The organism is Actinomycetes bacterium (assembly GCA_022599915.1).
In the GTDB taxonomy this organism is placed as follows: Bacteria; Actinomycetota; Actinomycetes; order S36-B12.
In genome coordinates this window covers 1-55948 of the sequence record JAHZLH010000056.1, presented here as the reverse complement: position 1 = coordinate 55948, position 55948 = coordinate 1, and the positions used below count along the sequence as shown (strand labels likewise).

Sequence of the window (55948 nt, the reverse complement as noted above, 5' to 3'; positions counted from 1 at the left end):
ACGTTGAGAATCCGGCGAACGCTGACGTCGTCGTCCGGGTTGGCGATGGCACGTAGATAGGCCAATGCGTCCCTGATTTCGCGCCGTTCGTAGAACCGCACTGCTCCCACAACCTTGTAGGGCAGCCCCACCCGGATCATGATTTCTTCCAGACTGCGGGATTGCGCGTTAGTGCGGTAGAAGATGGCGACGTCCTGCGCCCGCGCCACTCCTTCGTCGGTGAGCTTGTCTATTTGCTCAGCGATATAGCGGGCTTCCTCGTGCTCATTGTCCGCCGCGTAGCCGATGATCTGCGCACCGCCAGATCGGGCAGACCACAACTGCTTATCTATCCGACCCGGGTTATTGCGAATGACCGCATTCGCGGCGTCCAAGATCGTCTGCGTCGACCGGTAGTTCTGCTCCAACTTGATCGTGCGAGCCTCGGGGTAGTCTTCCGCAAATTCCTCGATATTGCGGATGGTCGCACCCCGGAACGCATAGATGGACTGGTCGGCGTCACCGACGACACATAACCCCGCTGGCGATGCGGCCGCCTCCGATTTGCTGTGCGCCCCCACCAACTCCCGAATCAGCACGTATTGCGCATGGTTAGTGTCTTGGTACTCGTCAACGAGTACGTGCCGGAATCGGTCGCGGTAGTAGTCGGCCACTTCGGGAAAGAGTTGCAGCAAGGCGACGGTGTTTCCGATTAGGTCATCGAAATCCATCGCGCTGGCCACGGTCAACCGTCGCTGGTACTCGCTGTAGATGGCAGCCACGCCTTCGCTATAGGGATCCGGCTGCTCTTCCGCTGCCCGGGAGACCTGTGCTGCAAATTCTTCGTGATCCACCAACTCGTTCTTGGCAGCGCTGATACGAGCCGCTACACCTCTCGGGGTGAACCGCTTGATGTCCAGATTCAACTCCTTTACCGACAACGCGATCAGCCGCTGGCTGTCAGCTGAGTCGTAAATAGAGAAGTTGCTAGCAATCCCCAACCGTTTGGATTCGCGGCGCAGTATCCGCACGCAGGCGGAGTGGAAGGTGGACACCCACATGTACTGCGCCGATGCTCCGACGAGCTCAATGACGCGCTCCCGCATCTCTGCCGCTGCCTTGTTGGTGAACGTGATGGCCAGGATTTGCCCTACCCGGGCGTCACCAGTCGCCAGCAAATGAGCGATGCGTCGCGTCAATACCCGAGTCTTGCCGGATCCGGCACCAGCCACCACCAGCAGTGGCGTTCCACGATGAGACACCGCGACCGCTTGCGCTTCGTTCAGGTCTGTGAGCAAATCCTCCGGCCGCTGCCGTGGCTGCGACCGCCGGTCCTCGGGTTCCGCACTGGCACTAGCAGGCGCTGGCTCTGCCGTGGCAGCAGGAATCAACTCAACTTGGGTAGCCGGTGTCTCAGCCTTGTCTGCTGAGTCTCGATCGGCCCGCGGCTTGGCTGCCCCCAGCAGATCGGCAGCAGCGTCGTCGAAGATGGAGCCCACGCAGCGAGTCTACGACGGTGCGACCGCCGACTCTGCTTGCCGGTCTTACCGCGACAATACGGTCACATTGCGGCGAGGGGAGGAATCCCACAGCCGCTTACCGGACATCAGGCGAACCTGTAGCCGATGTTTGCCGGGCTTCTTGAGCTTCAACCGGATGCGATACTCGCCATTGGCAGCTGGTTTGATCCGACGCTCCTCATCCCATTGCGATTTAGGAGCCCGATGTCGCAGTCGAAGTTCGCCGTTAGCCGGTGTTCCTTCCACCGTGCCGGTGAGCAAGAACTTCTTCCCGTTGCGGAAGACTTCTGGCTTATTGAGCCGTACCACCGCCGGTAGCACCTGTAGCGGCAGCACCTTCTTACTGGTGGCAAGCGCATCCTCGCCGTTGGTCACTCGCAGCCGGATCTCGCGATTACCGATCTTCCGGCTACCAGGGAACTCCAGTGCCACCTTCTTACCGGTGACCTCAGCGCTGGCTTTAGTGCGGAACCGCTTGCCATCCACCTTGCGACTCTGCACTTTCACCGTCGAACCTTCCGGGGCACGACGGACCTTGCCGGTGACAGTGACGGGAGTGTTGACTCGGACGGACGCCGCACTCAACCCTTTGAGTTTGCTGACCACTGGCTTGCTGACCACTGGCTTGCTCGGCTTCGCAGGCGCTGCGCAGTCTGTGGCCGCAGGTGCCGCCTGCGACGCATTACCCAGTCCCAGTGCGATGACCTGACCGTAGCCGGCGCCTACCCGGAAAGTAATCTGACCATCTGAGTCCAGCGGTACGTCTACTACCGAGCAGTTCTCAGAACCTTGTGGGACCGTCACAGTCTCGGCGCTACGGATGGTTAGAGCCTCGGGCGCATTGAGATCAAAACTTGTCAATTGAATCCGCTGAACTGGATTCGGGACCGCAGGCACCGGCACCGTGACTTGATACGCACGATCTCGATAGGAGTCGCTGGCGCCCAATCGGCAGCCACCACTCAGTAGCCCAGCACCGGAATCCGTGTTCAGCAGCACCGATGGCGAGTTGGCACTTCCTGAGTTTCGCTCCACCGAAGAGGAATCACACGGTCCACGCGTCTCTGCTTTGCCAGTCCAGAAGGACGTCTTCGCATACGCGCCGTCCCAGGTAAGGGAAATATGGATGTGGTCGCGGTGACACGAAGTGTCGTAAGCGTCAGATTGCTTGTTGGAACAACCGGAGTATTCCTGCCAGCCGTCTTCGGGGCGGTAAACCCGCCACATTTTGTCGTCCCAGATCAGGTACATGATTCCCAATCGGCGTGCCATCGCGCCCAGTTCTCCCTGCGGGCCGGGCGCGGTGAGCCAGTTCAGGAAGGATTCGGCCTTAGCTTTCTCCTCGGGTTTCTCGACGTTGACCATCCAGTCAAGCGCTCGACCTTCTTCGTGCTCGCTGATCCCTGGCGTCGAGCAGGAGCGGATGATGTAGGTGGTGTATTCGCCGTAGGTGTCAGCCAACAACTTAGACAACTTGACCGCGCCGGGCTTCGCCCAATCGCTGCATAACTTTTGCCCCTGGTACTCGGCTTGCCAATCCAGGGTAGGCGGCAACGTGATGTTTGCCGTCGGGACTGGCGCCTTGGCAGCATTTGCCGCTACCGCCAGAGAGCCGGCGGTCACAGCCACCGCTCCCAGTACCGCTCCCGCTCGCCTTATCCACCTGCGCCGAAATATTGCCACGGGAGAAGATTCGGCACTTTGTGGAAAAACCTTAACCACGGGCGCCAAGTTTTCAGTCGAAAAGGAAAATGGCAATATCGCCACGCCGCATTTCCGCGAAGTTCTCGTATACCGGACAATAAAGTTATCCGACTAGTGGCGACACGCCATAAATCGAAAACGCGACAGAAATACGGCAAAAAATGCCCTGTATTTCCGGGAGCCAGTTAATACCCGATAACTGGCGACATGCTTTGGGTCGGCAAACTGGCGCCCGCAACCCGGCAGCGTGTCCGCTCACCACCGCAGACGCTTACCCAATACGCCCAGTCGCTATTCCCACAGACTCAGCTAACCGCGGCCAACTGACAATAGGGCACTAGATATAGATATCCAGAAAAATATGACCACTATATTTTGTGGTTGTATTTTGCGGTCTCATTGCAACCTCCGCTAACTTCAGAATCTCGGCGAAAAGGCCTTGATCACGCAGCCACATTGACCCTTCTCGAGTGAGCATTAGTTAGCCGTACGTAGGTAATCGAATATATTGATGAAATCAGTCCTATTTGCACTAAATGTAGTGGTTTGCGCGAATGTGTGTCTCATTCAAGTTCAAAGCCAACGTCGCCCGATCGGATCAGTACTAGCCGACTGCTCGGCACTACTCCCACTCGATCGTGCCGGGCGGCTTGCTGGTGATGTCGAGGACCACCCGATTGACCTCTGACACCTCATTGGTGATGCGGTTGGAGACTCGCGCCAACACGTCGTTGGGCAGTCGCGCCCAATCGGCTGTCATCGCGTCTTCGCTAGTGACTGGCCTCAGCACGATCGGGTGGCCGTAACTGCGACCATCGCCTTGCACACCGACCGACCTGACATCCGCCAGCAGCACCACCGGCAGTTGCCAGACGCTGCGATCCAAACCGGCCGCCGTGATTTCTTCTCGAACGATGGCATCCGCGGCCCGCAGAATCTGCAGCCGGTCTGCATCCACCGCACCAATAATGCGGATGGCAAGGCCAGGACCGGGGAATGGGTGCCGCCACACCATCTCGCTGGGCAGCCCCAACTGCTCCCCCACCTCGCGGACCTCATCCTTGAATAGGGTCCGCAGTGGCTCCACGAGTTGAAACTCCAAGTCGTCCGGCAGCCCGCCAACGTTGTGATGGCTCTTGATGTTTGCGGTTCCGCTGCCGCCACCAGACTCCACCACATCGGGATATAGCGTTCCCTGTACCAAGAATCCAATGCTGCGGCCCTGCTGGCCACTCTCGGCGACGAGTTCCGCCTCAGCTGCCTCAAAGACCCGGATGAACTCGCGACCAATGATCTTGCGCTTCTCTTCCGGATCGGAAACCCCAGCTAGTGCGGTGAGGAAGCGGTCAGCCGCATCCACCGTGACCAGCCGTACTCCAGTTGCCGCCACGAAATCTCGCTCAACCTGATCCCGTTCCCCTGCGCGCAGCAGACCGTGGTCGACAAACACACAGGTCAACCGCTCGCCGATCGCGCGCTGCACCATGGCCGCGGCAACAGCAGAGTCCACCCCACCGGACAACCCACAGATCGCTTGTCCGTCGCCGACCTGCTCGGAGATGGCCTTGATCTGAGCGTCGATGATTCCGCCGGTCGTCCAGTTCGGTTCTAGGCCAGCGATATCGCGGAGAAAGGCTTCTAGCATCGGCTGACCATCGGGTGTGTGGACCACTTCTGGGTGGAACTGCACTCCGGCAAGCCCCCGCTGCGGGTCTTCAAAAGCTGCGACTGGGGCGCCAGGAGTACTGCCACTGACCCGAAAACCGGCCGGAGCATGCGACACCGCATCGCCATGTGACATCCAGACCTGCTGCGCCGTCGGCAGATTCCGCAACAGCACCGATCCGGACTCACACTGCAATTCGGTAGCGCCGTACTCGCGATCACCGGTGCGTGCGACCGTCCCGCCGAGGGCCTGCGCCATCGCTTGAAAGCCGTAACAGATGCCGAATACTGGTACTCGCAACTCGAATACTCCCGGATCGAGTCGTGGGGCGCCATCCTCGTACACGCTCGCCGGACCACCGGACAACACCAGCGCAGCGGGATTCTTCGCAGCGATCTCCTCACGAGAACTCGTCCCAGGAACGATTTCGGAGTAGCGTCCCGCTTCTCGGACTCGCCGAGCAATCAGTTGGGCGTACTGCGCACCGAAGTCGAGCACTAGTACCGGTCGTTTATCCATGGCTTGATAGTTCCTTTTTTCCGGACCCCCAACGGTAGCCGATTAGGATGGCGAGTTATGGACACCACCGTGCTGCAACTGCACACTGGCAAGACCCTCGTCACTGATCTCACTGCCTCCCTGGCCAATTTCGTCGCGGGCCAAGGAGATGGCCTCGCACATGTGTTTGTGCCGCACGCCACTGCCGGGGTGGCGCTCATCGAAACCGGCTCCGGCACTGAACCCGACTTAGCGGATGCACTCCAGCGATTGCTGCCCGTCGAGGACATCTACCGACATCGGCACGGCAGTTTTGGGCATGGCCGTGACCACGTGCTGCCGGCCTTTGTCTCCCCATCGGTGAGTGTGCCGGTACTGACCGGCCGACTCGCATTGGGTACGTGGCAGAGTGTGGTGTTGATTGACCCCAACAGTGACAATCCGGACCGGCAGGTACGGCTATCTTTTCTAGCTGGCTAGGTGGTCTCGCCGCCACCTTGCGTGATCGTCACGATCGGTAGTTGCAGCGCTCCGGGGGCATCATCGGGGACAACCGGGCTCTTGGGTGCTACCGGCTCCACTTGTCGATACTGCTCGCCTTGCACCGGTCGTGGATCCATCTCGCCTTTGTTGGGCCACATGGCCATCGCCCGTTCCGCCTGAGCAGTGATCGTCAGCGATGGATTCACACCCAGGTTGGCAGTGACGGTGGATCCGTCAGTAATGTGCAGCCCTTGATAGCCCCAGACCCGGTGGTACGGGTCCACCACACCATCTTCCGGACGATCCGAGATCACCGCACCACCGACGAAGTGGGCAGTCGTGGTAGCCGAGAAGACATCGAAAATGCTGCCCATCGGCATCCCCTTGAGCCGGCGAGCCATTCGGCGCACTGCCTCGTTACCGGCAGGAATCCAGGTGGGATTCGGCTTACCCTCACCTTGTTCCGTGGTCAACCGGACCCGACCACGTTTGCTGCGACGAGCTTTGACGGTTAGCGAGTTGTCCAGCGATTGCATAACCAGTGCGATTACGCCCCGTTCCGACCAGCGGCGAACAGAGCGGGCAACTTGCACTGCCTCGGCCGGCTTGCGAGTCACGTGCTTCACCCAGGTACGCCAGCGGGGGGTTCCCGGCTCTTCATCGGTGAGCACCGTAGCGAGCAGACCCATGGAGTTGGATCCCTTGCCGTAGCGGCAGGGCTCAATGTGGGTGTCCTCGTTGGGGAACCACGAGGAAGTGATGGCTACGCCACGCGTGAAGTCGGTGGTATCTCCCACTGGCGCCATCGCGCCGAGGATGCTTTCTGAGTTGCTGCGAGACAACCGGCCCAAAGCAGAACTAATCCGGTGCAGATGACCGGACGCTTTCATCCGGTGCAGCAGCTTCTGGGTGTTATACGTGCCCGCTGCCACGATCACCTGTTCGGCGCTGAAGGTGCGCCGCCCCCTCCCCGGCAGAATCCCAGTGCGCTCGGTGTCAATGGCGTAGCCGCCGCCAGACATCGGCCGCAGTCCGCGCACGGTCGTAAGCGGGTAGACCATAGCGCCATGCAGTTCTGCTAGCCCCAGGTAGTTCTTGGGCAGGGTGTTCTTGGCATTGTGCCGGCACCCGGTCATGCACTCACCACATTCAATGCAGCCGGTCCGCGAGGGCCCGACTCCGCCGAAGTACGGGTCCGGCGACTCCACTCCCGGACCGTCGCCGAAAAAGACTCCTACCGGCGTCATCTTGAACGTGTGCCCAACTCCCATGTCATCGGCCACCGCTTTCATGATCTCGTCGGCTGGCGTCATGGTGGGGTTCTTCACCACGCCCAGCATCCGTGATGCTTGGTCGTAGTAGGGAGCGAGTTCCTGTGCCCAATCAGTGATGTGCTGCCAGGCTCGGTCGGTAAAGAACTTCTTCGGCGGCACGTAAAGGGTGTTGGCGTATACCAAAGAACCGCCGCCCACACCGGCCCCTGCCAGCACAACCACATCCTTGAGGACGTGGATGCGCTGCAGGCCACGCAATCCCAGCCGCGGCGCCCAGAAGAACTTGTTCATTCGCCATGACGTCTTCGGATAGCTCTGTTCGTCGAAACGCCGCCCCGCTTCTAACACCGCCACTCGGTAGCCCTTTTCGGTGAGCCGCAACGCTGCGACGGAACCGCCAAAACCCGATCCGATCACGACGACGTCGTAGTCATACGAAGACATTCCGCTGCTCATTTCATTCCCACCCGCTTGAAGAGTCCCACTACAGATGACAAGACTTCTCCCCAGCGTTGATCGCTGAGACCGAACTGTGGCCCGTAGCCAAGAGCGCGCTGTACCGCCACCGTCTGCACTTCGGTGTACTTGAGCAAACCCTCATCACCGTGGCGTCGACCCAACCCGGAGTCGCCCATACCGCCCATCGGGGCGCGCGTCGCTCCCCAGCTTGCTGCGTAGCCTTCGTTGATGTTCACCGTTCCGGCCCGCAACTGTACGGCAATCTGCTTGGCCCGAGACTTATTCCGGCACAGCACAGCCGCGTTGAGACCGTAGACCGTATCGTTCGCGGCATCAATCGCCGCTTCATCCTCGTCATAGGGATACAGCGAAACTACCGGGCCAAAGGTTTCCTCTCGACACAGTGCCATGTCCTCGGTCACATCAGTGAGCACGGTGGGTTCGTAGACAAAGGGCCCCAGATCAGGACGAGGCTTTCCTCCGGCCAAGACGGTCGCTCCTTGCGAAACTGCATCAGCCAGATAGTTCTCCACGTTGGCCAGATGTTCCGCGGAGATTAGCGAGCCAACTTCGGCCCCCCAACCAACTCCAACCGCAAGGTGCAGTTGCTCAACTCGCGCTGTAAGTGCTGGCACAAATCGATCCCAGACGTCACGTTGCACGTAAAGCCGTTCCATCGATACACAAAGCTGGCCCGCGTTCGCGAAGCAGCCCCGAACGACGATATCGACCGCTTTTTCGATATCGATGTCCTCAGTCACGATCATGGCGTTCTTGCCGCCGAGTTCCATGGAGCAGCCGATGAGTCGCTCACCACATTGGGCAGCCAAAATGCTGCCGACTCGAGTCGAGCCAGTGAACATCAGATAGTCACTCTCACCCACGATGGTCTTGCCGAGCGTTGAGCCCGAGCCCGCAACCACTTGTAGGGCATCCTCTGGAATACCGGCCCGATGCATCAATCCCGTCAACCACAGCGCGGTGAGTAACGTTTGGCTGTCAGGTTTCAGCACAACCGTATTACCTGCCATAAGTGCTGGAATCGCGTCCGAGGCCGCCAGCGTGATCGGGTAGTTCCATGGGGCGATGATCCCGACAACACCTTTGGGAAGTCGGCGTTCCTCCACCCCGACAATGAGCGGGAAGGCTCCTCGGTGTCGCCTGGGCTTGAGCAATCGCTGGGCGTCCCGTGCGTAGTGTCGGGCATTAATGCAGACGTCCAGGACCTCTTCGAGAGCATCTCGACGGGCCTTGCCCGTTTCCCACTGAGCCAGATCCAAGATCTCATCGCGATGCGCCAAGAGCAGATCATGCAACCGCAGCATGACCGCCTTGCGCTCACCGATTGAGGTGCCAGCCCAGGACCGCTGCGCCAATCGGGCCGCCGCGAACGCGTCCACGACATCTTCCCGGGTTGACTCCGGCACCGATGCCAGGAGTTGACCATTCACCGGCGTGATCACATCAATGGTTCGCCGAGAAGAGGTCTGCAGCGAAGCGGTCAACTCCGCAATGAGCTCGGGATCTAGCACCTGATCGACAACAGCCGCTTTGACAGGGGCCACAGCATCCTCCAAGTCACCCCCGAAACTGTTGCCAGCGTACCCTTCCATCCCGGTCAGAGCACATAGTTTCTCGGTCAGCGGGTTGATCAGTGATCGCTACTCATCAGTACCGGAGAGGTACTCCTCGACCGCCTGTTCTTGTTCAGCCGGAGTCCAGCCCAACTCGGCAGCAAGTACGTCAGCCACCCAGGCAGCGACTGAATGGCCCGCGTCGGGCGTCTCGAGCGCCAATCGAGTTCGCCGCACCAGAACGTCAGCGATGGTCATAGCGCCCTCATCCCGCACCGCAGTGACAACCTCGGCGCGCAGATAAGGCGCATCCGGAGATAGTCGCTCAATTAACTTGGGATTCGTCTCGATTAACTTCACCACTTCCGCGGCGCGATCGCCATGTCGGCGCAGCAGATGCACGACGGTCTCCTCCGGCAAATCCCAATCTCGGGCTAGCCGGCTACGAGATTGCCACAGATCGGCATAGCCAGCGGCTCCCACCAGCGGCAGGTCTGCGGTGCCACATTCCGGCGGCTCCCCCGCCACGAAAGCCGCGCGCTCTGTTACCGCCGCGTCCACTGCATCGGCGGCCATCACCCGATAGGTGGTGTACTTGCCGCCAGCGATCATGACCAGCCCGGGCAACGGCCGCAGCACTACGTGTTCCCGAGACATCTGCGCTGTGGCGTCATCATCATCACCGACTACCTCGGTTGCGACCAGTGGGCGCAACCCGCAGTAGACCCCCACGATGTCGTCTCGATCGAGCGGTTCCGCCAGCCAGCGGTTAGTTTGCTCGAGCAGATACGCGATGTCCTCATCATCGGCCTGCGGATCAGCCAGATCTCCCTCATAGTCTGTGTCGGTGGTCCCGATCAGCCAGAAGTCCTCACCCCAGGGCAGAAGGAAAAGCACGCTGGTAGGGGTGCGAGCGATGATGGCGCTGCTGGAGCGGATCCGGTTGCGGGGAACGACTAGGTGCACACCCTTGGCCTGCCGCACCCGGGCACCCTCTGGAGCGATTCCCGCGACCTCGCGAAACATGTCGGTCCAAACTCCGGTAGCCGACAACACACACCGGGCGTATACATCGAATTCCTCACCAGCCACGCGCACCCGCACGCCCACGACTCGGTCCTGCTCGGCATCTAGTGGTTCCTTGAGGACAGCTACTGCTTGACACTGGGTCAGCAAGGCCGCCCCGGCTGCCGCGGCGGACCGAGCTAGCGCCAAGGTGTGGCGCGCGTCGTCGATCTGGGCGTCGTAGAACCGCACCGCCGACTTGATCTGATCAGCGGCCAGCCCAGGTGCAAGCCCCCGGACCGCGGCCCGGGACAAAGTTTTGGGTCGAGGCATGGTGCCGCCGTAGGCGCCCACCCGCGACAGCATGTCGTACAAGGTGACGCCAGCCCCAACGTACGGCTTTTCCCATGACCGGCCGGACAGCGGCAGCAGGAAAGCCAGCGGCCGCACCAGATGCGGTGCGATTCGATCGAGTAGCAATCCGCGTTCGGTAAGCGCCTCGTGTACCAAAGCAAACTCGCGATGCTCCAGATAACGCAATCCGCCGTGAGCCAGCCGACTGGATCGGCTGGAGGTACCGGCCGCGTAGTCGCTTTGCTCAATGAGACCGACCGTCAATCCCCGGCTTGCCGCGTCGAAGGCAGAGCCGCAGCCGACAACACCGCCACCGACAACGAGGAGGTCTAGCGGTTGGTCGGCGGTAGCGGAGCGCAACCGCTGCAACGACTCCGCCCGGTAGGCGGGACTAAGTGCATCGGAATGCTGTTGATCCGCCGGATCAGCTGCGATCACCGAGGTTTCGTTCACAAAGCAACGGTAGACCAGCGAGCCATTTTCCGCTGCGACCCCCACCACGGCATCAGTCGCCGAGAATGACCTCAACCCGCTGGAACTCCTTGAGATCGGTGTAGCCGGCGGTGGAAACCGCCTTGCGGATAGCACCGGCTAGGTTCATAGTTCCGTCAGCAGTGTGGCTGGGACCCTGAACAATCTCGGCCAGCGTTCCAGCGGTACCGAGTCGTACCCGCTGTCCTCGCGGCAAAGTCGGATGGACGGCCTCCGGGCCCCAGTGCATACCTCGACCTGGCGAGTCTGTTCCCCGGGCCAAGGCCGAACCAACCACAACAGCGTCGGCACCACATGCCAGCGCGCGGACCATGTGACCGCTGCGACCCATCGAGCCGTCTGCGAGGACATGAACGTAGCGGCCGCCGGATTCGTCCAGGTAGTCTCGGCGAGCTTCAGCGACCTCAGCGACCGCTGTGGCCATGGGCACCCGCACACCCAGCACGTTCGCTGTCCGGTGCGCGGCACCACCTCCGAAACCCACCAGCACCCCAGCAGCACCGGTTCGCATGAGGTGCAGGGCTGACTGGTAGTTGGCGCAGCCGCCCACGATCACCGGCACATCAAGGTCGCCGATAAAGGAACGCAGATTCAGTGGCTCACCGTCGGCCGCAACATGCTGCGCGCTGACCGTTGTCCCCCGGATGACGAGCAGGTCTGTTGCGCCGGCGATGAGCGGACCAAACTCCGCCGCCCGACTGGGGCTCACCGCGACAGCTACGATCCGGCCACTGGCACGAAGTTTGGCAATGCGGTCGGTGACCAGATCCGGATCGATGGGCTGAGCGTAGATTTGCTGCATCCGCGGGGTGGCGGCTTCGTCAGGGAGAGCCACGATTTCGTCAAGGTAGGGCTGCGCATCAGAGTAGCGGGACCATAGGCCCTCAATGTTCAACACCGCGAGCACTCCGAGGTCCGCCAATGTTGCCGCTGATTCTGGCGAAACCACGGAGTCGGTCGGAGCAGCCATCAACGGTGCATCGAATCGATAGGCGTCAATCTGCCAGTCGAGCGACACGTCGGTTGCGTTCCGAGTTCGTCGACTTGGCACCACACTGACTTCATCAAAGGTGTAGGCACGTCGACTGCGCCGAGCTCTACCAATCTCGTATTCGCTCATGGCGTTACCTCGTCGTCGGGAAATAGTTGGGGGCCTCCGACGTCACCTGCACATCGTGCGGGTGACTCTCCCGCAACCCTGCAGCCGTGATCCGCACGAAGCGACCCTTGGTTTGCAGTTCGGGGATGCTGGAAGCCCCGGAGTACCCCATGGCAGCCCGTAGCCCGCCCACCAACTGATGTGCGACTGCCGCCAGCGGACCACGGTAGGGCACCTGGCCTTCGATTCCTTCTGGAACGAGTTTGTCGTCCGACAACACATCGTCTTGGAAGTAGCGATCTTTGGAGTAGGAGCGAGCCTCACCCCTGCCTTGCATTGCCCCGAGGGAACCCATGCCACGGTATTGCTTGAACTGCTTACCGTTGACGAACACCATCTCGCCAGGAGCCTCGGTAGTGCCCGCCAGCAGCGAACCCAGCATCACGGAGTCCGCACCCGCTACCAACGCCTTTGCAATGTCCCCGCTGTATTGCAGCCCGCCATCGCCGATCACCGGAATGCCGGCGGGCCGGGCAACCTGTGCGACGTTATAGATAGCACTGATTTGCGGTACACCCACACCCGCGACCACTCGGGTCGTGCAGATAGATCCGGGGCCCACGCCCACCTTGAGACCATCAGCCCCAGCCGCGATGAGCGCCGAAGCAGCCGCTGCCGTGGCGATATTGCCACCAACAACCTGCACGCTGGTCTCGGCCTTGACTCGCTGAACCATCTCCAGTACCGCTCGGCTATGACCGTGGGCAGTGTCCACGACTATGACATCAGCGCCAGCCTCCACCAGCAGCAGCGACCGCTTGTATGAGTCCTCGCCTACGCCTACCGCCGCTCCTACCCGCAGCCGCTCCGATGCGTCTTTGGTGGCCTGGGGATAGCGCTCCGACTTGGTGAAGTCCTTGACCGTGATCAACCCAGATAGCCGACCCAGGTCGTCCACCAGTGGTAGCTTTTCAATCTTGTGTTGGGCTAGCAGCCCATAGGCCTCTTCTCGCGCCATGCCCACTGAGCCGGTAACGAGTGGCATCGGAGTCATAACCTCAGCCACCTTGCGAGCGGGATCTTCGATGAATCGCATGTCTCGGTTCGTCACGATGCCGAGCAGCCGGCCGTCATCTGCGACCACGGGCGCACCAGAGATCCGGTAGCGAGAGCAGAGTCGTTCCACGTCCGCGATGGTGTCGTCTGAGCGACAGGTCACCGGGTTGGTGAGCATGCCAGCTTCGGAGCGCTTGACCAGGTCCACTTCAATGGCCTGCTCCTCGGCGGACATGTTGCGGTGCAGAATTCCGATACCGCCCTGCCGGGCCATGGCGATCGCCATTCGACCTTCGGTGACCGTGTCCATTGCACTGGAAACCAAGGGGATGGCCAACTCGATCTCCCGGGTGAGCCGAGTAGTCGCATTCGCCTCACTGGGAATCACGTCGGACTCGTTGGGCAGGAGCAGAACGTCGTCGTAGGTGAGTCCTAGTTCACCGAACGGATCGTGAGTTTGCTGGTTCCCAGAATCTGACACACGAACCTCGCTCTCGTCGGGATTTAAGGGTACTGCCCCGCCGCCGAGGCTGCTACGACCGGCGGTGGGTCAGGGGATCAGACCGCGCCTTAGCCCCTCCGCCACTGCGTGGCCCCGGTCGGAAACCGACAGTTTACGAAACAGCCGGCGCGCATGAGTCTTGACTGTGTCCTCAGAGAGGAAGAGCTCTTTACCAATCTGCGCGTTACTCATACCCTCGCTCATCCCCCGTAATACCTGCTGCTCCCGCTCGGTCAGCGTCGGTCCGGTCTCGTGCCGCTGCGCAGGTATTTCGGCTGGTGCACCACCGTCGGTCAACGCCGCCAGCACGGCCGCCACTTCCTGCGGCGATGCGTCTTTGGCCAAGTAACCGCTGGCTCCGGCGACCACCGCTTCCGCTATCGGTTGCGGCGCTTCCCCGGTTGTCAACATAATCACCACCGCGTCGGCATGGTGCTCTCGTAGCTGGTGGAGCGCCGACAGCCCACCAATGCCGGGCATCTGCACATCTAGGAAAACCACATCGGGGGATTCAACGGTATAGCGAGCGAGCATCTCTTCACCGCTCGCGGTGGTGCTGATCTGGGCCACTTCCGGTATCGCAGTCAGGCAGCGTCGCAGAGTCGCCCGAACCCCGGGCGAGTCATCACAGACCATTACCGATGCCATGCGACCTCCTGAGTCACCCCTATGCTCCCGTGTTCCGACCCGTTGGTCCACCGGGTAGTCAATTCATCCCTAGTGTCCGACTCGTCCGTTCTGGACCTTTTCCTTGTACCAAGATCGCCGCAGCGACGTCCCCGTCCAGCGAGCGCCTACCCCGTGGGGCAATCGGGCTGCAATGTAATCCAGCGCTGCAACCCCTTGACTGCGCTCGCCCACCGTTGCCCGGTCCGCCAAAACTTCGACCGCCGGCCACAACAACGGCCGCAGTTGCAGCTGGAACGCTTGGTGCACGACGTTGTGCAACAGTTGCTCGCCATCACCATGCCGGCGCACGTCCCGAGCGACAGCTAGGAAGAGCTCCGATTTCAGTTGGTGACGAGGCGAATCGTGCTCTTGCGCCAGGGTGACGGCCATCTCCGCATGAGTCACCGCTGCGGCAAGCTCCCCGCGGAGCAAATCAACCTCAGCCGCCACCCAGCGGTAGCGAACCTGATCCCGCCACGTCGCCAGCCGCGGCTGCGCCGTCGCCAAGATTTCAGCTGCTGCCGCAGCATCACCGAGACCCACATAGTCCGCCGCCGAACCAATAACACTGTCCGTCCCTGCAGCGCCTGGGACTGCTGCTGCCGCACGATCGAGCGGCAACGCCCGGTCATGTTCATTGAGTTGTCGCAACCCGGACGCCATTGTGGTGGCAGCAAGTCCAGCCAGCTCAGTCGGCCGTTTGGTTGCGCTATTCCCAGATGATTCGACGCGAGCCGCTCGTGCCAGCGGTTGCAGAATCAGAAAAGCACGGGAGTAGTCGCCGGTGGCCATCCAACAAACGGCTGCAGCCCACTGGCACCAAGCATCGTCGCTGCCAGCGATTGCAGCGAGGCCGGCTAGCGGAGCCTGGTATAGAGCCGGCCAGGCATTACCCGAGCGCGCTGGCTCACCGGGCATATGCCAGTTCATCCACGGCGTCGGCCAGTGAGGCGGGGTGCGGGCAGTCAATGTCCACCTCACACCACCCAGGGCCTAGAAGGACTACCTCTACGGGTGGCCGCAAAGCCGGCATTTGCTGCGGGAGCTGTGGATCAGCTGCCTGCTTCAGCTGTGCCCACACAGCCACCTTCCGCGGTCGAACCCGCGACACTGCTCCTGCCAGGGAGGATAGCGGCATCTTGCTGCCCAAGAGCATTGAAGGGGTGCCCGTGGACAGAAGAGCAGAGTGCAGCGCCATCAGCGGCAAGGCGTGCTCCTCCTTGTCCGCGCAAGCCAGTAGGACCGGTCGGGAACCGCTCACTCGTTCCGGGGTAGTGCTCAGCAGCGCGGCGGTCACCCCCACCGCGAGGACATGTTCCACATCAATGCCGTCCCCAGTTTGCGCCCAACGGTCACCGACGGCAATCAACACCGGAACAATCACTTCTTGCCAGGTACCGATTACGCCGTGCTCTTCGATTAGTCCGACAAGTTGCTCGGAGATCGCATCGCTGTTCAACGACATTGCGGCCCGGGCCAGACCGCGCTGTTGATCAGTGCCGTCGGGTAACTTCAGGACCCGACCACCGCCGGCCCGCGCGCTGCGCGCCGGCGAGCGAGTACCTATTTGCGGCAGTGAACTGGCAGCGACAGCCTCAGCCGCCGGATGCCCGGCCTGCACAAGCTCGCTGGCCACCTGCAGGCGAGCGAGATCTTGACTGTTATATCTACGATGCCCACCTGAAGTGCGAATGCTGGGCGACAAGCCGTAACGCCGATCCCACGTTCGTACTGTCGCGGCCGTGAGACCTACCCGGGCGGCGGCTTCAGAAACCGATAGCGACGGTTCGACAGGCAACGCATTTGACATCCCTAAAGTTTGGCCCCAATGAGGCAATTCCGCCACTGGACATCCGATTGAGGTCCGAAATTCGGCCCGCAACACTTTTGTCGTATGAGTTGACTAAGTTTTGCAACAGTTCTAGTATCAGGTCCAAGGAGGGCATCATGGCCAATCTCACCCGACTACCGGGACCAAACGCAGACTTCTGGGACTGGCAGCTGCACGCAGCCTGCCGCGGTACTGATTCAGAGGTTTTCTTCCACCCCGAACGGGAACGAGGTGAAGCTCGTGACCGGCGAGAGGTCGCAGCCAAGGCGATTTGCGCAGCTTGCCCGGTCCGGCAGGAATGCCTCGATCACTCGCTGGCGGTGAAAGAGCCGTACGGCGTGTGGGGTGGGCTCACCGAACATGAGCGTGCCGCCCTGCTGAAGCGGAACAAATTCTCCGCTGCCTGCTAACTTTTCTTCTCCTCTAACAACGAAGGGCCCCGGCTTCCGCCGGGGCCCTTCGTTACGTTGTCCTTCGCGCGTCGTTCGCCGATGTGGCGGCCGGGTGTATCTGGCCGCGGCGACTTAGTGCATGTGCCCGCCAGGGCCGTGACTGTGACCATGACCGTGACCGTCGGCTTCCTGCTCCTCAGGCTTCTCTACGACCAGCACGTCAGTGGTGAGCAGCAGACCAGCAATCGAGACTGCATTTTGCAGTGCCGAGCGGGTCACTTTCACCGGATCGATCACACCATTACTGATGAGCTCTTCGTAGATTCCGGTCGCGGCGTTGTAGCCGGTTCCGGGATCAGCCTCCGCTACCCGAGTGGTCACCACGTAGCCGGCCTCACCGGCGTTCTCAGCAATCCAGCGCAACGGCTCGCGCAACGCGTTGCGCACTACGCGAACACCAACAGCCTCCTCGTCGTCCAACTCCACCTTGTCGAGGGCCCGAGCGGCATGCACTAGCGCAGATCCGCCACCGGGAACAATGCCCTCTTCGAGTGCCGCCCGCGTGGCAGCAACGGCATCCTCTATTCGGTGCTTCCGCTCCTTCAGCTCGACCTCGGTAGCTGCACCTACCTGAATGACACAGACGCCACCGGCGAGTTTCGCTAGCCGCTCATTCAACTTTTCCCGATCCCAATCGGAATCGGTGGCCTCGATCTCCCGCCGCAGCAGCGCCACCCGCTCCTCGACGGCCTGCTCGGTGCCGCCGCCATCGACGATCGTGGTGTCGTCCTTGGTGACGACAACCCGCCGGGCGCTACCCAGGACCTCGGGTCCGACCTGATCGAGCCGGAGCCCAACCTCTTCAGCCACGACGGTGGCACCGGTGAGGACGGCCATATCTTCCAGCATGGCCTTGCGACGGTCACCGAAGGCGGGCGCCTTCACTGCGACGGCTGTTAGGGTGCCGCGAACTCGGTTCACCACAAGCGTGGACAGCGCTTCACCTTCGATGTCCTCCGCAATAATCAGCAACTGCTTGCTTGACTGCAGGATCTTCTCCAGTAACGGCAACAAATCATTAATCGCGGAGATCTTGCCCTGCACCAACAGAACCGACGGATCTTCGAGGACCGCTTCCATCCGCTCCGGATCCGTCACGAAGTAGGGCGACAGGTAACCCTTGTCGAACTGCATCCCCTCGGTGAACGACAGATCAACACCCATCGTCTGGCTTTCTTCCACGGAGATGACGCCATCGGCGCCCACCTTGGCGAAAGCCTCGGCGATCAAGCGACCGACCTCAGCATCTTGAGAGGAAATCGTGGCGACCTGTTCGGTCTCCTTGTCCCCCTGGACCTCACGGGCATCATTCTTCAACTGCTCTACAACTGCTTCACAGGCTGCATTCAGGCCACGCTTCAACGCCAGCGGATTCACGCCGGCGGTTACTACCCGCAAACCTTCGTGAACCAACGCCTGCGCCAAGACTGTCGCGGTCGTCGTTCCGTCACCAGCGATGTCATTGGTCTTGGTGGCAACCTCTTTAACGAGCTGCGCTCCCAAGTTTTCGTAGGGATCTTCCAACTCGATGTCGCGAGCGATCGTCACACCATCATTGGTGATGGTGGGAGCGCCCCAGGACTTATCGAGCACTACGTTGCGACCTTTGGGACCGAGGGTGACCCGCACCGTGTCGGCCAACTTGTCAACGCCGGCTTCCAGCGAGGCCCGGGCATTGGAATCGAACTCAAGAATCTTTGGCATGTCTTTCCTGTTCCTGTCTGATGAAAATCATTTGTGGTAGCTGAGCAGTGCTGCCCGACTCAGCGCCATGGCTCGGCACAGCACAGCAACGCCCCGGAGGCTGGTTCCCCAACCCCCGGGGCGTCACGAATTAGTAGTAGCTCACTTCTCCACTATCGCGAGCACGTCGCGAGCGGAGAGGATGAGGTACTCCTCGTTGTTGTACTTGACCTCAGTGCCGCCGTACTTGCTATAGATCACGGTGTCGCCAACGGAGATGTCAACCGGAATCCGGTTCTCACCTTCGTCATCGAAACGACCGGGACCAACTGCCACGACCTGCCCCTCCTGGGGCTTTTCCTTGGCAGTGTCTGGGATAACCAGACCGGACGCGGTGGTCTGCTCCGCGTCCAACGGCAGGACCAGAATCCGGTCCTCTAGTGGCTTGATAGAGACTGACACGTCTCGACCTCCCCTTTCGGGAATGCAGTTCCTACAGATGGATTGCGGGCGCCGACCGTTATCGCGGTTACGGTCCCCGTCCGCAGTTGGCACTTTCCAACGGAGAGTGCCAGGACAACCGTAAGCGCTGATTAGCACTCCGTCAAGCAGAGTGCCAGCGGGTGTCAGGTTTACCCCACTCAGTTGACCCAACTACCCGCCGTTGCCAGCCTCGACCGGCACCATAGAACTGTGACCAGCATCCCACCCGCTGATCTCCTCGCGCCGAGCACCGACCCGGTCTGGCGGGCGGCAACAGCCCTGACAGCGCCCGGCCCCGCTGCGGTGGCTCGAATCCGGCGGGAAAACCCCGACATCCCCGCTGACGTAGTGTCGGCCATCATCACGCAAACCACCCTGCGCCGTCAGGCTCAGCCGCAGTTGGGCAGTGTCGCCGATCAGTTGCTCTTCACCTCGGCCGGCGCGCAGCAGTGCACTCGACCCGTCGTTGCCGCTCGACGCGCCCGGCTACTCGCGGCACGGGGAACTACCGAAATCCTCGATTTGGGGTGCGGTATCGGCGTGGACTCACTGGCCTGTCAACGCGCCGGGCTGGCAGTTGTTCCGGTGGAACAGGATCCAACGACTGCCCTGCTAGCCGAAGCAAACCTCGGCATCCCAGTGACCGTCACAGACGTCACTAGCGCGGAACTCCCCGAGGCAGATGCCACCTTCGTGGATCCCGCTCGCCGCGAGGGCGACCGTCGGATCCTCAACCCCGATCGCTGGGCGCCACCATGGCACTGGGTGATCGACTACGCCGCTCAACATCCCAGAACCGTGGCGAAGGCCGCCCCGGGTCTGCCGCATGAGGCGATCAACTCTGACTGTGCCGCCGAATGGATCAGTGTGTCGGGTCAACTGGTGGAGACCTGTGTCTGGTTTCCCGGGCTGACCGATGCCTTTCCCCGACGTAATGCGGTCTTGCTGCGACCAAGTGACGATCCGTGGCAATCGACCATTGAACAACAACTGAACAGCGACACGGATCCTGCACCCGCACCAGTGGGGCAACCCAACGACTGGATCGTGGAACCGGACCCAGCAATTATTCGTTCCCACCTAATCGATGTTCTCGCGGCCCGGATAAATGCCGTCGGCCTCAGTCCTGGGATTGCCTATCTCACGACGGCAAGCCCGCCGACTGAATCCTGGGGACAACTGTTTCGAGTTCTTGCTGAGGTGCCCGCTGGCGGCAAGGCCCTGAAAATGGAGTTGCGCCGAAGAAACATTGGCAAGATCGAGGTCCACACCCGGGGCCTCGGCATCGACCCAGCCCGACTGCGCAAATCTCTTGGGCTGTCCGGAAAGGGGCCGGTGCACCACTTGTTGCTGACTCGAGTCGCGGGGTCCGCCAACGGATTTCTTGTCGAGCCGCAGCAGCCGCAACCCCACTAGGATGGCGCTTCGTGGCTTCCATCAACACCCAGGCAGCAACCATCGGTGTGGCTACCGGCGCCTACGGGATCTCGTTTGGCGCGCTTGCCGTTGCTGGTGGGTTCTCCTGGTTGCAAGCCATGGCGTTCTCGCTGCTGATGTTCACTGGCGCTTCCCAGTTCGCGGCAGTCGCGATCGTGGCCACTGGTGGGGCAGGTTTCGCAGCAGTGCTGACTACGTGGTTGTTAGGCATCCGCAATGGGCTGTACGCCATGTCACTCTCTGCCCGGCTACGACCGCGAGGTTGGCGACTCCCGTTCGCAGCTCAGTTGACGATTGACGAATCCACCGCGATGGCAATCTCGCATGACGATCCGGCCACTGACGATCGGGGCGGGTTTCGCCGGGCCTTCTGGGCAACCGGAATCGCGGTATTCGCGCTGTGGAACCTCGGCACTTTGATTGGGGCGCTGGGGGCAGCGGCGGTGGGAGACCCGGCCGACTGGGGGCTTGATGCCGCGGCACCCGCTGCCTTACTGGCGCTGCTGTGGCCGCGACTGTCCGATCGAACGGCCCGCTGGACTGCCGCCGGGGCGGTACTGGTTGCCGTCGGCTGCATGCCGCTGCTACCGCCCGGGCTGCCCGTCCTGGCCAGCGCGCTAGTGGCTCTGGTCATCGGATTAAGGCGGTCATAATGTGGCCGATCGTGCTGGCCGGAGCCGCTGGCTGCTACCTGATCAAGCTGCTGGGCTATCTGTTGCCGCAGGAATGGCTGTCCGGCAAGAAGTTCGCCGCCATCAACGCACTGCTTCCTATCGCGCTGCTTAGCTCGCTGGTGGTCGTGCTGACCTTCAGCGCGCCGGCCGGTCTGACTATAGACGCGCGGATCGCTGGCGTTGCCGTAGCCGTGCTGCTCCTTGCACTGCGAGCGCCCTTCTTACTTGTGGTGTTCGGCGCAGCGGCAACCGCAGCACTGCTGCGGTTGACCGGCTTCGTCAGCTAGCCCGTTCCATACTTGGTAGGGATTCCGCGCTTACCTGCCGTGAAAGCAACCTTGGCCTTCGGTCCCGCGCCAAAGACGTTAACCGCCCTCACTTGAACCACGTAGTCCCGATTGGCCACTAGCTTCGTGAACTTGCGCGAGATCTTGCCGTTGGGCGCCGGCACCCAATCCTGACTCTTCCAGCGGGTGTACCCCTTGGCACGCTTCTTGCCAGGCTTACTGATCCGCGATTCGTAGGCCGTGATTGGGCCACCACCAATATTCTTGGGCTTCTTCCAAGTAGCGACTGCCGTCCTCGCTGAACGCTGTTTCGCGGGAACCTGCAGCTTCCTCACCTTGTCGGGAACCCCCGCAGCGCCATTGGAATCATCGTTGATGGTGAGGGTCTGACCAGTCCCAGCCAGAGCCACCAGGTTCGGGCTACCACCGGTATTGGATGTCAGTTTCACGACAGCCGCTGAACTGCCGTCGCCTCGCGGGAAATAACGAACCTTGATCACGCAACTGCTGCCCGGCTTGACGCGCCGATCAGTGCAATCGCCGTCGTTGGCCACGTCAAACTCATCCGCATCATCCACGACTTCAGCTTTTTTCACCGCCAATGACCCATCGCCAATGTTGTCGAGGCGCAAATTCCGCGTCGCCACACTGCCGACATCGACCGTCCCGAAGTCCACTGGGTCCGCGCTGATGGTCGCCTGCACACCTTCACCAACCACGGCCAGCCAATCGGGGCTACTCGCGGAATCGGACAAGACACGTACATCCGCATGTCGTGGACCAGTCTCGCTGGGTGAAAAACGGACGGGCACGGTGCAGGACTTGCCTGGCAAAAGCGTCTTGACCTTACAACCTGGTCCTTCGGCAATGAACTCACTCACATCACCAAATACTTTGATGCGACCGATGCTAATCGGAGCGTCCCCGGAGTTGGTCACGCGTAGTTTCTTGCTGGCCGAATCACCGACGGCAACGCTGCCGAAGTCGGTGATATCCGCGGACAGTTGACCAATAAGACCCACACCCTGAACTAAGAACTGATCCGGACTGGTCAAGTTATTGCTGGTCACGGTGATTGCGGCTGAGCGCAAACCACCCTCGCGGGGGGCGAACTTCACGACTGCTCGACAGCCTTTACCCGCTGGAATCTTTCCATCACGACAGTTGCCGTCCTTTACGGAAAACTCTTTGCCGGGGACCACCAGGTTCTTGATACGCAACGGAACCGCGCCCACGTTGCGGACACGAACTTTTTGTTCCGAGTTACCACCGACGGCAGTATCCGGAAAGTCCGCGATCGGCGCGGCCAATAGGGCGGTCGCTCCCCTGCCAGCCAACGGCAGGAAGGAGTCCCGCCCTGCCGAACGCTTGACCCGCAGTTCAGCACCGCGAGCTCCCAATTCAGTTGGCGTGAACTCAACTTTGACTACACAGCTCTCATCGGCTGCTAGCCGACCTTTGCAGTCTGAATAGTTAAGAATCTCGAACTCATCCGATCCAGATGCCAAGGTCACCCGCTCGATCCCCACCGCGCCCTCGCCGACATTTCGAATCTTTACGTTGCTGCGGCGACTTGCCCCAATTTCGGTGGGCTTGTCGAAAGCGCCGGGCTTCGTTTTCAGCTCCGCCAGCGGCGTGACGGCCCCGACCGCAATGTCCGTCGGCCCCGACCGCTGACCCAATCCGGCGTTCGAGGTGACGCGCACGATGGCGGCGTATGAGCCGTCTACCTGCTGAGAGTCGAATTTCACTTCCACCGAACATTTGCTACGCGGCGTAACCGGAGCATCAGTACAGTCCGAAGTGTCAGGAATGCTGAAGAGATCAGCGGGTTCGCCAGTGGCCCTGACTACTTGCAGATCAGTCATTAGCAGATTGGCGGTTCCAATGTTTCTCAGTTCAAGTTTCAAGTCACCTTGGTACTCGTTCACGGCACTGACGGGTTCCGAGTCGATCATCGCAAAGGTGCCTCGTGCAGACATGCCGATTTGGAGCGACGGATTAGCCGCATCTGAGGTGACCAGTACGACGCCTGAGGCCGGCCCGACCGAGGACGGCGTCGGGCTAGGCTCGAAACGCACGTCAATCTCGCAGGCATCGCCAGGAGCCAGCAACTTGTCGCGGCAGCGATCCGCCACCAACGTGAAGCCTGAACTCTGATCCAGTTCCGAAACTTGCGCCGAAGTTACTCGCGCGGAACCGGCTGACTCACCGGTCGCTGAGTTTCGCACCTCGATAGTCTTTATGCTGCCATCGGTACCGATCTCGACGCCACCAAAGTCCACGTCCACGGCGGTGAGTTCTCCTACGGCACCATTTCCAGCCAGACCCACCGCCATGACCGGGTTCACCGCATTAGAAGACACCAGCACAGCCGCGGTCTTCTCGCCGATCGATTCTGGCGCGAACTCCACGACGATGTCGCAGCTGCCGCCCTTGGCCAGGGTAGTGCCGGTACAGGAGTCCTTCTCGATCGAGAACCCGAACTCCTGCTCTTGATCTACAACAACACCAGTGATCGTTGCCGTGTCCGATGTTTCCCCCGCGGAGTTGGTCACGGTCATGGTCCGAGTTTGCGGACGGGCCAAATCTACGAGGCCAAAGTCAATCGCATCGGCACTCAACACACCTTGCACACCATTGGCCTGCACCGATAGCTCGGCGTCCTGATATCCGGGTGCTGCGAACCGCCACGCCGCCGCTAGCGGCCCGGTGCGAGTGGGAGAAAATGACCATTTCCCAGCACACTCATCAGTGAAGGCGATCTGACCAGCGGAAATCACGCAGCCGTCGGCGGGCTTAAGACTCTGATCATCTCGTTGACCTTCAGGCTCCACGGCGGACGAGGCAGTGACCGAACCCCCTGGGATCGCTGCCAGCGCAACATCTTCGGAACCGGTTTCGTTCACGCGGACATCGCCGAACTCCACCTGACGCGGAGACACCTTCAGATAGGGACATTCCGCCTGCGGCATATCACTGGTGCCGTTTACCCAGTTGACGACGACTGAGTCGGGTCGGGTGGTGAAATCCCACCCGGAGACACTGTGGGAGTGGCTGCCGTCGGTAGTGGAGGTTCGTTTTGACCCCAAACTGTTCTTTCCAGCCGCACCCCAGACTTTGCTCATTGCCCCGGAAATACCATCGTCATAGTTCTTACTGCCAAAGCGATGTGTGTGCGTGGCTGGGCTGGGGGAGCCGAGGTTCAACGCTGACGTTTTCGTGCGGCGGGAGATCTGCGAATTCACCGAAGACCCAGCGTGGTCACCAGTCTGCACGAGGAACCCACCCGCTGTGTTGTTCAAGCCAGTCCAACCCGCAGGTGTACTACTCGATAGCCCCGCCACCACCGAGTTCGGCGGCAGCAAGAAGTCAGCTCGACATTCTGCGGGATAGTCCCCACGAACAATCCACCGCACCGTCAGCGAATCGGGTCGGGTGACCGAATCCCCCGAAATCGTATGCGACCCGTTGGACTGTGAACCAGTGACGTTCGGATTCGATGCGGGCGGGTTGTTGCACGTTGCCTTAGAGCTGGAACTGCACGTGTTGGCATTCGCCCGCCGCTTCTCGGTACCACCACCACCCCCAGTCTGACCGAAGCTGCCGATACTGTGAGAGTGCGCACCACCACTCGACGTTGTTAACGAAGCCTTTCGCGGCAACTTAGTCTGCGACGACAGTTTCTGTCCCAACTGCCACCCCGACTTCCACTCGGTCAGGTAGCGACCGTTCCAGTTCGGCGTCTTCCCGCCATTCCGATCTAGCGTCGACACGGCGTTGAAGTAGCTTTCCAACCCACTATTGCCCGACGTCGACACTCCGGTCATCGACAGCCAACCAGACGGGGTGCTACTCGATGTCGTAGCCACTACCAGCCCCACGGGCACCAACGACTGCGAGGTACACGCCCCCTGATGATCAGCCTTGATCAACCAATGCCCCACCACCGACGGCGGGCGAGTAGAGGAGTCACCACCAGTAATGGGGTGAGTATGATCACCATCTGTTGTGGTCGGAATCGACTGGTTGGTCTTGCCCGAAATCCAACCGCGACCATTGCTCGTTCCGGAACCACTTCCGTCGACGCCGTATTTGAATGAATGACCGTTACCTGTACTGGTTGAGTTTGACTGCGGTGCCCCGGTCAAATAGCCCAGTTTCTCCCCTAGCCCGGCCTGGGTACTGTTGTTGTCCTTCATCGCAGCCCGCGCAGAACTGGTCGACCCTTTGCCGACGAGCCACCTGCCGGAGAAGTTGGGCAACTTGCCCGAGGAGTAGCCCGAAGATCCCTGCAACGATGCATGCAGCTTGGGATACGTCGAGGTACTAAACGACGACCCATTCAGCTTTTTCCAACCGGTCGGCGCTTCAGACTTCAGCCAAAACGCAATGGATCCGGGCGGCACCAACGCATCGCAATCGCTGTTCGCCAGCCCGCCACTCGCCGCCGCGCGCGCAGGTTGCTCCGCTGGTGCCGACAGTCCAGTAAGCAGCAAACCTGCACCCGCTACCGCCAGCATCATCGATGTCAACAGCGGCCGACGACGATTGTTCTCCCCGATTGACACAGATTCCTCCTGAGTGGGACACCCCGCGCCCCGCAAGACCAATACATGCAAACTTGAAAATAACAAGCGGTCTCATGCACCCAAGATCAAAAAAAAATTGGGAATCTTGAGGAAAAATTGCGGTTTGCCGCAAACCCGAGCCACGTTTACGTCTGTACAGTGACCTGCGTCACCGGCAGCGAGGACTCCGCCGGAAAATCATCAACACTGGGAGCAATCCCTCGGCTCACAGCTAGCGATCCCAACGCTGCCACCATGGCACCGTTGTCGGTACACAATCCTGGCGCCGGAATTCTCAGCCGAATTCCGGCGGCCTCGCTGCGCTGTTCGGCCAGTGCCCGCAACCTGGAATTAGCCGCAACCCCGCCGCCAATAATCAGATGGTCAAAGCCTTGCTCGGCGCATACCGCCACCGACTTGCGAACTAAGACGTCAGCGACTGCTTCTTGGAAACTTGCGGCAACGTCAGCGACCGGTACTTCTCGACCCGCAGCTTGGCACTGTTCCACCCAGCGAGCCACAGCGGTCTTCAGCCCGCTGAACGAAAAGTCGTACCGGTGCCGCTGCAGGTCCCGGCCACTGGTTAGTCCTCGCGGAAAGTCGATGGCGGTCGGGTCTCCCTCAGCAGCTAGCTGATCGATGTAGGGACCACCTGGAAAGGGCAGCCCTAACAACCGCGCCACTTTGTCGAAAGCCTCACCGGCCGCATCGTCGATCGTGGCTCCCATCGGTGAAATACCGGTCACCAGATCGGTCACAGCCAACAGCGAGCTGTGGCCACCAGATACCAACAGGGCTACCGACGGTTCCGGTACCGGAGTGCCCGACAAGCCTTCCACCGCGACGTGCGAGGCCAAATGGTTCACGCCATAGACCGGCTTATCCAGCGCCAGCCCGAGCGCCTTGGCAGCGCTCACCCCCACCACCAGAGCTCCCGCCAAACCGGGACCCGCGGTAACCGCAATCGCGTCCACATCGTGCAGCGAAACTCCGGCATCACTACAGGCCCGCTGCAAGGTCGGCACCATGGCTTCCAGGTGGGCTCGGCTGGCTACCTCCGGCACGATGCCACCGAATCGGGCGTGCTCGTCGGCGCTGCTAGCGATCGTGTTGGCCAGCAGCCGGTGCCCCGCCACAATGCCGACGCCGGTTTCGTCGCAGGAGGTTTCGATGCCCAATACGAGCGGCTCGTCAGCCATGCGGCACCTCCGAGAGTGGCAGAGGTTCGCTGCGCCGCAGTCGCATGTTGACCGCGTCGGTGCCATCTGCGTAGTACCTGCGCCGCACCCCGAGACGAATGAACCCTGCCGATTCATAGAGCCGCAGTGCCGCAGTGTTGTCAGCCCGCACCTCAAGAAAAATCCTGCTGCAGTCTTGTTCCCACGCGGCTTGGATCACTCGGATCAAGAGTTGCTGTCCAACCCCGGCTCCTTGCACTGCGGCAGTCACCGCAACCGTTTGAACATCGGCGTCGGGCGGCGAGAGAAAAATCCCGGCGTAGCCGACAAGAACATCAGACTGTTCAGCGACCAGATACCAGCGATCCAGCGACAGCCGGGCCAGTTCGTGATCGATTTGTTCCGCGCTCCACGCATCAGCACCAAAGAGTTCCTGCTCGATAGCCCGCATCTGCTCGGCATCCGTCGGGATCGCCGGACGGATGGTGGTGAGGCCCGCTGAACTCATGAGCCAGCCCCCTTGTTTGCCGCCGACCAGGTGACGTCGGGAGCGCGCAGATACAGCGGCGTTAGCGAGTCTGGCTGATCACCGGAAGCAACTCGTTCGGCCGTGGCTACCGCCACTGCCGCCAACGCGCTGGCGTCCAGTGCAGTGGCACCCCGGGCACGACGATCCGGATCAGTGAGCAACGCTTGATCGCCACAGACCGGCTCCGAGCCCACCAACTCCCGCGCAGTATCCCGCGGGAGCACCTGCGGCTCAGCGGTCCGTTGCCCGGCTGCGTAGTGCGCCAGGAAAACCTCACCACGGCGAGCATCTAAGATGGCCCAACCGTCGGCCAGCCCGCTCTGCTGCGCCACAACATCCAACGAACCGACACCCACAGCCGGAATCTCGCGCGCCCAGGCCAGCGTCTGAGCCGCCACGAGTCCTACGCGCAGACCAGTAAAGGCACCCGGCCCCCGACCAGTAGCCACCAGATCAGGGTCGCCGCATGCCAAGGCCGCGCGCAGTAGCGGAGCTAGGTCTTCCGCGTGAGCACGCTGCCGCTGACCGGAGTCAGCAAACCGAACTGTGCCGTTGCGATCAACCGCCGCCACTACTGGAAACGGTCCACAGGTATCGAGAGCGAGAATCAAATCAGCACCTGCTGCCAGGTCTGCTGCACCGCCGCGATTTCCTCGCTGCCCCACCGAGGCCCGCAACCGCGAATCGCCACCGTGCGCCGGTGTTCCTCGCTGCCGTCGCCGCGATCAAATTCGATCTCCAGCCAGGAGTCGGAAATTTCGGCCATGACTGATTGTCCCCACTCCACCACGGTGACCACCGCCTCGGTGTCCAGATCGAGGTCAGCGAACTCTTCCGGAGCGCTCACCCGATAGGCATCGCAATGCAACAGGTTCACGCGTGGGCCCCGGTGCTGGCGGGCGATGACAAAGGTGGGGCTGGCCACTGGATCAGCAAGTTCCAGCCCCCGCCCAAGCCCGCGGGTGAAGGTGGTCTTGCCCGCTCCGAGCGGGCCGATCAGACACACCGCGTCCCCCGGCTGTAGCAACTCGGCCAAGGCAGCGCCCAGCGCTTCGGTGGCGGCTGGATCAGGCACCGGGAACGTGATGGGCAACGAATCAGTCACGCTGTGATGTTCCTACGCACGGCGTCGATGAGTTCCAGCAGGTATCGGTTCACATCGTGATACCGCTCGATAATGATCATGTGGCCAGTCGCTGGCACAATCACTAGTTCTGCGCCGGGGATATGGCGAACGATCTCGACGCTGTGATGATGCGGGGTCACCAAGTCGCGATCACCCACCATCACCAAGGTCTCGCCCGACTGCAACGCTGCCAATGCTTCCTGCTTGTCGTGGGCAGTCAAATGAGGCGCAAAATCGGCAATGACGTCGATCGGTGTACTGGCAATCATGTCAGCGACGAACTGAGTGCGGTTCTGGGAATAGTTGCTGCCAAATGAGTACGTATGAGTCAGCGCATAGGTCAGATCGCTAATGTGGTGCCGACCTAGTTCAATCACCTCCCGGTTGGCTTTCGCTAGTGCCGCTAGTTCGGAAGTATGGGAATGGACGAACCCGGCCGCCGGAGTAGGCAACCCCAAACTGACCTCATTCATGTGGCCGGAACTGGTCGCAAACAGTGCGACCCCTCGGACTCGGTCGCCAAACAACTCTGGATGCTCCTCCGCGAGCGACATGATTGTCATGCCGCCCATGGAGTGACCAGCCAGAACAACTGGCCCGGTTGGCGCGCAGTCCTCGATGATCCGAACCAGATCTCGACCTAGCTGATCAACGTTGTGGGTCTCCGGGCTACCGCGGCCGGAGCGACCGTGAGAACGCTGATCCCAAAACACCATCCGGACATTGCCGCGCAGGTCCCGTTGTTGGTAGTGCCAGCAGTCCATGTTGAGTGAAAAGCCGTGGGTGAAGATCACCGTCAACTCATCATCGAATTCGTCGTTCGCCTCATCAATTTCAGCGATGAGCGCAGTGCCATCGTCCGCCATGACAGTCACTCGTCGACCGCGCAACATACCCAATGGCTCATCCCGTTCTGGGTCGAACCGAGATCGACCGACAGCGTTTCGTTCGGCCAACATTCCCAAGCCGACACCAGCGGCTGCCGCTCCCAACCCCAGCGCAGCGACCCCTAACCGTTTGGGTAGCGACGACTGCATCAGTCGACCCCGCGATACTGCCGAGGCACCCGCGGACCAATTCGGGTGACGATCTCATAGCCGATCGTGCCAATCTTGTCCGCCCACTGATCCGCGGTCGGGCCCGCTGAGCGGCCCTCGCCGAAGAGTTCTACCTCGGCACCGGCCTTGATCGGCGCATCCCCGACATCCAGCACGAACTGATCCATCGCCACTCGACCGGCAACGGAGAAAGTTCTTTCAGCAACCCGCACTGGCAATAGCCCCGATCCTGCCCGCGGGATGCCATCGGCATAACCCAACGGAACTAGCGCCAGCCGAGTCTGACTGGCAGCGCGATAAGTCTGCCCGTAGGAAACCCCGTGGCCCGCTGGGACCACTTTGCTGAGCACTACCCGCGCTTTCAGCGTCATCGCCGGCCGCAGGCCAAGTTCGGTTGCCGTTCCCAGTTCAGGACCTGGAGTCAGCCCGTACATCGCGATGCCACAGCGCACCATGTCGAAATGGGTGGCGGGGAAAGCGAAAGTTCCCGCCGATGCGGCCAGATGACGCACTCGTGGCTGCACACCCAGGCTGTCCGCCTGTGCCAGACCTTCTCGAAAGACCTGCAGTTGCTGGTTGGTTGCCGGACTATCGGGTTCATCAGCGGAGGCCAGATGACTCCAGATACCTACGATGTCGATGCGACCGCCATCGCGCAGCGCCAGCGCTTGGCGAAGGAGTTCCTCCCACTGCTGCGGGGTCGCACCGTTTCGACCCAAACCGGTATCAAGTTTCAGATGCACTCCCACTCGAGCGCCCGCTTGCTGCGCCGCGACCGCGATCTGGTTCAGCATCTGAGACGAACTCGCCGCTATTTCGACTCCGGCAGCAGCGCAGTCGGTGAGGTCTTCGCCCGGGGCGTAGAGCCAACACAGCAGTGGTCCTTGATCGCCCGCCCGCCGCAGTTGCATTGCTTCGGCGGGGAGCGCAACTCCCAAATAATCGACTCCCGCCAGTCGAGCTGTTTCGGCCACCGGCAGCATGCCGTGGCCGTAGGCGTCAGCTTTCACCACGGCCTGCAGTAACGATCCGGGGGCGATCTCCCGCAGCCGAGCGATATTCGCTGCGATCGCAGCGAGATCTACCTCGGCAACTGCTCGGTCCACTGTGTCATTGTTGCCGTTCTGGGACTCCGAAGCACTCATCTGCGAATCTCAGCCACCGCATCCGGAACGGCAGTGACCACGTCCCATGCGGTAGTGGGCCGCCCACTGCGGCCCGCGGTCCTCCCAGCGAGACCATGCAGATAGACCCCGGCAGCTACCGCTTCCGCGCAAGTCCGCTCACCGGCACGGGCAGCCACGGCGCCTACGATGCCGGCCAACGCATCACCGGTCCCGGCAGTCGCCAACGCCGGACTTCCCATCAGATCCACGAACGCATCACCGGCAGGTTCGGCGATCACGCTGCTGGCGCCCTTCAGCACCACAATCGCCCCGCAGTCGGCAGCGGCGGCGCGGGCAGCCGTGACTCGATCTGCGGACAACGAAAATCCCAACCGGGTGAATTCACCCACGTGTGGGGTGATGATGCTCGGTGCGGTCCGCAACCGCAGTCGTTCCCGCAATGGGGGGTGCTCCGCTAGCAAGGTGAGTGCGTCAGCGTCCGCGACTACCGGCAGATCGGTATCCAGTACGTCCGCGAGTAGTTGCGCGGCAGCTGAATCAGTACCCAAGCCTGGACCAATCACCCATCCGGTTGCCCGGGGATCCTGTTGCGGCTCGTCGGTCGTGATGACGACATCAGGAAAGCGATGAACGACAGCCTCGGCTGCAGCCAGCGATTGCGGCGAACTGTGTAGCCGGACCATGCCGACACCGCTATGGCGAGCAGCGCCCACCACCATATGGGCCGCGCCGGGATATTGCGCTGATCCGGCCGCTGCCGCCAAGACACCGTGACTGTACTTGTAGTCCGTCGGTGACAACGGCGCAAACCAGCGACGAACGTCAATCGGGTCCAAGACCGCGAGATCGGCTGACTGTTGGGCCAGGGCTGGTTCCAGTCCGATATCAACTACTTCGATCGTTCCCGCTCGCCACCGGCCTGGGTCCAGAAGGAGACCAGACTTGAGACAGCCGAACGTTACGGTGACATCAGCGGTGACCACTCGCTCGGCGTCTGCCACTGCACCGGTATCTGGGTCTACCCCGCTGGGAACATCCGCGGCGATAACTACTGCGCCAGCCGCCGCCTGCACCAATTCCGCTGCTGGGGACCGCAGCTGGCCGCTCGCCCCAATACCCACGATGCCGTCCAAGACCAGGTCAGCTTCACTGGTCATCGTCGCTGCCGCTGAATCAGTCGCTGTCACGACATGTCCGCCCGCCGCTCGCACGGCGGCGGCACCGGTGGCATGCGATGAGTCGGCCACCGTGATGGCGGAGACCGCAGCACCCCGGCCGGCCAGGTCAGCTAGTGCGAACAGCACATCACCGCCATTGTTACCGGAACCGACCAGGGCAACTACCCGGGCGCCAGCAACACCACCGACTAGGGCGCCGGCAGCAACTCGGGCGAGTCCAGCAGCAGCGACTGTCATTAATTCTGGCTCTGCGACCGTCCGCATTAGTTCTTCTTCTGCCGCGCGCACCGCAGCAACCCGATAGGCGTACCTCACAACCGCACTCTATGCGGAATCGGCGACTTCCACGGCCGTTGTGCCAGCAAGCGAGGCCCTCCCCTCAGCCACAACATAGGCAACTGCCATGTCGCCTTCTGCCGCCAGCGACACGTGCCAAGACCGCACCCCCAGTTGACGCGCCGCCTCTCGCAACGAACCGTGTGTGATTACATACGGCCGGCCGTCCGGCTCTACCATCACTTCGCATTCCAAAAAGTCGGTTCCGGGCGGAACCCCAATGGACTTAGCCAGTGCCTGTTTCGCGGCATACCTCGCCGCGAGGGAAGCCACAGTGCGCACCTCGCCGGATTCATCAACTCTCTCGCGTGGATTGAGTAGTGCCTCCACGTAGCCGGGTGCTCGCGACACGCTGGCACCGAACTTGGCAATGTTCACCATGTCGATACCGATACCTACGATCACGGTGTCCAGATTGTCACGAAGTGCGCCAGTTTCGCGCACCAGCGAGAGTTTGTACACCCAGTGGGATGACGGTGACGCGATTAGGCGCGCGGCACTAGCTCCCGGGCTATCTCGATGTATTCCTCGCACCCTTGCTGCTTGAAAAATTCTTGGGCGTCTCGTGACTTGGGATCACGCAGATTTCCCTTAGCACTTAAGGAAGAAAGAACAGATCCAAGGCCCTCCGGCAAACTTGCGGCCTTCTCTATATCCGCAACGAGTGACTCTTGCCGGAGAACAACGTCCATCGCAAAAGGACCATCGACTGGTGCAATGCGGTAGTTGATGAGGACGTTCTTGTAGTTCTCTCCCGAGATGAGCCACTGCTTGAAGGGTATTTGGCGCTCCGGGCCGCGACGATACATCTTGTAGTAGTACTGCGATACGAGAAAATCCAACGGATCCCGGTGAATAGAGACCTTGGTGTAGGAAGAAAAGAGTTCTTCCCCCATATTTCTACAGATTCGCTGGCTGCGAATGTGGCTTGTGAACTTGCCCATAATCCGCGCGTTCGGATGGGCTTCGCCGTAGCGAGGGTCTAGATACTTCTCCCGCTGTCGGCGTCTGAAGTTCACTGGCCCTTGAAAGCCCAGCTCGGCTCGGATGAGTTCATCTCCCTCAGAAATATCGCAGACGATGTCGTCCGCATTGCAGTATTTCGATAGCGCTATTTCAAAGGATGTCCCACCGGTTTTCTTTGTCTTGACAAAGATCAACTTGAGCCCGTGACAGATAATCATGAGTCACTCCACCGTGACTGACTTGGCCAGGTTGCGAGGCTGGTCGACGTCGTGGCCCTTCGCCGTGGCCATCTCGCAGGCAAAGACTTGCAGTGGCACCGTGGCGACCAGTGGCTGCATCAGCGTCGGGGTCACTGGCAACCGGATGATGTGGTCGGCGTAGGAGTCCACCGACGTGTCACCTTCTTCAGCCAGCACAATCGTTCGCGCACCACGTGCCCGTACTTCTTGAATGTTGGAAACAATCTTGTCGTGCAGCATGGTGCTGCTGTTCGGTGACGGCACCACCACGATCACGGGTAGCCCCTCCTCCAGCAGCGCGATCGGCCCATGCTTCAACTCACCCGCCGCAAATCCCTCGGCATGCATGTAGGCGAGTTCCTTAAGTTTCAGCGCACCCTCCAGCGCCACCGGGAAGCCCACATGCCGGCCGATGAAAAGCACTGATCGCGAGTCCGCCAACTCTCGGGCAACGTCACGTACGTCTTCAACGGTGTCTAACACCAGATCCACCTTGCCCGGCATATCCGCCAGCTGATCCAAGATCCGGGTCACTTCGTCACCGAACATGTTGCCGCGCACTTGGGCCAGGTAGAGACCCACGAGATAGGCAGCGATGATTTGAGTGAGAAATGCTTTCGTGGACGCGACCGCGATTTCTGGACCCGCGTAGGTGTAAAGAACTGCGTCACTTTCCCGCGGGATGGTCGATCCGAGAGTGTTGCAGATCGCCAGCACCCGAGCACCTTGCTCCCGCGCGTAGCGCATTGCCATCAGCGTGTCCATGGTCTCCCCGGACTGTGAGATGGCGATGACCAGGGTGTTGCGACCTACGATGGGATCTCGGTAGCGGAACTCACTGGCGAGTTCCACTTCCACCGGGATTCTGGTCCAATGCTCGATCGCGTACTTCGCGACCAGCCCAGCGTGAAAAGCGGTCCCGCAGGCAACCACGACGATTTTGTCGATCTCGCGCAGTTCACTGTCGCTGATACGACTGTCGTCTAACTGCAACCGACCGTCCCGATCGATACGTCCGCGCATGGTGTCGGCCACCGCCCGCGGCTGCTCCGCGATCTCTTTGAGCATGAACAGGTCGTAGCCGCCCTTTTCCGCGGCCGAGGCATCCCAGTCCACGGTGAACGGTCGAGTCGCCACCGGTTCGCCGTAAAAGTCGGTCACTTCCACGCCATCGGCGGTCAACTCCACGACTTGGTCTTGACCTAGTTCGATGGCGTCACGAGTATGGGCGATGAAGGCGGCCACATCGCTAGCCAAGAAAGCCTCGCCGTCGCCGATACCCACCACCAGTGGTGAGTTGCGTCGTGCCCCCACGATGCGATCTGGTCGACGCGCATCCACCGCGACCAACGTAAATGCTCCCTTCAACCGCTGCGCCACCAGCCGCATCGCCTCAGCCAAATCATCACCTGTCTCCGGCAGCATGCGAGCCACCAAATGGGCGGCCACTTCGCTGTCAGTCTCCGAACTCAGCGGAATGCCCGCGTCTACGAGCTCCTCGCGGAGTTCGGCGAAGTTCTCAATAATCCCGTTGTGGATGATCGCGACTTTTCCGTCGGCAGACACATGCGGGTGAGCATTGCGATCGGTGGGACCACCGTGGGTGGCCCAGCGAGTGTGACCGATGCCAGTGTGGGACATCGGCGGGGACTCGTGTTCGAGTTCACTCTCGAGCACCTCGATCTTGCCGGCACGCTTGCGAGTCCACAGATCCTCATCCGCGACCAGCGCCACTCCCGCTGAGTCGTAGCCCCGATATTCCAGTCGGCGCAGTCCAGCCACCACAATGTCGAGGGCTGCTCCATTGCCGACGTATCCGACGATTCCACACATGAGGGAAAGCCTAGGGCCAAAGGACCCAGGTAGACGACATCACCCGGCGAGAGTTCAGGAGTCGAGAGCCAACTCAGTGCGCACTACCTCAGCCAACATCTCGGCGAAACGCTCCGCCTCCGCCTGAGTGGCTGCCTCCACCATGACCCGCACGAGTGGTTCGGTACCCGATGGCCGCAACAACACTCGACCGGTCTCACCCAGTTTTTCCTCGGCTGCTCGGACAGCGGTCGCAATCGCTTCGTTCTCCGGCATTCGCGACTTGTCCACACCAGGAACGTTGATCAGGATTTGCGGCAGTCGTTGCATTACTGCCGCGAGTTCAGCCAGCGAAGTCCCGGTGGCGGCAACTCGACTGAGCAGGTGGGCAGCCGTGAGAACGCCGTCACCGGTAGTGGCGTGATCGAGCAGAAGTACGTGACCGCTTTGTTCGCCACCCAGGTTGTAGCCAGCGGCCCGCATGGCTTCCAAAACATAGCGATCGCCAACAGCAGTCTCGACGACCGTGAGGCCTTGCCGCTGCATCGCCAGTTTGAACCCTAAGTTGGACATCACCGTGGCCACCACGGTGCTGTCGACTAGGTGACCGTTGTCTCGCATCGCCAGCGCGAGCACAGCCATGATTTGATCGCCATCGACGAAGTTGCCGGTTGCATCCACCGCCAGGCAGCGATCCGCATCGCCATCGTGGGCAATGCCTACATCTGCGCCCAATTCTTGTACCGCAGCGGCGAGGTCTGCCATATGGGTGGAGCCGCAACCGTCATTGATGTTGCAGCCATCCGGCTCGGTGTGAATCACCGATACCGTCGCCCCGAGTTCGCGGAGTACTCGCGGTGACGCGTCGCTGGCCGCGCCGTTTGCGCCGTCCACCACCACATGCAGGTCGTCGAGACGATGATCCACCGAAGCGACAACATGAGCCACATAGTCCGACAGTGGGTCACCCCCGATGCGAATACGGCCAACGTCGGCGCCGGTCGGGCCGGGCACCGAGGCAGTAATGGCCTGCTCAATGCGGTCTTCCACGTCATCTGCGAGTTTGCGACCACCGCGAGCAAAGATCTTGATGCCATTGTCGGGCATGGGGTTGTGCGAGGCGGATAACATCACCCCGAAATCCGCGCCAGTGGAATCCGTGAGGAAGGCGACTGCCGGAGTGGGCAGGACACCCACATCCCAGACATCAACACCAGCGGCAGCGATGCCCGCACAAACGGCAGCAGCCAAGAACTCACCACTTGCCCGGGGATCACGGCCGACGACCGCAGTGGCCCGACCACTACTGTTGCTGCCCAGTTCTCGCGCGGCAGCACCAGCGACAGCCAGAGCTAGTTCTGGCGTGAGATCGCGGTTGGCAAGCCCACGGACTCCATCGGTGCCGAATAGGCGACCCATCAGACGATCAGCGCTTGGAGTACTGCGGTGCCTTACGCGCCTTCTTAAGGCCGTACTTCTTGCGCTCCTTGACCCGAGCGTCGCGGCTGAGGAAACCAGCCTTCTTCAGCTCTGGCCGGAAGGCTTCAGTGTCGAAGTCGTTCAGTGCCCGCGCCACTGCTAGTCGCAACGCACCAGCCTGGCCGGAGGCGCCGCCACCGTGGATATTGGCGATGACGTCAAACTGACCCAACGTGCCGGTGAGCGCCAATGGGCTGGCCACCAGCTGCTGGTGCACCTTGTTGGGGAAGTACTCCGCCAACGTGCGACCGTTCACCTGCCACTCACCCGATCCGGCTACGATCCGAACCCGCGCCACGGCTTCCTTGCGACGCCCGGTGGCGGCCTCGCTGCCAGCGGTCACGGACACAGTGGGCACTGCCGGGGCAGCTTCCTCGGTCTGCTCAACCGCTTCGGTCTGCTCAACCTCTTCAGCCTGCTTAGTCATGCTGTCGTTCTCGCTCACTGGGCCACCTGGGTGATCTCGTAGGGTTGCGGCTGCTGCGCGCCATGCGGATGGTCCGGGCCACTGTAGACCTTCAACTTGGTCAACTGCTGCCGACCGAGAGTGTTGTGCGGCAGCATGCCACCCACCGCCTTCTCGATCAGCCGCCGCGGATTTTCTTCACGCAGTTCGCCGTAGGAGGTGCTGGACAAACCACCGGGATAGTTGGAGTGGCGGTAGTCCAATTTGTCGGTCGGCTTCGAGCCGCTCAACGCGACCTTGTTCGCATTGATGACGATGACAAAGTCGCCAGAATCGACGTGCGGCGCGAAGGTCGGCTTGTGCTTACCACGCAGCAACTTCGCTGCGTGGCTGGCAAGCCGGCCGAGCACTACGTCGGTGGCGTCGATGACATGCCACTGTCGCTCGACGTCACCCGGCTTGGGCGTGTAGGTGCGCACGTCTACTCCCTGACTAGTCCATGGTTCTTAGTTGCTGCAGCGGACCTGCCGCCGCGGGCGGCACTTGGCCGCACAGCAACCTCGTTATGGTACCCATGCCAAGTGCCAAGGGTCAAAGCCGATCCCACCACTTACCGCGTATCGATTCAGGAGTGGTAGGTGATCTCGGCCACACCCGCGGTGACACGAGTGCCCTTCTCTCCGGCCAGGATCCCCGGCAGATCCTCCAATGCTCCGATGACAGCTGATGCACCGGGGCGCTTTCGAGCGAAATCCGCCGCGGCCTCGACCTTGGGTCCCATCGACCCAGCCGGGAAATCAAACGCCTCCAGCGACTCCGGGGAGGCCTCTTTTATCCCTCGCTGATCGGGAGTCCCCCAATCCAGGTAGACCGCGTCAGCATCAGTGGCGATGACTAACAGGTCGGCCTCGAGATCGTCGGCCAACACCATTGAGGACCGATCTTTATCGATCACGGCTTCGACGCCGACGAGGTGCTTGGGGTTGAAGTCCCAGGGCCCTTCGACGTGGTCTTCTTTCTCGTACATCGTGGGGATTCCGCCACCACCGGTACAAACGACAACAGCACCCATATTCAGCAGCGTTTTGATCGGCTTGATTTCAAAAATCCGCTTGGGCTCCGGCGACGGCACCACCCGGCGCCAGACGTCACCGTCAGGCTTCACTATCCAGCCCCGCTCAGCGGCCAACCGGTTGGCATCTTCCTCGGTGTACACCGGACCGACAAACTTCGTCGGATCTGCCATGGCCGGATCATCGGCATCTACTTCGGTCATGGTGAGGATCGTGGCAATGGGCTTCTCGATCGGCAGCAGGTTGCCGAGTTCCTGCTCGATAAAGTAGCCAATCATTCCCTCCGTCTGAGCACCCAACACGTCAAACGGGTATTCGGATTCCTCCTCATAAGAGGATGCCTGCAGCGCTAGTAGACCGACCTGTGGACCATTACCGTGCGAAATGACTAGCTCATTCTCCATGGCAACTGGCGACAACGCCCGGCAAGCGATCCGCACGTTCTCTCGCTGGTTCTCTACCGTCATTGCCTCGCCACGCTTCTGCAACGCGTTTCCACCGAGAGCGACTACCACACGCATGTGATCCTCCGAAGATCGTTAGGGTTCGGGATTCTTCCGGCGCCAGCGTTGCAGATCGCGAGATTCGATGCGCGCTAGATTCCAGAAAATTCGCACTCCTACTTACGGCTGTTGACCGTCAGTTGGCTCGGCCGTACGCAGTTGGCGAGCCTCCCGGATACGCGCAGCCATTTCCGCCGGCGGCGGGTAGTCCACCCGCTGCAAGACCAGCCCGGCGGCGGGCATCACGCCGGCTGCCGAGTCCCGTTCCTGGGCGGACAGCACCGCCGCCACCCACTCCGGCGCTCGTCGCCCCTCACCCACAGCAACCAAAGCACCAACAACGGAGCGCACCATGGAATGACAAAACGCGTCCGCACCGATGTTGATAGTCAGCAGTCCGGGAGCTCCTCGGAGAACCGTGAGGTACAAAACGCGGCGGATTGTGGTCGCGCCGGCTTTCGCCCGACAGAAGGCCGCGAAGTCGTGCTCTCCAACGAGCGCTGCCGCTGCGGTGGCCATGCTCGACTCAGCCAGCGCACGGGGGTGAAAGACCACAAAGTTTCGCGTGAGTGGATCCCGTTGCTGCGGATCGTCACAGATCCGGTAGCTGTAGTGACGCGACAATGCCGCAAACCGAGCATCAAAGTCCGCTGGCGCAGCAGTGACCGCTCGACAGAAGACTTGCGGCCCCATCAGTCGATTCAGCTGTGCGACCAGGCCGTACCAGGTACGCCGTACTAGGGCTTGCTCCGGGATATCCGCATGCGCCACTTGGCCTCGGGCATGCACCCCCGCATCAGTACGCCCGGCGCAATGCACCGAGATCGGTTCACCGCAGACTTCAGCGAGCGCCGATTCCACCCGCTGCTGAACCGTGTCCAGTCCGGGTTGCCGGGCCCAGCCGGACAAACCGGTGCCGTCATAACCGAGGTCGAGCCGAATTCTGGTCCGACCAGGTGGCACAGCGCGCGGGTCAGCGCCCGGGCTGGTCACTTCGCGGCGTCATCCTCTTCCGAGTCCGACTCATCGTCGGCAGCTTCGGCGACAGCGGAGTCGTCGGCGGCGGCTGTCGGTTCTTCTGCTAACTCCTCGGACGCTTCCGGGGTCACCTCGTCGGCGGTCTCCTCGGTGGTTGACTCCTCGCTAGCGTCGGCGGCCTCGGCGGCAGCAGCCTCCTTGGCCGCCCGCTTGGTCGCAGCAGTCGCTTCAGCCACGGTCTGCTCCGCGAGCGGTTCTACCAGCTCGATGACCGCCATCGGGGCGTTGTCACCCTTGCGCGGACCGATCTTGGTAATCCGGGTGTAGCCACCTGGCCGACCGGCATAGCCGGGAGCGATCTCAGTGAACAACTCATGGACCACGGTGGGATCCTTGATAACCGCAGCGACCCGTCGACGGGAAGCCAGATCATCGCGCTTGGCCTTGGTGACCAACCGCTCGGCGAACGGCCGCAACCGCTTCGCCTTAGTCTCAGTGGTGGTAATTCGGCCGTGCTCGAACAGCGCGGTGGCCAGATTGGCCAGCATCAACCGCTGATGCGCCGGACTGCCCCCAAGACGGGCGCCCTTAGTTGGGGTAGGCATGACTACTCCTGACTCCTGTGGTTGCTTAGTACTGCTCAGTCTCGGCGAAGCCGCCGTCATCGTCGCCGTAGTAGACGACCTGCGACGGGTCGAAACCGGGCGGGCTGTCACGCAGCGCGAGGCCCATCTCGACCAGCTTGTCCTTGACCTCGTCGATGCTCTTACTGCCGAAGTTCCGGATATCCAACAGATCCGCTTCCGAGCGAGTAATCAACTCGCCTACGGTCTGGATACCTTCACGCTTGAGGCAGTTGTGCGAACGCACCGACAAGTTCAATGTATCAATCGAGGTCGCCAGTAGAGCGTTGTCCTCTTCCTCTTCAGGGGACGGCCCGAGATCGAGACCCTCGGCCTCGACGTTCAACTCCCGTGCCAGTCCGAACAGCTCAACGAGCGTCCGACCAGCAGAGGCAAGGGCATCGCGCGGCTCGATCGAGGGCTTAGTCGTCACGTCGACAACGAGGCGGTCATAGTCAGTGCGCTGTTCCACACGGGTGGCTTCTACCTTGTAGGTCACCTTCAACACTGGTGAGTAGATCGAGTCCACCGGGATCCGACCGATCTCACCGCCGGCATCCCGGGGCGGGGGCTGCGCGGTGACATAGCCACGACCAGCCTCAATGGTCAGCTCCATTTCCAACTGACCGCGATCGTCCAGTGAGGCGATCACGAGGTCCGGGTTGTGCACCTCGACACCAGCAGGCAACTGGATGTCGGCGGCGGTTACCAGCCCCGGTCCGGTCTTGGTGATGTAGGCGGTAGCCACGTCGTCGCCGTCGATGGAGACCACCAGCCCCTTGACGTTCAGGATGATCTCAATGACATCCTCTTTCACGCCTTCGATGGTGGAGAACTCATGCTGGACGCCATCAATCTTGATGCTGGTGACTGCAGCGCCGGGAATGCTGGATAGCAGCGTCCGACGCAGCGAGTTGCCCAACGTGTAGCCGAAGCCGGGTTCTAGCGGTTCCAAGACAAACTTGGAACGGTAGTCCGACAGCGTTTCCTCACGCAGAACGGGTCGCTTGGTGATGAGCACTTCTTTTTTCCTTTCCGTGGCCGCCCGCTATATGACGACCAAGATTGGTCGGGGCTGAGTAGCCCCGAAGATCACTTCGAGTAAAGCTCGACGATCAACTGTTCCTGCACGTCCGTATCGATCGCCTGCCGTTCCGGCAGTGAGTGGATCAGGATGCGCAGCTGAGTGGGGATCGCTTCCAGCCAACCCGGCACTTCGCGAAGACCAGCATCATTGATCGCCGCTAGGAAGGGAGTCAGCTCCCGGGAGGAAGCCTTCACTTCGACAATGTCGGTTGGGCTGACCCGGTAGGACGGAATGTCAACCTTGTGACCGTTGACGGTGAAGTGGCCGTGAAGCACCAACTGGCGCGCCATGTCACGCGAGGAGGCAAAGCCAGCCCGGTAGACAACATTGTCGAGGCGACTTTCCAAGATCCGCAGCAGGTTTTCGCCGGTTTTGCCGGGACGACGAGACGCCTCAGCGAAGTAGCCACGGAACTGCTTTTCCAGCACACCGTAGATACGAGCGCACTTCTGCTTTTCGCGCATCTGCAGCAAGTACTCTGACTCCTTGGGGCGGCGCGCCTGGCCGTGCATACCCGGCGGATAGGCTTTCCGCTCCAGCGGGCAGTTGGTGTAGCACTTGCTGCCCTTGAGGAACAGCTTGGTCTTCTCCCGGCGGCAACGCTTGCAGTCGGGTCCGGTGTATCGAGCCATCTAAATCTCTCTCCTGCTCAAACCCGGCGCCGCTTGGGCGGGCGGCAGCCGTTGAAGGCGATTGGGGTCACGTCGGAAATGGAGCCCACCTCCAGGCCAGTGGCCTGCAGTGAGCGGATCGCAGTCTCTCGACCGGAGCCCGGACCGCGTACGAATACGTCTACCTTGCGCATGCCGTGGTCCATGGCGCGTCGTGCAGCGGCCTCAGCGGCCATCTGTGCGGCAAACGGTGTGGACTTGCGGCTGCCCTTGAAACCCACCTGGCCAGCTGAGGACCAGGCGAGCACCGCTCCGGTCGGATCCGTAATGGTGATGATGGTGTTGTTGAACGTGCTCTTTATGTGAGCGTGCCCCTGGGCAACGTTCTTCTTCTCTTTGCGACGACTCTTTTTAGCGCCACTGCTCTTGGGAGGCATATATCTAGTTCTCTCCTACAACTCGTTGGTTGCGGCCTTAGGCCTTCTTCTTGCCTGCGACGGTCTTGCGCGGACCCTTGCGAGTACGAGCGTTGGTGTGAGTCCGTTGGCCGTGCACTGGGAGCCCGCGACGATGGCGGATTCCCTGGTAGCAGCCGATTTCCACCTTGCGGCGAATGTCAGCCTGAACTTCACGACGCAGGTCACCCTCGACCTGTAGATTCGCTTCAATCCAGTCGCGTAGTGCGATCAACTCGGGGTCACCGAGATCGTGAACCCGCAAGTTGGGGTCGATCCCAGTCTCGGCCAAGGCCTGCTTGGCCCGCGACCTTCCGACTCCGTAGATATAGGTGAGTGCTACCTCGACCCGCTTGTCGCGGGGCAGGTCAACACCGACTAGACGTGCCATCGGGCGATTTCCTTCTTCTGTCACGACGAGTCCTGCAGGTCACCAGTCCCACCGCCCGGTGGGTCTCCGGCCCGTCTGTCCGGAGGTGTCGTCCCGATCTGTACACGTAGCCGATCGGGGGTCGGGTGACCCGTTGTTTTGTGTCGCGCTAGGACTAACCTTGGCGCTGCTTGTGCCGCGGGTTGTCACAGATGACTCGGACAACGCCTTTGCGCCTGATGACGCGGCATTTGTCGCACATCGGCTTGACGCTCGGCTTGACCTTCATCTGAACTATTCCTCGCGAATCACTTGTACCGGTAGGTAATCCGACCGCGGGTGAGGTCGTACGGAGACAACTCCACAACGACACGGTCATCGGGCAGGATCCGGATGTAGTGCATCCGCATCTTCCCGCTGATGTGCGCTAGGACTTTGTGGCCATTGTCGAGCTCGACCCGGAACATTGCGTTAGGCAGGGATTCCACCACAACGCCTTCCAGTTCGATGGCGCCATCTTTCTTGGCCATTCCTCGACACGTCCTCGTCTCTGTACTTCCGGCCGCAACCGCTTCACCATTCCGGTTCCCCGCCGGTTGGACCGACGCGGACACTGATGGCGGATCAGCCCCTAGATCGACCGCACGACGTCACCGCTGCCGAAGCAGCGAGATCCGCTGAGAGATCGGTCAGGAAAACTGAACCGACCGCCAGTGTAGGGCATGGGGGCCGGGTGCGGAAACCTCGATCCGCTGTGACTAGCGTCTCATCCGATCTATCGGACGGCCAACCTCTACCGTAGCCCGTCCCACTCCTGCGCGGGGGAGGCAATCCCGCGGCGGGCAAGTTCCGCCGCACCCCCATCGGGGGCGGTCAATACCCAGGGACCACGGTCGGTCAGCGCAATCGTGTGTTCCCAGTGCGCAGCCGGGTTGCCGGCGTCAGTCGCGACGGTCCATTCGTCGGAAAGTACCGAGACTTCCGGGCTGCCCAGGGTCACCATCGGCTCGATAGCGATTGCCATACCTGACTTGAGACGCGGCCCCTTGCCGGGTGGGCCGAAGTTGGCCACCGACGGAGCCATATGCATCTGCGAGCCGATGCCGTGACCAACGTAGTCCCGCAGGATGCCGTACTCATTGCCGGCTTCTCGGATGCTGCCCTCCACGGCCGCTCCCACATTGCTCAGCCGGCCACCTACCGCGGCTGCACAAATGCCCTCCCAGAGTGACTCGCGGGTGGCCTCCGACAGCGCTGTCAGTTCCTCAGCAACCTCCCCGACTGGCACAGTGACTGCCGCATCGCCGTGCCAACCGGACACGATGGCCCCGCAGTCGATCGAGACGAGGTCGCCAGCAACCAACTCGCGATCACCTGGAATGCCATGGACAACCTCGTCATTGACCGACACACAGATGACGGCTGGAAAGCCGAAATAGCCGAGGAAAGAAGGTTCGGCTCCGGCGGCACCGATGACATCTGCCGCCACCTGATCCAGCTCTGCAGTGGTCACCCCAGGGCGTACCGCAGCAGTACAAGCTTGGAGGGCGTCGGAGACAACCAGACCGGCGGCCCGCATCTTCACAAGTTGTTCTAGGGACTTTCGTTCAATAGCCCCAGGTCGGCGAAACACCTTAGCCGCGCAGCGCCGCCAGGATCCGCTCGCTCACTTCGTCGATGCCACCCATGCCGTCTACCTGTACCAGGATGCCCTGGTCGGAGTACAGCGCAATCAATGGCTCGGTCTCGGCAGCGTAGACCTCCATCCGACGCCGAATGACATCTTCGGTGTCATCGGCTCGGCCTTCGGTCTCGGCTCGCTTCAACAGCCGCTGGATAACCTCTTCGGTATTGACGGTGATCTCCACCGCACGCTCCAGCGGACGACTCGCTGCTTCGAGCAGTCGGTTCAACTCGTGCAGTTGATCGACGGTGCGAGGGTAGCCATCGAGCAGAAAGCCTGGTTCGGTGTCGGGCTGTGCGAGCCGATCGGCCACCATGCCATTGACCACGCTGTCCGGCACGTACTCACCACGGTCCATGTAACCTTTGGCTTCGCGGCCGAGCTCGGTGCCCTGACCCACGTTCTCGCGGAAGATTGCACCGGTGGAGATGTGTGGAATGCCGAAAGACTCGGCGACGACTGTTGCTTGAGTGCCCTTCCCTGCTCCGGGAGGACCCATGATGACCATACGCATTAGCGGAGGAACCCTTCGTAGTTGCGCTGCTGGAGCTGCGACTCGATCTGTTTAACCGTATCCAAGCCGACTCCGACCATGATCAGCAAGCTGGTGCCCCCAAATACGAAGTTTGAGGAGACTCCGAGGCCGCCAAATGCCAATACTGGGAGCACTGCGATGGCCGCCAAGTAGAGCGAACCAGGTGCGGTCAGCCGGCTCAGCACGTACTCCAAGTACTGCGCAGTGGGTCGTCCCGGCCGGATACCCGGAATGAAGCCGTTGCTCTTGTTCAGATTTTCGGCCACCTCGGTCGGGTTGAACGTAATCGAGACGTAGAAGTAGCAGAAGAAGATCGTGAGCAAGCCGAACGTGAGTAGGTAGACCGGCGAGGTACCACTCTGGAAGTTCTGCAGCACAAACTGCGCGATCGCCCCATCGGATCCACTCAGGTTCACGATCAACGTCGGCACGAACAGGATCGAGGACGCGAAGATCACCGGGATCACGCCAGCCATGTTCACCTTCATCGGAATGTAGGTGGAGGCGCCGCCATAGAACTTTCGGCCTACCTGATTGCGGCCATGCTGCACCGGAATCCGACGCTGGGCCTGTTCCACAAAGACCACCAACGCAACAACCGCTACACCGACCGCCAAGGTGAGGCCGAAGGCCAACGGACCGTACTGGGAGTAGATGCTCAAGAACTGCTGCGGCATCACCGCAATGATGGAGCAGAAGATCAAGATCGACATACCGTTGCCGATACCGCGATCCGTGATCAACTCACCCAGCCACATGATGGTCGCGGTGCCAGCAGTCATGGTCAGCACCATTACTGCCATCTGCGACACCGACGTGTCCGGGATTACCCGCTCGTTACAGCCCTGGAAGAGCTGGCCCGGGGTGCGAGCCAACGCCAGAATGCTGGCCGACTGCAACACTGCCAATCCCACGGTCAAGTAGCGGGTGTACTGCGTGATCCTGGCCTGGCCGGCCTGGCCTTCCTTGCGCAACTTCTCCAGCCGAGGGATCACGACCGCCAACAACTGCAGGATGATCGATGCAGTGATGTAGGGCATGATGCCGAGCGCGAACACGCTCAACTGCAGCAACGCGCCACCGCTGAACAGGTTGATCAAGGCGTACAGGTCTTGGTTTTGCACCAGGGTTACGCAACGCTGCACCGCGGTGTAATCCACCCCGGGAACCGGCACGACGGAGCCGAGTCGGAACAACGCAATCATTCCCAGGGCGAAAAGCAACTTTCGGCGTAGGTCCGGAGTCCGGAACGCCGCAGCGAATGCACTGAGCACCGAGTTCCTCCCGGCAGTACTAGGGGTCCATGGTCGGTCGAGGCTGGCGCCCCACCGACATCGGCAAGGCTACCAGCGGTTGCCGTTGCTGGGGTCAGCCGGCGGTGAAAGAACCACCAGCGGCGGTTATCTTTTCGACTGCGGACTTCGATGCGGCAGTCGCCGTCACGTTGACGACAACCTCGATAGCACCATTACCCAGGATCTTGACTGGGTGGTTGGCTCGCACCGCACCCTTGGCCACCAGGTCAGCAATGGTTACCTCGCCGCCGTCGGGGAACAGTTCGCCCAACCGGGAAACGTTGACGGCTTGGTACTCGGTGCGGAACGGGTTCGTGAACCCCTTCAGCTTCGGAATCCGCATATGAAGCGGCATCTGACCGCCCTCGAATCCTGCGGGAACCTGACCCCTGGCCTTCGTACCTTTAGTACCTCGACCCGCGGTCTTGCCCTTGGAAGCTTCGCCGCGGCCCTTGCGGGTCGGCGCCTTCTTGGCACCCGGAGCGGGGCGCAGGTGATGCTGCTTGATCATCAGTCTGTCTCCTCAACTTCCACCAGATGCGAAACGGTCGTGACCATTCCGCGAATCTCGGGGCGATCCGGCTTGACGACACTGTCGCCGATCCGCTTCAACCCCAGGGAGCGCATGCTTTCGCGCTGCGCCTTCGTGCCACCGATAACCGATCGGCGCTGGGTTACCTTCAGCGAAGCCATTAGGACTTCACCTCCGCCATTGCCCGGCGCATCGCCTCCGGTGCGACATCTTCCAGCGGCAGTCCGCGACGGGCTGCTACCTGCTCCGGACGCTCCAGGCTCCGCAACGCAGACACCGTGGCATGCACGATGTTGATGGCATTGTCGGAACCCAGCGACTTGCTGAGCACATCGGCGATACCCGCGCACTCCAACACTGCACGCACCGGACCACCGGCGATCACACCAGTACCGGGGGCAGCCGGTCGCAACATTACCTGCCCCGCTGAGTCCTCGCCCATCACCGGATGCGGGATCGTTCCCTGAATCCGAGGCACCGTGAAGAGGCTCTTCTTGGCGATCTCCACACCCTTGGCGATTGCCGCGGGCACTTCTTTCGCCTTGCCGTAGCCGACACCTACCCGGCCGTCGCCGTCGCCGACGACCACCAATGCGGTGAAACTGAACCGGCGGCCGCCCTTGACGACCTTGGAAACGCGGTTAATCGCAACCACGCGCTCCAGATACTGATTCCGGTCGTCCCTGCCACCCCGGTCTTTGCGTTCCCGGCGCTCTCCGCCTCTACGCTGTGCTGCCATAAGTCGATCCTCTTCCTCAGAAATCCAGTCCGCCCTCACGGGCGGCATCTGCCAGGGCCGCAATTCGGCCGGTGTAACGGTTACCAGCGCGGTCGAACACGACCGCCCCAATACCTGCGGACTTGGCCCGGTCGGCGATCAAGTCGCCAACCTGCTTGGCCTGCGCGGTCTTGTCGCCACTACCCCGGACGCCCTCCTCCATGGTGGAGGCGGAGACCAGTGTGCGGGACTCGTCGTCGTTGACGATCTGCACAAAAAGATGACGGGCGGACCGGTTGACCACCATGCGCGGTCGTTCGGCACTGCCACGCACCTTCTTGCGTACGCGAGTGTGGCGGCGCTGCCGCCCGACCCGGGTCGGATCCCCGGAACCCAGCTTGGCTACTACAGCCATGACTATTTCCCTGCCTTCCCGGCCTTGCGGCGAATGTGCTCGTCGGCGTAACGCACGCCCTTGCCCTTGTAGGGCTCGGGAGCACGCAGTTTGCGAATGTTGGCAGCAACCTCACCAACGAGTTGTTTGTCGATGCCATTGATGTGGAACCGGGTCGGGGTTTCCACCTGAAAGGTGATTCCGTCCGGCGCCTCGTAGTTGATCGGATGGCTGAAGCCCAGAGCCAGTTCAAGCCCGTTGCCCTTCGCCTGTACCCGGTAGCCGGTCCCGACAACCTCGAGAGTCTTGCTGTAGCCCTCAGTCACACCGACCACCATGTTGTTGACCAACGTGCGGGTCAAGCCGTGCAGTTGCTTGCTGCGGCGCTCATCATCGGGGCGAGCCACGCGCACCTCGTTGTCAGCGACCTCAACGGCGATCGGTTCCGAGACTGCCAGGCTGAGTTCACCCTTCGGGCCCTTCACCATGACCTGTTGACCAGACACGGTGACCTGAACCGCAGAAGGGATTTCGACGGGTAGCCGTCCAATTCTCGACATAACGCCTCCCTCACCAAACGTAGGCGAGGACTTCCCCGCCAGTCTTGTTCTTCGCGGCCTGGCGCTGAGTGACCAGACCTCCGGACGTAGAAATGATCGCGATACCCAAACCACCAAGTACTTTCGGCAACTCGGTGCTCTTGGCGTACACCCGTAGTCCGGGCTTGGACACCCGGCGCAGCCCAGCAATCGAGCGCTCGCGTGATGGCCCGAACTTCAGCGAGATCGTCAGTGTCTGACCAACCCGAGCCTCGCCAACTTCGTAGTCAGCGATGTAGCCCTCCTGCTTGAGGATGTCAGCAATCCCGACCTTGATCTTCGACGACGGCATGCTAACTGACTCGTGATACGCGGAGTTCGCGTTCCGGAGTCGCGCCAACATGTCTGCGATCGGATCTGTCATTGTCATGGCCTCTACCGGCCCTTCCTCACTGTGGTTTCCTTGGGGACCTACAGCGTCGTTTCTTTTACCAACTGCTCTTTGTGATGCCCGGCAACTCGCCGCGGTGCGCCATTTCGCGGAAGCACACGCGGCACAGGCCGAACTTGCGGTATACCGAGTGCGGCCGGCCACAACGGGTGCAACGGGTGTAGCCGCGCACCTTGAACTTCTGCTTGCCGTTCGCTTTATTGACTAGTGCTTTTTTCGCCACGTCATTTCTCCTTGAACGGGAAGCCCAGCTGCCGCAGCAGCGCGCGTCCCTCGTCATCGGTTTGGGCGGTGGTCACCACCGTGATGTCCATTCCTCGCGACCGGTCGATCTTGTCGGCATCGATCTCGTGGAACATGACCTGCTCGGTGAGGCCAAAGGTGTAGTTACCGTTCCCATCGAACTGTTTACTAGACAGGCCGCGGAAGTCACGGATTCGCGGCAATGCCAGCGACAACAACCGATCCAGGAACTCCCACATCCGGTCACCGCGCAGTGTCACCTTGGCGCCGATCGGCTGCCCCTCGCGCAGTTTGAACTGCGCAATGGAGTTTTTGGCCCGGGTGACGCGTGGCCGCTGGCCGGTGATGGCAGTCAGGTCGGTGATGGCACCTTCGATCAACTTACTGTCGCGGGCGGCGTCACCGACTCCCATGTTCACCACGACCTTCTCGACCTTGGGAACCTGCATGACATTCTGGTAGCCGAACTCCTCGGTGAGCGCCGCAATGCTTTCACTGCGGTACTGCTCCTTGAGTCGGGGCATCTGCTGGGTTTCGCTCATCACACTTCCTTGCCCGTACGCTTGCTGTACCGGACTCCCCGGGTGCCGGTGTAAGTTGACCCGTCGGGACGCTGCTTCTCGACGTCCTCGCGACGGAAGCCCACTCGAGTGGGACGGCCGTCTTCGGGATCAATCAGCATCACGTTGGACACATGGATCGGGGCTTCCTGGTTCACAATGCCGCCAGACTTGGCGCCGCGGTTGTCCTGCCCGACTCGGGTGTGCCGAGTGACGCGGTTAATCCCTTCAACGATTACCTGATCTGACTCCGACAAGACTGTGAGCACCTTGCCTTCCAGGCCGCGGTCTTTGCCTGCGATTACCTGGACTTCATCACCGGTGCGAATCGACATAGCCATCACAGCACCTCCGGGGCCAACGAGACGATCTTCATGAACTTCTTGTCTCGCAACTCGCGACCCACGGGGCCGAAGATACGAGTACCGCGCAGCTCACCATCGGTCTTCAACACAACTGCCGCGTTGTCGTCGAATCGGATGTAGGAACCGTCGGGACGACGGCGCTGCTTGCGAGTGCGCACCACAACGGCACGCACCACTTCACCCTTTTTCACGTTGCCACCTGGGATGGCGTCTTTGACACTGCATACGATCTCGTCACCGATACCGGCGTAGCGCCGGCCGGAACCGCCGAGCACTCTGATGCAGAGCAGCTCCTTGGCGCCGGTGTTATCCGCCACCCGAAGCCGTGACTCCTGCTGAATCATCTGTCTATCTCCTGATACCTAGCGCCGGGCCTACTTGGCTTTCTCGAGGATCTCGACTACCCGCCAGCGCTTTGTCGCCGACGTGGGTCGGGTCTCCATGAGCAGAACGCGGTCGCCGGGGGCGGCCTCGTTGTTGGCGTCATGTGCCTTCAGTTTGCTGGTGCGACGCACCACCTTGCCGTATAGCGGGTGCTTGAACCGGTCCTCGACCGCCACCACGACTGTCTTGTCCATCTTGTCACTCACCACTAGGCCCTCGCGGGTCTTGCGATAGCCGCGCCCGGTGGCCTCAGTCTTGTCTTGGGTCACTGCTTCCTCCGTCATGCGGCACCATCCTGATCCTCGTCGAGTGTGGTGATGCCCAACTCTCGCTCGCGCAACACGGTGTAGATGCGCGCGATATCCCGGCGGACTGCCCGCAGCCGGCCATGGCTTTCCAACTGGCCAGTCGCGGATTGGAACCGCAGGTTGAACAACTCGGTCTTGTGCTCCGCCAGGGTGTTCTCCAGCTCGTCATCAGCAAGCTTGCGGAGATCAGCGGTCTTGGTTGCAGCCATCAGCCCTCACTCATATCTCGTCGCACGATCCGGCACTTCAGCGGCAGTTTGTGTGCGGCGCGCTCGAGTGCCTCGCGGGCAATCTCTTCATCGGGGTAGGACAGTTCGAACATCACTCGCCCGGGCTTCACGTTGGCTACCCACCATTCCGGTGAGCCCTTACCCGAACCCATCCGGGTTTCCGCTGGCTTCTTGGTCAGCGGCCGGTCTGGGTAAATGTTGATCCACAGTCGGCCGCCACGACGAACCCGTCGGTTGATGGCGATACGAGCTGCTTCGATCTGTCGGTTGGTGACGTAGGCGGGGGTGATGGCTTGCAGGCCCCACTCGCCGTTCACAACTTTGGTGCCGCCCTTGGCGACACCACGCCTGCTCGGGTGGTGCTGCTTGCGGTGCTTCACCCTGCGCGGGATGAGCATGACTCAGCCCTCCGTTCCTGCTGCGGCCTCGGGAGCCGCGGTTGCTGCTGCCTCGGGCGCAGCCGCTGGCTGCTGACCCTCGCCACGATCTGAACGACGGTCCCGGTCACCCCGGTCACGACGTCCACCGCGACCACGCGAGGAGCGACCCATGAGCTTCTGCGCTTCCGCCTGCTCGCGATCAGCTCGGGTAACCGGCGCCTCGCCCCGGTACACCCACACCTTCACGCCAATCCGGCCGAAAGTGGTGTGCGCCTCGGCGAAGCCGTAGTCGATATTGGCCCGCAGCGTGTGCAGCGGTACCCGACCCTCGCGGTAGAACTCGGTGCGGCTCATTTCTGCGCCGCCCAATCGACCGGAGACCTGGATTCGAATGCCCTGAGCGCCAGCTTTCAGCGTGGACTGCAAGGCCCGGCGCATGGCCCGCCGGAAGGCCACTCGGCCCGCCAACTGCTCTGCGACTGCCTGGGCCACCAGCTGTGCCTCAACTTCGGGGTCTTTGACCTCGATGACGTTGACCTGCACCTGCTTGCCGGAGATCTTTTCCAGCTCTCGCTTCAGCGCGTCAGTCTCCTTGCCACCGCGGCCGATGACGATACCCGGCCGAGCGGTGTGAACCCACAGCTCAACGCGGCCCTGGCTGCGTTGAATAGTCACTTTGCTGATCGCGGCTCGCGGCATCCGGTCGGCGATCAGCCGACGGATCTTCACGTCCTCTTCCACATAGTCCCGGTAACGCTGACCCGGCTTGTGGCCGTCGGCGTACCAGTTGGAGACGTAGTCGGCGGTGTAGCCGAGCCGGAATCCGTGCGGATGGATCTTCTGGCCCATGGGATCAGCCCCTCTTCCTGCTGTCGGTCGCCGAGTCAGCGTCGGCGACCACGATCGTGATGTGGCTGGAACGTTTGCGGATGCGGTAAGCCCGGCCCTGCGCCCGCGGCTGGATTCGCTTCATTGTGGGCCCTTCATCAACGTAGGCCTCGGCGATCACCAACTCACGCTCGTCCATCTGGTGATTGTTGGCGGCATTGGCGATGGCGCTATTCAGCACCTTCAGTACCGGCTCACTGGCGGCCTGCGGCGCAAACTGCAAAACGGCCTGCGCCTCCGCAGTTGGCAAACCGCGGATCAGATCCACCACGCGCCGGGCCTTCATCGGGGATACCCGTACCCGGCGAGCCTGGGCTCTGGCTTCCATGACGTACCTCTCGTTCCTGCGATCCAGGCGCTTAAACGCGCCGGGCCTTTCTGTCGTCCTTGATGTGCCCCTTGAAGGTGCGCGTCGGCGCGAACTCGCCGAGCTTGTGCCCGACCATGTTCTCGCTGACAAACACCGGCACGTGCTTGCGTCCATCATGTACTGCGATGGTGTGACCGATCATGTCCGGAACGATCATCGACCGCCGCGACCACGTCTTGATGACGTTGCGACTGCCCGATTCGTTCTGCGACTCCACCTTGGTGAACAGGTGCTGGTCCACGAACGGACCTTTCTTAAGACTACGTGGCATCTTCTACTTCCCTCAGCGCTTCTTGCCGGTCTTGCGGCGGCGGACGATGTACTTGTCGCTTGGCTTGCCCGGACGCCGGGTGCGACCTTCCGGTCGACCGTTCGGGTTCACCGGATGGCGGCCACCGGAGGTTTTCCCCTCGCCACCACCGTGCGGATGGTCAACCGGGTTCATGGCGACACCACGAACCGTAGGACGCTTGCCCTTCCAGCGTTTGCGGCCGGCTTTACCCCAGTTGATGTTGCCCTGCTCGGCATTGCCAACTTCACCGATCGTCGCCCGGCAGCGGGCGTCAACGTTGCGGATCTCACCGGACGGCATCCGGAGTTGGGCCATGCCACCGTCCTTCGCAACCAACTGGATTCGAGAGCCAGCGGAACGGGCCAACTTGGCGCCACCCCCGGGCTTCAATTCCACGGCGTGGATGACGGTACCGACGGGGATGTTGCGTAGCGGCAGGTTGTTTCCGGCCTTGATATCAGCCGAAGGACCCGTCTCGACGACGTCGCCCTGCTTTAGCTTGTCCGGTGCGATGATGTATCGCTTGGTGCCATCCACGTAATGCAACAGTGCGATGCGGGCAGTCCGGTTGGGGTCGTACTCGATGTGAGCAACCTTCGCGTTCACGCCATCCTTATCCGCGCGACGGAAGTCGATCACTCGGTAAGCCCGCTTGTGACCACCGCCCTGGTGCCGGGTCGTGATCTTGCCGGAGTTGTTGCGACCGCCCTTCTTGGGGAGTGGTCGAGTCAACGACTTTTCCGGTTCAGTGCGGGTGACTTCGGAGAAGTCAGACACGCTGGAACCCCGGCGACCGGGGGTCGTCGGCTTGTACCTGCGAATACCCATAGCTAATGCCTTCCGATTCTGCGGCCGGTCAACTGACCGGTCCTCCGAAGATGTCGATGCGGTCGCCCGGTGCCACCGAAACGATGGCCCGCTTGGTGTCGGGGCGCTTGCCGAACCCAGTGCGGGTCCGGGTGCGCTTGCCGGCGCGATTCATAGTGTTGACCTTGGTGACCGTCACGCCGAAGACTTCCTCCACAGCGATTTTGATCTGAGTCTTATTCGCACTGCGCGGCACGACGAAGGTGTACTTGTTGCCGTCCAGCAACTCGTAACTCTTCTCCGACACCACCGGGGCGATCAGGATGTCGCGGGGGTCGTTGATCCTCATGACTCCTCCTCGGTCTTCTCGTCAGCCGCGGCCTCGGACTGCTCATCCGCTGCCACTAGTTCTTCTGCCTTGGCCTCAGCCGGCTTGGCTGCCTTCTCGGCTGCCTTCTTGGCCGGCTTCTTGGCCGACTCTTCTGCGGCGGCTGGGGCGGCTTCCGCCGAACCGCGGCCGAGGAAAGCCGCTAAGGCCGCCTCGCTGAACACAATGCGGTCGCTGACGACTGCGTCGTAGGCGTTCAACTGATCTGCGGCCACCAGGCTGATCGCCGCGACATTGCGTAGCGAGCGCCAGGCGCTTTCTTCGTCTCGGGCTAAAACCACCAAAAGCCGACCCTCATCGCGCCAGTCACCCAGCACGGCCAGCGCCTCCTTGGTGGAGGGAGCATCACCAGCGACGAAGGACGACACCACGCCGATCCGGTCCTCACGAGCCCGATCTGAGAGCACGCCACGCAGCGCAGCGACCTTCATCTTCTTCGGGGTGCGCTGGCTGTAGTCCCGCGGAGTCGGGCCATGCACCACGCCGCCACCGGCGAACTGCGGTGCACGGATGGAGCCCTGCCGAGCGCGGCCGGTGCCCTTCTGCCGATACGGCTTGCGGCCGCCACCGGCAACTTCGCTGCGGTCTTTGGCCTTGTGATTGCCACTGCGAGCCGCGGCCAACTGGCCCACGACCACCTGATGAATCAGCGGAATGCTTGCGGTCGCATCAAAAATCTCGGCGGGCAGTTCGACGGAGCCGCCGGTGCCCTCCGGGGTGCGAATATCAATGGATGCCATCACTCGCCGCCCTTCGTTGCGCTGCGTACCAGCACTACTGCGCCAGCAGGACCCGGAATGGCACCGCGGATCAGCATGATCCCGGTTTCCGGATCGATCTTTTGCACCTTCAAGTTCAAGGTGGTTTGCCGCTCGCCGCCGGAACGACCAGCCATGCGCAGGCCACGGAAAACACGTCCCGGGGTGGCACAGGCGCCGATCGAACCTGGCTTGCGGTGATTGCGCTTCTGACCGTGGCTAGCGCCAACACCCGAGAAGCCGTGCCGCTTCATAACGCCGGTGAATCCCTTGCCCTTGGTGCGACCGGTGACATCCACCCGTGCGCCCTCATCGAACAGGGATAGGTCGAGCTCTTGGCCTACCTCGAGCTCACTGGCATCCTCGGTGCGCACTTCGACCACGTGACGACGTGGGGTGACCCCAGCCTTGGCGAAGTGACCCGCCATGGGTTTGTTTACCTTGCGCGGGTCAATCGCGCCGTAACCCAACTGCACGGCGCTGTAGCCGTCGGTCTCTGGATTGCGAACCTGAGTGACCACGCACGGACCCAGTTTGACGGCAGTGACCGGAACAACCCGGTTCTCCTCGTCCCATACCTGAGTCATGCCGAGCTTGGTACCCAGCAGTCCTTGAACTCCGCTCATGTCGTTAGCCCTTGATCTCAATCGCGACGCCCGAAGGGAGGTCGAGACGCATCAGTGCGTCGACCGTCTTGGGGGTCGGGTCGATGATGTCGATCAGCCGCTTGTGTGTCCGCATCTCGAAATGCTCACGGCTGTCCTTGTACTTGTGCGGTGACCGAATAACGCAGTACACGTTCTTCTCGGTCGGCAGCGGCACCGGACCGGCAATGCGCGCACCGGTGCGCGTGGCAGTCTCAACGATCCGGCGGGCCGACTTGTCAATGACGTCGTGGTCGTAGGCCTTCAGCCGGATGCGGATTTTCTGTTCCGCCATAG

Annotated in this window: 65 protein-coding genes (1 of these 65 cut by a window edge); 5 read left to right on the top strand and 60 right to left on the bottom strand. The window is 61.5% G+C overall.

Translation table 11 applies throughout. The features are described 5' to 3' along the window. From pcrA to guaA, 3 genes are all read right to left on the bottom strand, one after another. A protein-coding gene (gene pcrA / locus K0U62_09590; GenBank protein ID MCH9801766.1) for a DNA helicase PcrA crosses the window boundary here: on the bottom strand, positions 1-1478 show its 5' portion. 943 nt of this gene lie to the left of the window's left edge; only the first 1478 of its 2421 coding nucleotides appear in the window; it begins with the start codon at positions 1476-1478; the stop codon falls past the left edge of the window. Between the two features lie 45 nt (positions 1479-1523). After that, positions 1524-3122, bottom strand: a complete 1599-nt coding sequence (locus K0U62_09585) for a hypothetical protein (GenBank protein MCH9801765.1) — start codon at positions 3120-3122, stop codon at positions 1524-1526. Positions 3123-3825: 703 nt separating this feature from the next. Then, positions 3826-5388, bottom strand: a complete 1563-nt coding sequence (gene guaA / locus K0U62_09580; protein ID MCH9801764.1) for a glutamine-hydrolyzing GMP synthase — start codon at positions 5386-5388, stop codon at positions 3826-3828. A gap of 57 nt (positions 5389-5445) precedes the next feature. On the opposite strand from guaA, the gene K0U62_09575 reads away from it, so the two are divergent. Further along, positions 5446-5847 (top strand): YjbQ family protein, encoded by a 402-nt coding sequence (locus tag K0U62_09575; GenBank protein MCH9801763.1) that lies wholly within the window; start codon positions 5446-5448, stop codon positions 5845-5847. Here the strand turns inward: K0U62_09575 and K0U62_09570 are convergent. The 8 genes from K0U62_09570 to K0U62_09535 all read right to left on the bottom strand — a co-directional run bounded on the left by K0U62_09570 (position 5844) and on the right by K0U62_09535 (position 16144). Continuing rightward, positions 5844-7580, bottom strand: coding sequence for a GMC family oxidoreductase (locus K0U62_09570; GenBank protein ID MCH9801762.1), 1737 nt, complete (start codon positions 7578-7580; stop codon positions 5844-5846). The genes K0U62_09575 and K0U62_09570 overlap by 4 nt on opposite strands. Continuing rightward, positions 7577-9148 carry a succinate-semialdehyde dehydrogenase (NADP(+)) gene (locus K0U62_09565; protein MCH9801761.1) on the bottom strand — a complete coding sequence of 524 codons (1572 nt, stop codon included), beginning with the start codon at positions 9146-9148 and terminating at the stop codon, positions 7577-7579. Before K0U62_09565 ends, K0U62_09570 begins: the two co-directional genes overlap by 4 nt. Positions 9149-9244: 96 nt before the next feature. Continuing rightward, positions 9245-10969: a glycerol-3-phosphate dehydrogenase/oxidase gene (locus K0U62_09560; GenBank protein MCH9801760.1), complete on the bottom strand. Its 1725-nt coding sequence runs from the start codon at positions 10967-10969 to the stop codon at positions 9245-9247. Positions 10970-11021: 52 nt separating this feature from the next. After that, on the bottom strand, positions 11022-12128 hold the full coding sequence (locus K0U62_09555; GenBank protein ID MCH9801759.1) for a GuaB3 family IMP dehydrogenase-related protein: 1107 nt from the start codon (positions 12126-12128) through the stop codon (positions 11022-11024). 4 nt (positions 12129-12132) lie between these two features. Next, on the bottom strand, positions 12133-13644 hold the full coding sequence (gene guaB / locus K0U62_09550) for an IMP dehydrogenase (protein MCH9801758.1): 1512 nt from the start codon (positions 13642-13644) through the stop codon (positions 12133-12135). A gap of 69 nt (positions 13645-13713) precedes the next feature. Beyond that, a complete protein-coding gene (locus K0U62_09545; protein MCH9801757.1) occupies positions 13714-14313 on the bottom strand; it encodes a response regulator transcription factor in 600 nt (199 codons plus the stop codon). A 69-nt stretch (positions 14314-14382) separates the two neighbouring features. Next, entirely contained in the window at positions 14383-15126 is a 744-nt protein-coding gene (locus K0U62_09540; GenBank protein MCH9801756.1) for a hypothetical protein, read from the bottom strand. 115 nt (positions 15127-15241) lie between these two features. Continuing rightward, positions 15242-16144: a MerR family transcriptional regulator gene (locus K0U62_09535; protein ID MCH9801755.1), complete on the bottom strand. Its 903-nt coding sequence runs from the start codon at positions 16142-16144 to the stop codon at positions 15242-15244. A gap of 137 nt (positions 16145-16281) precedes the next feature. Between K0U62_09535 and K0U62_09530 the strand changes: the two genes are divergently transcribed. Beyond that, on the top strand, positions 16282-16575 hold the full coding sequence (locus tag K0U62_09530; protein MCH9801754.1) for a WhiB family transcriptional regulator: 294 nt from the start codon (positions 16282-16284) through the stop codon (positions 16573-16575). A 114-nt stretch (positions 16576-16689) separates the two neighbouring features. Here K0U62_09530 and groL read toward each other — a convergent pair whose 3' ends face one another. Next, entirely contained in the window at positions 16690-18321 is a 1632-nt protein-coding gene (gene groL / locus K0U62_09525) for a chaperonin GroEL (protein MCH9801753.1), read from the bottom strand. Positions 18322-18462: 141 nt separating this feature from the next. Then, positions 18463-18762, bottom strand: a complete 300-nt coding sequence (groES, locus tag K0U62_09520; protein ID MCH9801752.1) for a co-chaperone GroES — start codon at positions 18760-18762, stop codon at positions 18463-18465. A gap of 231 nt (positions 18763-18993) precedes the next feature. Here groES and K0U62_09515 point away from each other — a divergent pair, with 231 nt between their 5' ends. From K0U62_09515 to K0U62_09505, 3 genes are read left to right on the top strand one after another with little or no spacing between them, the layout of a single operon-like run. Beyond that, complete coding sequence (locus K0U62_09515) at positions 18994-20199, top strand: hypothetical protein (GenBank protein MCH9801751.1); 1206 nt, start codon at positions 18994-18996, stop codon at positions 20197-20199. An 11-nt stretch (positions 20200-20210) separates the two neighbouring features. Then, positions 20211-20873 (top strand): AzlC family ABC transporter permease, encoded by a 663-nt coding sequence (locus K0U62_09510; protein ID MCH9801750.1) that lies wholly within the window; start codon positions 20211-20213, stop codon positions 20871-20873. Beyond that, positions 20873-21181, top strand: coding sequence for an AzlD domain-containing protein (locus K0U62_09505; GenBank protein MCH9801749.1), 309 nt, complete (start codon positions 20873-20875; stop codon positions 21179-21181). Before K0U62_09510 ends, K0U62_09505 begins: the two co-directional genes overlap by 1 nt. Here K0U62_09505 and K0U62_09500 read toward each other — a convergent pair. The 47 genes from K0U62_09500 to rpsJ form a co-directional block, all read right to left on the bottom strand. Then, a complete protein-coding gene (locus K0U62_09500) occupies positions 21178-25752 on the bottom strand; it encodes a choice-of-anchor D domain-containing protein (GenBank protein ID MCH9801748.1) in 4575 nt (1524 codons plus the stop codon). The two genes, K0U62_09505 and K0U62_09500, sit on opposite strands and share 4 nt — an antisense overlap. 146 nt (positions 25753-25898) lie before the next feature. Next, positions 25899-26951, bottom strand: a complete 1053-nt coding sequence (tsaD, locus tag K0U62_09495; protein MCH9801747.1) for a tRNA (adenosine(37)-N6)-threonylcarbamoyltransferase complex transferase subunit TsaD — start codon at positions 26949-26951, stop codon at positions 25899-25901. Next, positions 26944-27438, bottom strand: coding sequence for a ribosomal protein S18-alanine N-acetyltransferase (gene rimI, locus K0U62_09490; protein ID MCH9801746.1), 495 nt, complete (start codon positions 27436-27438; stop codon positions 26944-26946). The genes tsaD and rimI overlap by 8 nt, the downstream gene beginning before the upstream one ends. Further along, positions 27435-28124 (bottom strand): tRNA (adenosine(37)-N6)-threonylcarbamoyltransferase complex dimerization subunit type 1 TsaB, encoded by a 690-nt coding sequence (tsaB, locus tag K0U62_09485; protein MCH9801745.1) that lies wholly within the window; start codon positions 28122-28124, stop codon positions 27435-27437. Before tsaB ends, rimI begins: the two co-directional genes overlap by 4 nt. Beyond that, positions 28067-28546 carry a tRNA (adenosine(37)-N6)-threonylcarbamoyltransferase complex ATPase subunit type 1 TsaE gene (gene tsaE, locus K0U62_09480; GenBank protein ID MCH9801744.1) on the bottom strand — a complete coding sequence of 160 codons (480 nt, stop codon included), beginning with the start codon at positions 28544-28546 and terminating at the stop codon, positions 28067-28069. The genes tsaB and tsaE overlap by 58 nt, the downstream gene beginning before the upstream one ends. 14 nt (positions 28547-28560) lie before the next feature. Continuing rightward, positions 28561-29622 carry an alpha/beta hydrolase gene (locus K0U62_09475; protein MCH9801743.1) on the bottom strand — a complete coding sequence of 354 codons (1062 nt, stop codon included), beginning with the start codon at positions 29620-29622 and terminating at the stop codon, positions 28561-28563. Next, positions 29622-30788 (bottom strand): alanine racemase, encoded by a 1167-nt coding sequence (alr, locus tag K0U62_09470; protein MCH9801742.1) that lies wholly within the window; start codon positions 30786-30788, stop codon positions 29622-29624. Before alr ends, K0U62_09475 begins: the two co-directional genes overlap by 1 nt. Then, positions 30785-32263, bottom strand: coding sequence for an NAD(P)H-hydrate dehydratase (locus K0U62_09465; protein ID MCH9801741.1), 1479 nt, complete (start codon positions 32261-32263; stop codon positions 30785-30787). Before K0U62_09465 ends, alr begins: the two co-directional genes overlap by 4 nt. A 9-nt stretch (positions 32264-32272) precedes the next feature. Continuing rightward, positions 32273-32689 (bottom strand): holo-ACP synthase, encoded by a 417-nt coding sequence (locus K0U62_09460; GenBank protein ID MCH9801740.1) that lies wholly within the window; start codon positions 32687-32689, stop codon positions 32273-32275. Positions 32690-32769: 80 nt separating this feature from the next. Continuing rightward, positions 32770-33468: a sulfotransferase family 2 domain-containing protein gene (locus K0U62_09455; GenBank protein ID MCH9801739.1), complete on the bottom strand. Its 699-nt coding sequence runs from the start codon at positions 33466-33468 to the stop codon at positions 32770-32772. A gap of 3 nt (positions 33469-33471) precedes the next feature. After that, positions 33472-35322 (bottom strand): glutamine--fructose-6-phosphate transaminase (isomerizing), encoded by a 1851-nt coding sequence (gene glmS / locus K0U62_09450; protein ID MCH9801738.1) that lies wholly within the window; start codon positions 35320-35322, stop codon positions 33472-33474. 54 nt (positions 35323-35376) lie between these two features. Further along, positions 35377-36720, bottom strand: coding sequence for a phosphoglucosamine mutase (gene glmM, locus K0U62_09445; protein MCH9801737.1), 1344 nt, complete (start codon positions 36718-36720; stop codon positions 35377-35379). A 7-nt stretch (positions 36721-36727) separates the two neighbouring features. Further along, on the bottom strand, positions 36728-37207 hold the full coding sequence (gene rpsI, locus K0U62_09440) for a 30S ribosomal protein S9 (protein ID MCH9801736.1): 480 nt from the start codon (positions 37205-37207) through the stop codon (positions 36728-36730). Between the two features lie 14 nt (positions 37208-37221). After that, a complete protein-coding gene (gene rplM / locus K0U62_09435) occupies positions 37222-37665 on the bottom strand; it encodes a 50S ribosomal protein L13 (GenBank protein ID MCH9801735.1) in 444 nt (147 codons plus the stop codon). A gap of 146 nt (positions 37666-37811) precedes the next feature. Continuing rightward, positions 37812-38780, bottom strand: a complete 969-nt coding sequence (arcC, locus tag K0U62_09430) for a carbamate kinase (protein MCH9801734.1) — start codon at positions 38778-38780, stop codon at positions 37812-37814. A gap of 102 nt (positions 38781-38882) precedes the next feature. Then, positions 38883-39725 (bottom strand): tRNA pseudouridine(38-40) synthase TruA, encoded by an 843-nt coding sequence (truA, locus tag K0U62_09425; GenBank protein ID MCH9801733.1) that lies wholly within the window; start codon positions 39723-39725, stop codon positions 38883-38885. Positions 39726-39751: 26 nt separating this feature from the next. Beyond that, entirely contained in the window at positions 39752-40345 is a 594-nt protein-coding gene (rplQ, locus tag K0U62_09420) for a 50S ribosomal protein L17 (protein ID MCH9801732.1), read from the bottom strand. Positions 40346-40370: 25 nt separating this feature from the next. Further along, on the bottom strand, positions 40371-41384 hold the full coding sequence (locus K0U62_09415) for a DNA-directed RNA polymerase subunit alpha (GenBank protein ID MCH9801731.1): 1014 nt from the start codon (positions 41382-41384) through the stop codon (positions 40371-40373). Positions 41385-41455: 71 nt separating this feature from the next. Then, on the bottom strand, positions 41456-42082 hold the full coding sequence (gene rpsD, locus K0U62_09410; protein ID MCH9801730.1) for a 30S ribosomal protein S4: 627 nt from the start codon (positions 42080-42082) through the stop codon (positions 41456-41458). A gap of 17 nt (positions 42083-42099) precedes the next feature. Further along, on the bottom strand, positions 42100-42498 hold the full coding sequence (rpsK, locus tag K0U62_09405; protein MCH9801729.1) for a 30S ribosomal protein S11: 399 nt from the start codon (positions 42496-42498) through the stop codon (positions 42100-42102). A 37-nt stretch (positions 42499-42535) separates the two neighbouring features. After that, positions 42536-42907: a 30S ribosomal protein S13 gene (gene rpsM / locus K0U62_09400; protein ID MCH9801728.1), complete on the bottom strand. Its 372-nt coding sequence runs from the start codon at positions 42905-42907 to the stop codon at positions 42536-42538. 154 nt (positions 42908-43061) lie between these two features. Continuing rightward, positions 43062-43175 (bottom strand): 50S ribosomal protein L36, encoded by a 114-nt coding sequence (gene rpmJ, locus K0U62_09395; protein ID MCH9801727.1) that lies wholly within the window; start codon positions 43173-43175, stop codon positions 43062-43064. 19 nt (positions 43176-43194) lie between these two features. Next, positions 43195-43416 carry a translation initiation factor IF-1 gene (gene infA, locus K0U62_09390; protein MCH9801726.1) on the bottom strand — a complete coding sequence of 74 codons (222 nt, stop codon included), beginning with the start codon at positions 43414-43416 and terminating at the stop codon, positions 43195-43197. A gap of 263 nt (positions 43417-43679) precedes the next feature. Next, a complete protein-coding gene (gene map / locus K0U62_09385) occupies positions 43680-44519 on the bottom strand; it encodes a type I methionyl aminopeptidase (protein MCH9801725.1) in 840 nt (279 codons plus the stop codon). 1 nt (position 44520) lies between these two features. Further along, positions 44521-45078, bottom strand: a complete 558-nt coding sequence (locus tag K0U62_09380) for an adenylate kinase (protein MCH9801724.1) — start codon at positions 45076-45078, stop codon at positions 44521-44523. A gap of 5 nt (positions 45079-45083) precedes the next feature. Further along, positions 45084-46379, bottom strand: coding sequence for a preprotein translocase subunit SecY (gene secY, locus K0U62_09375; protein MCH9801723.1), 1296 nt, complete (start codon positions 46377-46379; stop codon positions 45084-45086). Between the two features lie 94 nt (positions 46380-46473). Then, positions 46474-46911 (bottom strand): 50S ribosomal protein L15, encoded by a 438-nt coding sequence (gene rplO, locus K0U62_09370; protein MCH9801722.1) that lies wholly within the window; start codon positions 46909-46911, stop codon positions 46474-46476. Beyond that, positions 46911-47093 (bottom strand): 50S ribosomal protein L30, encoded by a 183-nt coding sequence (gene rpmD, locus K0U62_09365; GenBank protein ID MCH9801721.1) that lies wholly within the window; start codon positions 47091-47093, stop codon positions 46911-46913. Before rpmD ends, rplO begins: the two co-directional genes overlap by 1 nt. Next, positions 47093-47671, bottom strand: coding sequence for a 30S ribosomal protein S5 (rpsE, locus tag K0U62_09360; protein ID MCH9801720.1), 579 nt, complete (start codon positions 47669-47671; stop codon positions 47093-47095). The genes rpmD and rpsE overlap by 1 nt, the downstream gene beginning before the upstream one ends. Positions 47672-47687: 16 nt before the next feature. Continuing rightward, entirely contained in the window at positions 47688-48065 is a 378-nt protein-coding gene (gene rplR, locus K0U62_09355) for a 50S ribosomal protein L18 (protein MCH9801719.1), read from the bottom strand. A 2-nt stretch (positions 48066-48067) separates the two neighbouring features. Then, positions 48068-48604, bottom strand: coding sequence for a 50S ribosomal protein L6 (gene rplF, locus K0U62_09350; GenBank protein MCH9801718.1), 537 nt, complete (start codon positions 48602-48604; stop codon positions 48068-48070). A gap of 10 nt (positions 48605-48614) precedes the next feature. Then, on the bottom strand, positions 48615-49013 hold the full coding sequence (gene rpsH, locus K0U62_09345; GenBank protein ID MCH9801717.1) for a 30S ribosomal protein S8: 399 nt from the start codon (positions 49011-49013) through the stop codon (positions 48615-48617). A gap of 58 nt (positions 49014-49071) precedes the next feature. Beyond that, the gene (locus K0U62_09340; protein ID MCH9801716.1) at positions 49072-49257 is read right to left on the bottom strand and encodes a type Z 30S ribosomal protein S14; all 186 of its coding nucleotides are present in this window, start codon (positions 49255-49257) and stop codon (positions 49072-49074) included. 1 nt (position 49258) lies between these two features. Continuing rightward, positions 49259-49801, bottom strand: a complete 543-nt coding sequence (rplE, locus tag K0U62_09335; GenBank protein MCH9801715.1) for a 50S ribosomal protein L5 — start codon at positions 49799-49801, stop codon at positions 49259-49261. 17 nt (positions 49802-49818) lie between these two features. Continuing rightward, entirely contained in the window at positions 49819-50172 is a 354-nt protein-coding gene (gene rplX / locus K0U62_09330) for a 50S ribosomal protein L24 (protein MCH9801714.1), read from the bottom strand. Between the two features lie 5 nt (positions 50173-50177). After that, positions 50178-50546 carry a 50S ribosomal protein L14 gene (gene rplN, locus K0U62_09325; protein ID MCH9801713.1) on the bottom strand — a complete coding sequence of 123 codons (369 nt, stop codon included), beginning with the start codon at positions 50544-50546 and terminating at the stop codon, positions 50178-50180. Positions 50547-50576: 30 nt separating this feature from the next. Further along, positions 50577-50870 (bottom strand): 30S ribosomal protein S17, encoded by a 294-nt coding sequence (rpsQ, locus tag K0U62_09320; GenBank protein MCH9801712.1) that lies wholly within the window; start codon positions 50868-50870, stop codon positions 50577-50579. Next, entirely contained in the window at positions 50867-51106 is a 240-nt protein-coding gene (gene rpmC, locus K0U62_09315; GenBank protein MCH9801711.1) for a 50S ribosomal protein L29, read from the bottom strand. Before rpmC ends, rpsQ begins: the two co-directional genes overlap by 4 nt. Further along, complete coding sequence (gene rplP, locus K0U62_09310) at positions 51103-51522, bottom strand: 50S ribosomal protein L16 (GenBank protein MCH9801710.1); 420 nt, start codon at positions 51520-51522, stop codon at positions 51103-51105. The genes rpmC and rplP overlap by 4 nt, the downstream gene beginning before the upstream one ends. A gap of 3 nt (positions 51523-51525) precedes the next feature. After that, the gene (gene rpsC / locus K0U62_09305; GenBank protein ID MCH9801709.1) at positions 51526-52353 is read right to left on the bottom strand and encodes a 30S ribosomal protein S3; all 828 of its coding nucleotides are present in this window, start codon (positions 52351-52353) and stop codon (positions 51526-51528) included. A gap of 4 nt (positions 52354-52357) precedes the next feature. Then, entirely contained in the window at positions 52358-52720 is a 363-nt protein-coding gene (gene rplV / locus K0U62_09300; protein ID MCH9801708.1) for a 50S ribosomal protein L22, read from the bottom strand. A gap of 31 nt (positions 52721-52751) precedes the next feature. Further along, positions 52752-53033: a 30S ribosomal protein S19 gene (gene rpsS / locus K0U62_09295; protein MCH9801707.1), complete on the bottom strand. Its 282-nt coding sequence runs from the start codon at positions 53031-53033 to the stop codon at positions 52752-52754. 12 nt (positions 53034-53045) lie between these two features. Continuing rightward, complete coding sequence (gene rplB, locus K0U62_09290) at positions 53046-53882, bottom strand: 50S ribosomal protein L2 (protein MCH9801706.1); 837 nt, start codon at positions 53880-53882, stop codon at positions 53046-53048. Positions 53883-53910: 28 nt separating this feature from the next. Continuing rightward, on the bottom strand, positions 53911-54210 hold the full coding sequence (rplW, locus tag K0U62_09285) for a 50S ribosomal protein L23 (protein ID MCH9801705.1): 300 nt from the start codon (positions 54208-54210) through the stop codon (positions 53911-53913). Then, on the bottom strand, positions 54207-54989 hold the full coding sequence (rplD, locus tag K0U62_09280; protein ID MCH9801704.1) for a 50S ribosomal protein L4: 783 nt from the start codon (positions 54987-54989) through the stop codon (positions 54207-54209). The genes rplW and rplD overlap by 4 nt, the downstream gene beginning before the upstream one ends. After that, positions 54989-55633: a 50S ribosomal protein L3 gene (gene rplC, locus K0U62_09275; protein MCH9801703.1), complete on the bottom strand. Its 645-nt coding sequence runs from the start codon at positions 55631-55633 to the stop codon at positions 54989-54991. Before rplC ends, rplD begins: the two co-directional genes overlap by 1 nt. A 4-nt stretch (positions 55634-55637) precedes the next feature. After that, the gene (gene rpsJ / locus K0U62_09270) at positions 55638-55946 is read right to left on the bottom strand and encodes a 30S ribosomal protein S10 (protein MCH9801702.1); all 309 of its coding nucleotides are present in this window, start codon (positions 55944-55946) and stop codon (positions 55638-55640) included. Positions 55947-55948: the final 2 nt, after the last annotated feature.

Excerpts from the sequence above, each read along its gene's own strand:
- guaA (MCH9801764.1), bottom strand. The coding sequence starts at position 5,388 with ATGGATAAACGACCGGTACTAGTGCTCGACTTCGGTGCGCAGTACGCC.
- K0U62_09575 (MCH9801763.1), top strand. The coding sequence starts at position 5,446 with ATGGACACCACCGTGCTGCAACTGCACACTGGCAAGACCCTCGTCACT.
- K0U62_09570 (MCH9801762.1), bottom strand. The coding sequence starts at position 7,580 with ATGAGCAGCGGAATGTCTTCGTATGACTACGACGTCGTCGTGATCGGA.
- K0U62_09555 (MCH9801759.1), bottom strand. The coding sequence starts at position 12,128 with ATGAGCGAATACGAGATTGGTAGAGCTCGGCGCAGTCGACGTGCCTAC.
- K0U62_09545 (MCH9801757.1), bottom strand. The coding sequence starts at position 14,313 with ATGGCATCGGTAATGGTCTGTGATGACTCGCCCGGGGTTCGGGCGACT.
- K0U62_09540 (MCH9801756.1), bottom strand. The coding sequence starts at position 15,126 with ATGGCCACCGGCGACTACTCCCGTGCTTTTCTGATTCTGCAACCGCTG.
- K0U62_09535 (MCH9801755.1), bottom strand. The coding sequence starts at position 16,144 with ATGTCAAATGCGTTGCCTGTCGAACCGTCGCTATCGGTTTCTGAAGCC.
- K0U62_09530 (MCH9801754.1), top strand. The coding sequence starts at position 16,282 with ATGGCCAATCTCACCCGACTACCGGGACCAAACGCAGACTTCTGGGAC.
- groL (MCH9801753.1), bottom strand. The coding sequence starts at position 18,321 with ATGCCAAAGATTCTTGAGTTCGATTCCAATGCCCGGGCCTCGCTGGAA.
- K0U62_09505 (MCH9801749.1), top strand. The coding sequence starts at position 20,873 with ATGTGGCCGATCGTGCTGGCCGGAGCCGCTGGCTGCTACCTGATCAAG.
- tsaD (MCH9801747.1), bottom strand. The coding sequence starts at position 26,951 with ATGGCTGACGAGCCGCTCGTATTGGGCATCGAAACCTCCTGCGACGAA.
- rimI (MCH9801746.1), bottom strand. The coding sequence starts at position 27,438 with ATGAGTTCAGCGGGCCTCACCACCATCCGTCCGGCGATCCCGACGGAT.
- K0U62_09475 (MCH9801743.1), bottom strand. The coding sequence starts at position 29,622 with ATGCAGTCGTCGCTACCCAAACGGTTAGGGGTCGCTGCGCTGGGGTTG.
- alr (MCH9801742.1), bottom strand. The coding sequence starts at position 30,788 with ATGAGTGCTTCGGAGTCCCAGAACGGCAACAATGACACAGTGGACCGA.
- K0U62_09455 (MCH9801739.1), bottom strand. The coding sequence starts at position 33,468 with ATGATTATCTGTCACGGGCTCAAGTTGATCTTTGTCAAGACAAAGAAA.
- glmS (MCH9801738.1), bottom strand. The coding sequence starts at position 35,322 with ATGTGTGGAATCGTCGGATACGTCGGCAATGGAGCAGCCCTCGACATT.
- glmM (MCH9801737.1), bottom strand. The coding sequence starts at position 36,720 with ATGGGTCGCCTATTCGGCACCGATGGAGTCCGTGGGCTTGCCAACCGC.
- rpsI (MCH9801736.1), bottom strand. The coding sequence starts at position 37,207 with ATGACTAAGCAGGCTGAAGAGGTTGAGCAGACCGAAGCGGTTGAGCAG.
- arcC (MCH9801734.1), bottom strand. The coding sequence starts at position 38,780 with ATGCGTGTGGTAGTCGCTCTCGGTGGAAACGCGTTGCAGAAGCGTGGC.
- rplQ (MCH9801732.1), bottom strand. The coding sequence starts at position 40,345 with ATGCCTACCCCAACTAAGGGCGCCCGTCTTGGGGGCAGTCCGGCGCAT.
- rpsD (MCH9801730.1), bottom strand. The coding sequence starts at position 42,082 with ATGGCTCGATACACCGGACCCGACTGCAAGCGTTGCCGCCGGGAGAAG.
- rpsK (MCH9801729.1), bottom strand. The coding sequence starts at position 42,498 with ATGCCTCCCAAGAGCAGTGGCGCTAAAAAGAGTCGTCGCAAAGAGAAG.
- rpsM (MCH9801728.1), bottom strand. The coding sequence starts at position 42,907 with ATGGCACGTCTAGTCGGTGTTGACCTGCCCCGCGACAAGCGGGTCGAG.
- rpmJ (MCH9801727.1), bottom strand. The coding sequence starts at position 43,175 with ATGAAGGTCAAGCCGAGCGTCAAGCCGATGTGCGACAAATGCCGCGTC.
- infA (MCH9801726.1), bottom strand. The coding sequence starts at position 43,416 with ATGGCCAAGAAAGATGGCGCCATCGAACTGGAAGGCGTTGTGGTGGAA.
- K0U62_09380 (MCH9801724.1), bottom strand. The coding sequence starts at position 45,078 with ATGGTCATCATGGGTCCTCCCGGAGCAGGGAAGGGCACTCAAGCAACA.
- rplO (MCH9801722.1), bottom strand. The coding sequence starts at position 46,911 with ATGATCAAGCAGCATCACCTGCGCCCCGCTCCGGGTGCCAAGAAGGCG.
- rpmD (MCH9801721.1), bottom strand. The coding sequence starts at position 47,093 with ATGGCTTCGCTGAAGGTAACCCAGCGCCGATCGGTTATCGGTGGCACG.
- rpsE (MCH9801720.1), bottom strand. The coding sequence starts at position 47,671 with ATGGCAGCACAGCGTAGAGGCGGAGAGCGCCGGGAACGCAAAGACCGG.
- rplR (MCH9801719.1), bottom strand. The coding sequence starts at position 48,065 with ATGGCTGTAGTAGCCAAGCTGGGTTCCGGGGATCCGACCCGGGTCGGG.
- rplF (MCH9801718.1), bottom strand. The coding sequence starts at position 48,604 with ATGTCGAGAATTGGACGGCTACCCGTCGAAATCCCTTCTGCGGTTCAG.
- rpsH (MCH9801717.1), bottom strand. The coding sequence starts at position 49,013 with ATGACAATGACAGATCCGATCGCAGACATGTTGGCGCGACTCCGGAAC.
- rplE (MCH9801715.1), bottom strand. The coding sequence starts at position 49,801 with ATGCCCCGACTCAAGGAGCAGTACCGCAGTGAAAGCATTGCGGCGCTC.
- rplX (MCH9801714.1), bottom strand. The coding sequence starts at position 50,172 with ATGTCGATTCGCACCGGTGATGAAGTCCAGGTAATCGCAGGCAAAGAC.
- rplN (MCH9801713.1), bottom strand. The coding sequence starts at position 50,546 with ATGATTCAGCAGGAGTCACGGCTTCGGGTGGCGGATAACACCGGCGCC.
- rpsQ (MCH9801712.1), bottom strand. The coding sequence starts at position 50,870 with ATGACGGAGGAAGCAGTGACCCAAGACAAGACTGAGGCCACCGGGCGC.
- rplP (MCH9801710.1), bottom strand. The coding sequence starts at position 51,522 with ATGCTCATCCCGCGCAGGGTGAAGCACCGCAAGCAGCACCACCCGAGC.
- rpsC (MCH9801709.1), bottom strand. The coding sequence starts at position 52,353 with ATGGGCCAGAAGATCCATCCGCACGGATTCCGGCTCGGCTACACCGCC.
- rplV (MCH9801708.1), bottom strand. The coding sequence starts at position 52,720 with ATGGAAGCCAGAGCCCAGGCTCGCCGGGTACGGGTATCCCCGATGAAG.
- rpsS (MCH9801707.1), bottom strand. The coding sequence starts at position 53,033 with ATGCCACGTAGTCTTAAGAAAGGTCCGTTCGTGGACCAGCACCTGTTC.
- rplB (MCH9801706.1), bottom strand. The coding sequence starts at position 53,882 with ATGGGTATTCGCAGGTACAAGCCGACGACCCCCGGTCGCCGGGGTTCC.
- rplW (MCH9801705.1), bottom strand. The coding sequence starts at position 54,210 with ATGAGGATCAACGACCCCCGCGACATCCTGATCGCCCCGGTGGTGTCG.
- rplD (MCH9801704.1), bottom strand. The coding sequence starts at position 54,989 with ATGGCATCCATTGATATTCGCACCCCGGAGGGCACCGGCGGCTCCGTC.
- rplC (MCH9801703.1), bottom strand. The coding sequence starts at position 55,633 with ATGAGCGGAGTTCAAGGACTGCTGGGTACCAAGCTCGGCATGACTCAG.
- rpsJ (MCH9801702.1), bottom strand. The coding sequence starts at position 55,946 with ATGGCGGAACAGAAAATCCGCATCCGGCTGAAGGCCTACGACCACGAC.